Here is a 57,671-nt window from a genome sequence, read left to right on the forward strand (position 1 = left end):
GGTAATTGAAGCAAAGGACAACAACGACGACTTATTCAAAGGGGAAGCGGCCGATTTACTCTTTCATTTTCTGGTGTTGTTAGAGCAGAAGAATATGGATTTAGACGACATTGTATCCGTTCTGAAAAGCCGTCATATCAAACAATAGCTTCCTGTTTAGAGTTTGTCTTTTCGATAGCGGCAAGTGCCTCGGTGGTACCTGCGAGTCGTTTCTCACCAAACTCTGACTAATTCAATGGGCCTTATTATTCGCATTCTTATTAGTGCCGTAGCAGTGTGGGTTGCCTGCTACTTTATTCCAGGCGTTTCCGCAACCGGCGGAGCAGGAACCTACCTGATTGTAGCCATCGTACTGGGCTTTCTGAATGCTTTCATTAAACCTGTACTAACTATCTTGACTATTCCTATCACCATTATAACCCTTGGCCTTTTTCTGCTGATTATTAATGTGCTAATGGTTTATCTGACTGCCTACTTAATACCCAATTTCCACGTCAACGGCTTCATTGCTGCCCTGTTATTCAGTATTGTAGTGTCAATCGTGACTGCCCTGATTGACGCGATTGTGTAAGCAGACGATAATTCTTCAGAAAAATGCCCTGACTAAAAAGTAGTCAGGGCATTTTTTATTATTCGTTAATACCCCAATTTTCATCTTTTTTAAAGACATTGGAGGTATCGGGACAAAACCTCAAAATAAGAATGACATTCATCCAAACCCCAGATGCCCCTGCGCCGGGAGGCCACTATTCTCAGGCTGTCGTCCACAATGGGCTAGTGTTCCTATCAGGAATTTTGCCTATCACTCCAACCGGAGAGAAACTCTCTCAAGCCACCATATCCGGGCAAACTGAGCAGGTTTTGGCTAACCTCGATGCCATTCTACGGGCAGCCGGATGCACCCGTGAAAACGTACTGAAAACAACTATTTTCATTGCGGACATTGAGGCATGGGGCGGGGTGAATCAGTTGTATGCTCAGTTTTTTGGCGACCATCGCCCGGCCCGCTCGGTCGTTCCTTGCTCCCCACTACATTATGGTTTTGGTATTGAACTAGAGGCAATAGCTGCGCTCTAGTTCTGCCACAGTTACTTTTGTCCAACACTCACCCGCTCACCCGCGGAATGCGCCGAAAATTCCGGTGCGTAGAAACACTGCACAGTGGCCACGCCCGCTGAAAAATCGCCAGTTTGGGCAACGCGCAGGTCGTATTCAAAAACGTGCGTACCCACAGGCAGGTAGTTCATGAAGAAATCGGTGCTGGCATCGCGGGGGGATTCGTAGTACCCTAAACCATTCTGGTATTTGTAGCCCGACAAAGCCGCTATCGGCTCGAAGCCCGACGCACGGCTGTCTTTCAGGTGGACGTATTCCATTAACCGGTCCGTTTTAAGAATCAGGCGGACTTTGATGAGGTCACCGGGTTTCAGGGGCGTTTTCTCCGTAATTGGCGTATTGACAGGGCCACTGGGCGAATCGTGTTGCACGTACAGCATTTTTTGCACCGACAAGCCTGCGCTACCGGGCATTACCTTATCCAGCGGTTCGAAATGCTGCCAGTATAACGCGCCCCATGCCGGTCCATCATCCTTTTTTGTGATGCTGATGTTGCCCATCTCTGGCCTTATTTCAGAAGCCACGTAAGTCACTTTCTGGTACCCCGTAATGGCATCGGCTTTCGTAACCCGGCTCTCAATGGGCTCCCCGCCCAGACTCACCTGCGTAGTTGTGCCTGTGCTGAGCCAACTGCTACCCCGCAGCAAAAGGGCATAAACAGCTTCTGTAGTGGCTTTGGTGGATGACCACGACTGAGTCTGTTTCTGACGCAGCAGCCAGCGTTTCATGTCATCGACTTCTGCCGAAACCGGATTTATTTCGCCAAAAGCTTCAATTAGATAGGCCTGGGTTTCGATGGGCGCTTGATACCACTGCAAACCGCTCACGTTGTCTGGCCAATACATGCCTAACTCGTCTGATTTCTTCGACCGTTCCCGCATAGAATTGATAATGCCCGTGGCGGTTTTTGTATCACCGAAACGATTGAGCCCCATGGCCGCTAAGGCCTGCCCCTGCAATGATTGTTTTGTCCAGTCGGCAGCTACCTGGCTTTTCACGAACGACAGAAGTGTTTTTTCGACTGGTTTATCCTGATAGAAACTACGGGCGTAGAGATACTGCGTCGCCGAGAAGTACCACGAACCGATAACTTTGCCCTTCTTTTGGGTACTATTTTTTTGCTGTTCGTCCATCCAACGCTTCATTTCAGTATCGACGTATTGGATGGCACTGGTTTGCATTTCAGCTAGTTTTGGCTGTAGATCATCCGGGAACTGAACCGCACCGGCGGACCGGCCCAACCTGGTTAAATGGCCAAAGCCACTCAGAATATGCAATGTCATGGATAAATCCGGCTGCATCCCACCGAACCAGCGGAAGCCTCCTTCGGGCGTTTGTAACTGTTGCAGTTTTTCAAATGCCAACCGCTGTTCACTGGCCATCCGGTTGGCATCCAACAGTTGGCCTAGCTTGGCCTGACGCTCGGTTTCGGAGCGGGCACTGGCCAGCCAGGGTGAGTTTTCGAGGGTAACGGCCTTCAGTTCTTCGTTGCTTTCGAGCGGAGATGTTGGCGGGTTTTTCTGCCAGGTATCAATCACCTGCCGGAATTCGGGTTTACTGTTTACGATATGAGCGGCCAAACTATTAGCATACAGCCGACTGAACAACTGCTCGGCGCATTCGTACCGGTATTCCATCAGGTACGGCAATGACTGTAAGGCGTACCAGGCGGGGTTGCCCGTTACCTCTACCGTTAGCCGTTCGTGCCGGGTGGGCAGTTCCGGGTTCAGTCCGGTCAGTTCTTTCAGCGTAAACGACTTCGTGGCCGGACCATTTACCCAGAATGGTTTGGTATCCGTTACCAGCATCCGGTTCGGCAGGATGGGTACGGTGAACTCTTCGCCATCCGTAAACGAACCGGATTGCACTGTAAAACGGCAGGTTACAGCATCCAGCCCCGATGGAATCACCAACGTCCAGCCAACTGCATGCCCCTGACCGGCCGCTACCGTAACAGTCGTTTGCAGATTGCCTTTTACTACTCTCTGATTGACAGACTCTCCTGTCAGGGCGTTCACCAGACTGAGGGCTGCCGTTACGTCGAGCGTTTTATCACTCAGGTTATTGACGCGGGCTTGAACACGGATGGAATCGCCTTCGCGCAGAAAGCGGGGTGCATTGGCCGTAATCATCAGTTCTTTTTGGGTAATGATTTCCCGTTCCAGCGTACCCGTTTTCAGGTCTTTGGTGTGGGCGAAGGCTAGGAGCCGCCAGCGCGTAAGGGCTTCCGGCATTGTAAATTTCAGCACTATCCTCCCCTGCTCGTCGGTTTTCAGGTTTGGTAGGAAAAAAGCCGTTTCGTTGAAGTTTCGGCGGGGGTTAACGGTGGGTATACCATTTGAGGTAGCATTACCTAATGTTGATGGCTCGGCGGCAACTGCTTCGTACAGTTTTTCGACAGCGGGTGGAGATGCAAAACCATCTGCCGCCTGCATTGGAGCTGCCCGAGCGGCACTCATAGCGGCAACTTCCCCTTTAAACCTGATTCCAGAACCGCCATACGCAATCTGCCTGCTCCGCCCGATTGCCAATTGGTCATATTTCCTGATGGGTACCGCGGGTTCAGGTCTGTAGTGGTAGAACAGGCTGTAAGTGGATTGCACTTCAAAACCACTGGAACGCCAGTTATAAAAGGCAGGCGTGTAGGAATTGTAAATAGCTGTTGGCCAGTTGAGTGGTACAAATGTATCCAGCGAGGCATCATAGAGGGTGGCTACCAGTTCGGCGGGTGTCTTTTCCAGTCCTTTTATCCGTAATGTCCATTCCTCCTGATCGCCAGGCTTAAGTTTGGTACGGAACGTTTCGGTTTCAATGGTCAATTGCTTGTTAGTGAACGGCACCGTTATCGTCTGCGACTTCTGGTAAAGTCGTCCGTTCTGTATCATCGCGAAATGCACGGCGAATCCACCCCGCTGGCTTTCAGTAACGGGTAGTGCTATGCGCCGGGGCGTTCCGTCCGTTTTTAGCCACTCCTGCCGCACTATTTTGTGGGCTTCCTGAACAGTCATTAGTACATAGCCTGCCTGACCATTACCCACCCAGAAAACAGCTTCTTCACCCGGTTCGGCGGTGGCTTTGCGAACCTGTACCCAATTATCAGGGCGGACGGAAGCCGTGGGCTGTTTATCGTTTACGGCGGCAAAAAACGCTTGCTCCGTAACGTTGTAACCCGTCGAGTCAGTCACGGTGAGTTCAGCTACATATTCGCCGGGAGTGTACCGGTCGGGGGTAAGTTTAATGAGTGAGTCGGCGGGAGAATTGATTGTTTGCTGTTGTACCACTTCTCCTTTCGGCCATGAACGCAGGTCATTTTCGTCCGCGTATACGTCATTTGGAAATAGCTTTTCAAAATCAGCTTTGCTCAAAATATACCGGTCGGGTCGCGGCCACAGACGTTCGCGCAGTGGGCGCGTTGGTGGTTGTAAGCGATAAACCGTCAACTGACCTTTTGCTACTACCCGCTCCCCAGCCTGATTAGCAATCTTTACCGGAACCGTAGTTGGTTCACTCGTCTCCACCTGTGGCGGAACAGTCAGACTGATTTGCAAAGCGGAGTAGCCTATACCGAGCGTTTTTGTTGCCGAACGGGTTTCGCCCGCCCGGTCGGTAGCATCGATAGTAACAACAAAATCGAAAACCGGATTGGTAGCGCGGGCCTGCCCAGGGTCGGGTTCAGCCGTAAACGTGACACTGATGTCTCCCTGCGCATCCGTTTGCGCCACGCCATTTGTAATCTCGGTCTGGTTTGAATTTCGTGGCCCTCTAAAACCACCGTATCCACCAGACCACCAATCCCAGCGGGGTCGGAGTTGTCGCATGACCCGGTAGCGGACGTCGGCCCCATCGACAACCGCGCCCGAAAAAGTTTTAACATTAGCCGATACAGTAACTGCCTGACCCAGTTTAAACGACTGCGTAATTGGGTTGACTTTTACTTCGAACGTGGGGCGTTTGTACTCTTCTATCTGAATTGCAGTGCTGCCGAAAGGCGTTTGCAGGGTCATCTGACCGGTTATTCGCCCGACGGGTGCGGTAAAACTGGCATCGAACGTACCGAATTCATTGGTTTTCAGCGTTTGCTTGGCAATACTTTTCCCGTTCTGGTCGAGAAAATCAAGGGTAACATCCTGATTCGGGCTCACCGCATACTGGTTCGTTTTGCCAGCGTATAGTAAACCCTTCACGTAAATCAACTGACCGGGACGATAGATGGCCCTATCCGTAAAGAGATTAACGTGCGTTTGCGACTGCTCTTCATTATGTATTGTATAGTCCGGGTAATTGTACTGCTGCTCGGACAGGAGCATATCGTTGCCAACGGTAATCAGATACTGAAAACTCGATTGGGTCGGCATATCACTCGTGGGAATCTTAACCCAGCCGTTGGCATCCGTCGTATACGTTTTTACGGGTGTCAATGAATTAACCCTTATTACCGCGACCACTGCATTCCTGATGGGTTCACCCGTCAATCGATTCGTTACGACAATCGGTTGGGTTGCTCCATTGGTTGCTGACGTCAACAGATAACTAAGCCCCGACACGGTAAAGGATGCGAACTGAACTGGCTCTGTCTTATCGGAAAACGTATCGTCTGATGTGGCTAACAGGATATACTGCCCGATGGGTAACCCCTTAACCGGTATCTCTACCGAATGCTGGTTGAGGTCTCCGTTGTCGGGTAAGGAAACGGAGGTTTCGACCACAAAAGGTCGTTTGAGCCATACTGCATACAATTTCTTTCGCTGCTCCTCATTGCCATTATTGTTTTGGAACGTTTGCACCTCAGCGACCGTCGCCCGGAAAATCCGGTAAAGTAATTTGCTAACGTTCTGATAGCTGACCAGCGCCCGAAATGGCTTATCCGGTACATTCACCTGCTCTACCTGCACAGTGAAGGTAGGGGCAGTCAGACGACTCAGCAGTTGCGCAGCCTGTTTGGCTGATAGCGTTTTGGGGAACCGTTTAATAATATCGCGGCACAGGTCGGCGGACTGTTTCCGGTTCCAGCGCGATGGATCAGTTTTTGGGTCTTTGGGGTCATCGTTATCATCCAATGGACGAACCGGACTACCCGTATTCGCCAGAAACTGTGCTAGCTGAAAAGTATAAACCGCTTCGGTTGGCCGGTTTTTGTACTGGGTAATCTGATCGTTCAGCGTTTTTTGGTACAGCGAATCGCGCTTTGGCAGCGTACTATGCCGATGAACAAATTCCAGTCGCTGCACATCCGTGTCCGCCAGTGCGTCGGGCGATGCGTCATTCAAATGAAAGGCCACTACTTGCTGGTACAATAGCAACGCCTGATAACGACCCGAGAGTGAATCCAGGCTTTGAATCGTGAGTTTGGCAAATGTTTCGGGATTGGAAAAGTAATCCGGCCGGTCCAGTTCAAACCGAAAAACAGGCTTCAGTAAGTCAGGCTCGGTATTCTGAAAGAAGTCGATTGCCCGGTGAGCGAGCAGGTCATACAGCGTAGGTCGAAGTGGTCGCACATCCGGGTCGCCTTTATCCAACAGGGCATCATAGGCCGAAATGGGCGTTTTTTGTAATAGGGTCTTTTGCTGAACAGATGCCAGATAGGCAGATGTCACAGCATCGACCAATTGGTGCGCATCCCAGGTTGTAAAATCACCCGTCGAATCATTCGGGTTTGGCAATTGATTTGACGGAGCATTGGGCGTAGTCTTACCAACCGTGGCCCGGCCAATCGTGGCACGATCATAAAATTTGTAGCGGTTTTGCTGGAAATACTGCCAATACACATCCGCCAGTACCGATTGCAGAACGGACTTGGCCGGTTCGGGCGTGTCGACAACATCTGTTCGTATAGAGCGGACCAATTCTTTATACGCTTTTTCATCCGAGTAACTCCGGAAAATCATCCGCGACATGACCGCTTTAGCCACCTGCGGATAGTTTTCCTGTGCTTTGGCTTCCTTATAAATTCGGTTAGCTATTTCCAGGGCAGATTTTGGTAAGCCCTTAGCTGCCAGGGAATCAGCTCGTTTCCAGTCGCGGGCGTAATCGGGCATGGGTTTATTCTGAGCAGATGAGGCCAGTGACAACAGAACGAAGAAAAGAGTCAGGTAAGCATGCATAGATTATGGCGGTAGCAGGTTGTTGGAATAGATAAGTAAAAGCAGTTTTTCCACAACATTCTTTACTAAGACCCTGGTACGAGTGAAAGGGTTTAATTAACTCCGGTAAGTATATTTAGCCTTATTTAGCTCATACGCCTTTCTGCTATGCCTGCACTGCTCGTGTTATTCGCTTATCTTCTTCCGTTTTTCATACAGCCCGAGGTAAAAAAAACGTACCCGATTGGTCAAATCAAGGTGGATTCCGGAGAGATACTTTTTTGGTTATATGATGAAACCCCTGTTCATAAAGCCAGTTTCATCAAACTCGCTAACGAAGGGTACTGGGATACGCTTACCTTCAATCGGGTCATCAACAATTTTGTGGCGCAGGGCGGTTGCCCCGATACACCGGCGGGTTTCTCCAATTCGCCCTATCTACTAAAACCTGAATTCAATCCCGCTATACGGCATACATACGGCGCCGTAGGTGCCGGTCGTGATAATAATCCAGACAAGCTTTCTGCGGGTTGTCAGTTTTATATCGTGCAGAATAAAAACGGGCTTCCCCGTCTCGACAATAACTACACCGTTTTCGGACAGGTTTTCAGAGGAATGGAATTGATAGATACCATTGTAGCCCTTAAAACCGACTCGACCAATACACCATTGACACCCATTAGGCTGGATATTAACGTACTCAACCTAACGGCTGGAGAACTGAAAAAGCTGGGTTATATAGTAAAATAACCTTACCGTTTATGCTATTTCTCTATATTCAAATAGCCTCTATCTGAAAGCTGGGAGAGCTGTCACTTTTTCACCGAATACATTACTTTTTCAGAGCCCGGCAGCCCATCGAAACTTATTCCCTCAGCCACCACCTGAATCGTTGTTGCGTTATCTGTGTTGTAAAACGTTACGGTTGCCTTACCGTTGGCATCGGTTTGTAGGGCTGGATTCCAATACAAAGTAGCCCGAAAATCAACCGGAGTCGTACTGATGGTCGAGTTGGCATACTGGGGTGAGTAAAACTCCCGGCTAACCGCGTAACCGACGACTTTACTGATAACCTGATTGATTTTTGCATCTCCTTCCCCACCCCGCCGGGTAAGAATATTAACGACGCCAGCGCTAGCCCGTACGCCAAAGATGGCGTAGGTAGCCGGATTCTTTAACACATCAATCGCTTCAACATCGTTGGGATTAATGGTTGCCAGAACGTTATTATCTATTATAATCCCATCTATCATAACTGCGGCCGGTTCGTTACGAATACTTATCGAACCGGAGCCATCTCTATTCATAAAAACGTCAACGCCCGCTACTTGGCCCTGTATCATACGCAACACATTAGGCATTGACCGCATCTGATCGGTAGCTACTACGGTTGCATCCGCAGTCCCGTACATTATACGCCGGGAATCGGTCCGGCTGGCATCTAATTTCCGGGCTTTCACATTCACGGTCTGTAGCAACCGGCCGCCATTTTCGCGCAGTTGTCTGGTTAACGCCTGCATTTCCAATGCCTGATTAATAAGGGCCTGCTGGTCGGCTTTGCCACTAACCGCTAAGGAAGGCAAGGACACAAAATCGGGTGCCGTCTGTTCATTCAATGATAGCCGGATGGGCCGATTCGTACCGTGACGGATAATGATCGTTGCCGTATCGGAAAACAACAGGTTCACCATCGAAAACCGACCATCCTTATCCGTTGTGATGTCCATCGGTATTAAACGCTGGCCCGTTTTTAACATACCTGTCAACGAATCTTCACGAGCCAGTTTGTGGTCATCCCCATAGCGTACCTGACCGCCTATAGATAAGCCTGTTTCCGGGCTATAAATCGGGCGAGTGGCGCTATCGCTCAAGATGGCCTGCCAACTAAAGCGTCGCCAGCCGTGGGTCATCATCACATAATCCAGATACTGTCGGGCGTGGGTTTGCATCGAATCAAAATAATATTCCGGGGCTTCGATATGACCCCGTAAATCGGAGGTCAGCAACAGGTAACTCCGTAGGGTAGCGGCTCCAGTCTCCAGCTCTAATGCCTGTTTAGTGTCAGTAACGGCTAATGAGAGTTTAGTAGAAACGGGTTTTCCCGATGGATTACTGACCAAAAAGTTGAGCGTAACGGGTTGCCGGGGCCGATACGTGTCTTTATCGGACTGAATTTGAATGTGTAATTCCCGGTGCTGATTGATAAATGCCAGTCGCTCCGCCACAGGGTGATTATCGGCATCAAACAGCGTAAGATGCAAAACCCCATCCTGCCGAATCGAATCATAAGGAATGGCCACCAGCATTTCGGTTTTGCTGGCACCCAACTGCACCTGATAGCAAACATGCCCCCGCACATGCGCAAACAAGGTTAACTGCCCCATCTCGGGCTGATTACTCCGAATCAATACGCGTAGAGCCTGGGGATTGGTCAGGTTATCGACTGCCAATTCATAGCCGGTGGGTTGTGCCGATGGCACGTCAACCGCGGTTAGCTGACCATCGGCAGAGGAGGCCAACACGCGGTAATGCTGGCCGGGTAGGGGCGTAAGTGTAAACGTGCCCATTCCCTGATGCAGGCTTTGAAAATCGCTTAGCGTGTCCCCTTTTTGATTTGTTAGCACACCCATTATGGCTACGCTCTGGCCCTGGCCATCGAGTGCCTGAAACGCTACCCGTGCAGGCAGTCCTTCCACTAAGTTGCCACCTTCGGGAAACAGGCGTAACGTTAGTCCGACTGCCGGGGTCAATGTATTGGCTACCGGAAAGTCAGTTCCTGACTCAATCCGTATACGTTTTTGGAATAGGAATTCATCGCCCGTGTTCCGCATCCAGTTGGTGTAGGCCAGGAGTTGATAGGTGCCGCCAGGTAGCGAAGCGGGCAGGGTGATATTGCCCGGAGCCTGCCCCGTACTATCAATGTGGAGCATTTGGCTAACCCGAAGCCTTCCGGTCGAATCAACCAGATTCACGTACAGCGTCTGGCTTAGAGCGTCGGGCTTATGCTCGGCAGCATCAACCAAATACGCATTATACCAGAGGGTATCGCCCGCTACGTACTGCATCCGGTCGGTGTGCAAATAGACTTTCTCCGCATAATAAGCGGTTTTGTCAGTGGGTAATGCCTGCGCCAATACAGTTTCACTCGGGGCAATCGACCCATCTAGTTGCGCAGGTTGCCAGTCGGCGGGGAGTAGGGTTGACAGCCGATCCTGAGCTAAAGAGCCTTGCATCTGTACACCATTCGGCACGGTAATCCAGCCATTGGTGAGTATCTGCATCGAACCAGTGGGTATCTTTATTCTGGTATATGCATAGCGGGCATCCCTATACGGCGAGTATGGCGATTGAGCTTTGGTGTAAAAAACAATGAGGGGCTTGGCGAGAACAAGCGTTCGTTCAAACGGCAGTTGGCCCGGCTGAATCAGGTCCGACTGGTGAATAGGCTGTAGCTTCTGACCAATGGCCTGTTTTAGCGTAACCGAACCACTTGAATCGTAGGTTGACAGGGTAGAATCCTGTTCCTCATATACCAGAAAGTTCTGCTGTTCGTAATTACCGGCGATTAAGCTGGCCATCAGATGCCGGGTTGAGCCTAAGTAGGCCCGCATCCGGTTCCGCTGAAACCGTTTTTCCTGCCGCTTGTTTTTTGGATCAATTTCTTCAAACCGAGCCGAGCCACCGTAGTACACCTGCTTCGCTTCGCCATCGAAATACACCAGGTCGAACCAGAGTCGGTAGCCTAATGCCTGGTTCTCTATTTGGAGCGGCTCCGTAACCACAGCTTTCAGATGCCCGTTATCCTCCCCGAAATGAAGAACATCAGGATTGAGCAATACACATTGGCTGCCGAAGGGTTCGCCGAATAGTTGACTCTTAAACTGTTGAAGCTGCCGCTGCCACACCTTCTCGTTCCGCTTAGCCGTTACGGTTACCCCAGCCAACGTTTGATCGCCGGGTTTCAGCCGAAAGGTTATCGGTTGAACCTCAGTACTGATCAGACGCAACGTTTGCCGGGCTGTTTGATAACCCACAAACGAAGCCACTACCTCCACGGTACCCAATGGTACATTAATCAGCACGAAGTGGCCTTTGGTATCGCTGACGGTGCCGTGTGTGCTGTTGTTCAAATAAACATTGGCAAATGGCATGGGCTGGCCGGTAACGGCATCGTTGACGTACCCTGATAGCGTAATTGTGGTCTGGGCGAAGGATGCCAGCCCACAACTGGTGAGCAGCCAGGTGGTACAAATCAGAAAGGCATAACAACGCATATTGGCTACTGTTACTGCTTTAGCAAAAACGCGGTTAAATCGGCCAGTTGCTGGTTCGACATACCTAACGCCGTGGGATCGGGCATCAGGCTGGTTTTATACTGGCGACGGGAGAAAACATCACTGGCTAGTATCGTGTGCTTCTGGCCTTTTATCCCTTTAACTACGAGGGCATCAGCCCCGTCGCTTACCAGAAAACCATAGTAGGTCTGTCCCTTCTTGGTGGTAATAAGCCAGGGTTCATAACCGAAGGCAATCCCTGCGTTGGGATAGATGATATTATCCAGCAGCGAATTTTTATCGAATTTCTGGTAAATCTGCGTCAATTCCGGACCAACGTCAGCCCCCTGCTGACCGTGCCGATGGCAGGTAATACAATACGTTTTAAAAACCGTTTGGCCTTTCTGGCTGTTACCCGACAGCATAGCAATCTGTACGACAGCCGGATCGTCGTTGCTCATTTTTTCGGCTTTTTCAGGCACGGGAACATTTTCCTCTTTCGTCTCTACCGATACCGCCTGCACCGGAACCGTAGATACAGGAACAGTTTTGACCGGCTCTTTTTCCATTATTGTCTTTATACCCGCTGCATCGGCCACTGGTTGAGCCGGAGAGCTTGAAATACTAGCTATCGATGGCTTTTCAGCCACTGGCTGAGACTTTTCGACCATCGCCTGAGTTGGGGGTTTCCAGGGAAAATACTCTTTGCCCATTGTTTTAACCGACTGGTCTTTATTGGTTCGAATACCAGGTCCAGCCGCCTTGATTAAATCATCCGATAGCTTTCCATCAGCGGCCAGACCAATCAACAGTTTTGCTCCTTCAGCATCTTTGGACATGGTTACCGCCATTTTTCGCTTATCAGCGGCCGATGTATTTTCATCCAGGAGAACCTGCCGGTTGGTCAGCATTTTCTGTTCCTCCACCGACGTATTGACGGGCATCACGTCATCCCAGTTCAGGAATTTGGCCCAGTCGTTACCCCGCCTGAATCCTAACCAGTATTGGGCCTGATCCGCCACGTCTTTATCTGTCGATTTCGATAGTTCCAACATTGCCTTCGCGGCTGGTTCGCTCTTGACAAACCCAATCGTGACGATGGCCTGTTGCCGGGCAGCTGCGGTTAGGGAAGGATTATCAGCTCGTTTTTTCAACATCGGAACGGCGGACGGCGGATGTAATTCCCAAACAAGGTCGGCCGTTCGCTGGTCCCAGTCGGCAGGATCTTCGGGCATTGTCTGACGCAAATCAAAAAACAACGCTTCTTCTTTTCCGTCAGCGGCCTCACCCAATGCATTCAAATACCAGGGGTCCTTCCCATCATACCCTTTCACCAGATTGTTCAGGATAAATCGGCACTCAGCAAAAGGGATGTCCCGCACGGCCACAGCCACTTCCCGCCGAACAGCCGCGTTTCGGTCGACCGAGAGGTTGCCCAGTAAAGGCAGCAGGGCTTTCTGAGAGGCCGTAAGGGCTGGAATTGCTTTGGAATTGGCGGGCGTTATACTACGCAACGCCCTTAGCGCTACCAGCCGAACCGGCGCATCAACGGCTTTCAAAAGTCGTTCAACCTCAAACTGACCTTCGGCCCCGAGTTGGGCCAACAGAAAAATAGCGCGTGCCCGGAAATAAGGATTTGGCGAGGCCAATAGCCCCATTACGGGCTCAATTACCTTCTCACCCTGCTTGGCCAGTGCCTCAAATCCCAATACCCGAACATTGACTGCCGGACTACAGAGGGCAGCAATTTGCCCCTGTGTTGTTCGTAAATCAATCTTAGGCGCCTTGAGCTTTTTACCTTTGGGCGTAATCCGGTAAATACGGCCATACCCTTTTTGATCTTTCATCTGATGCCCTCCAACAACGGGATCGTACCAGTCGGCAATGTAGATGGCTCCATCCGTCCCTACCGCTACATCGCTGGGCCGGAACCATTTACGCGTGTCACTGGTAGTAGCATCCCATTTGTAATTGGCATCCACTTCTGGAAATGTGCTGATCAAATCCGTTCGCGGAAGTCGGTAGCCCGCGCCGGTGGGTTCAGGTTTGTAACTGAAAATGACGTTCCGACCGGCATCAGCACTGAGTAGCATTCCCCGATACTGCGGGCCAAGTTCATCTCCTTCGTACATAACCATACCCGTTGGCGACCCTGCCCCCGTGATGTCACCGGCCGGCATCACACCGGGGTCCTCCTGGTGCCAGTGTGCCACTGGAATTGGTTGGCCGGGGCGTTGGTCTCCCTGCCAGTAACGCGTACCATCACTGCTAAAATACCCCGCGTTGGCACCTTCCATCAACCAGCTTGTACGGCAGGCCACCACCTGATCGTCATTATCATTCTGCCACATATTGCCGTAGGAATCCAGTGCCGTTTCATAATTGTTACGAAAATTATGCGCCATCACTTTCAGGTGAGAGCCATCCGGGTTTATGCGCAAGGCCATACCACCTGTCCAGACCCGGCCGTCGTCACTTACCTGATTACCGTGGTTCAGCTTATTGTACGGTGTTCCTCCCACATATAAACTTCCTGACCTTAGGGTCCAGCCATCAATATCGGTTACGATGTGCGGACCAGCATTGCCCGTATTGAAATAATACTTTCCATCCGGGCCAGCGACCAGTGCGTGCAATGAATGGTCATGGTCCAGGCCCCCAAATCCAGTCAGCATAATTTCTTTCCGGTCAGGTTTGTCGTCACCATTTTCGTCGGTGTACACGACCAGATTAGGGGCACAGGATACAATAACCTTGTTTCCAATTACGGCAATGCCAAGCGGAGATACCAGGTCGGGGTCTTGTACGAATACTTTGCTGTTATCAGCTTTGCCATCTCCATCGGTATCTTCCAGAATCATGATACGCTCCCCCTCCGGGTGGTCGAGCCGGGCTTCAGGCTTGTTATTGAATTTCCGATAATTGACCGCTTCCGTAAGCCACACCCGCCCTTTGGCATCGATATCCATGTTTGTCGGATTATAAAACAGAGGAGCTTCGGCCCAAAGGGTTGCTTCCAGATCATTGGGAAGGTAAAGCTGACCAGAATCAGCAGCCACTATTTTATGGGGAGCCTCATACCTATACGACGCCATTTTGGGCCCAGACTGGAACGTTTGCCCGGCCAGATATAAAAGCCCGATAGTGGCCAGCGGGATGAGGTTGAAAGAGAAGATTGTTTTCATTAGTTATTTTACAGGCCAGTCAGCGCATTTTGGTATCATTCATATTGCATCCTGACTAATTTACGAGTCACTCCACTCTTTAACTAAACAGCGACCGAACAGTCTTATTATTATACCGATAACTTTCCAGCATTGGTCTGCCTGCCGGAATAGCTCCTTCGATCTGAAGCCATCCCTCATACCCAATAGCCTCGATGGCCTGCCGTACCTTTGCCAAATCAACCGGTCCTTCGCCAAGCAAATGGCCGTTCTCTTTCAGGTGGAATTCGCAGATTCGTTCTTTACCAAGGTCTCTGATTTCCTGAAAAATATCGTATCCCATGACCGACGAATTGCAAACGTCGTAGTACACCTTAACGGCGGGTGAACCAACGGCATCCAGAATAGCCATGTGTTCGGGTGCCGACAGCCAGGATTCGATTCCCAGCACGACACCCGCTTTTTCGGCTTTGGGTGCCACGGCTTTCAATCGTTCAATGACTATCCTTGTACCTTCTTTGTCATTCCGCAGGTCATTATTGTTAAAAAATGCCAGCAACACATTTTTTACTCCCAACGCTTTCGCGACATCGACACTATCCTGTACCCAGGCTTCGGTCTGGGCATCAGATTTGTACGGAATTTCATTTAAGAGGCCAATGGCTAAACCACCGATGGCAACTCCAGCCTGTTGGGCAGCTTCTTTGCAGGCATGCTGCATAGCTGGCTGGCGCAGGTGTTCATAATCTGCTTTTGTATTCAAACTAACCTGTACGCCATCCAGCCCAATTTGTTTTGCTACCTTGAACGCGTCACTATCCCCGGCCAGACCGATAGACCAGTCGCAGGCACCAATGCGAAATCGAACATCAGACGCATAAACGCGGGAAAAGGCGGGTTGCAGGAAGGAAGATAGTCCGACACTCAGCGAATACCGCAGTAAATGACGACGATTCATACAGTTGAATTGGTAAGGGATTATCAAAGATAAGCATCGATACACTATTTAACAGTACCTATCGTAGACGATATAGACTTAAACGAAGGAGACAAAAAAATTTAAGACTGCTTCCAACTGTTTGATTCCGTCAGGAGTCTTACACTTGTTAAGGATGCTATGCAGGATGAATACGCATTAGTAGAAGGATGCCGACGGCAGGACCGAGTTGTGCAGCGATTGCTCTATGAGCGGTATGCCGGGAAGCTCTTTGTCGTTTGTAAACGGTACGTGAAGGATGCCGATGAAGCTGAAGATGCCTTGCAGGATGCCTTCATTAAGATTTTTCGACACATCGACACGTTTCGGTTTGAGTGCCCACTGGAAGCCTGGCTAAAACGAATTGTTATCAATACCGCTTTGAAGTTTTTGAGGAAACAGAAGCCCTGGGAAACAATGAGTAATGATAGTATGGATGTACAGGAAATAGCGTCGGTGCTACCGCAGGCCGATGAAAGTTTGCCAGCCCTGAATTATCAATACTTGCTAAAACTCGTTCAGGAATTACCCCCCGGTTGCCGAATGGTATTCAATCTGTATGCAATTGAAGGGTATAACCATCCCGAAATTGCGAAGATGCTCGACATCGCCGAAGGAACGTCTAAATCGCAATATGCCCGCGCCCGAGATTTATTACAACAAAAAATACAAGCTGATAACCGGTTTACTGATGAATACCCCGCCGAAGGTCGTAAACCACTTGTCTGACCCCCTATCATTGACCATAAAATGGATGAATTAGAAAAGAAAATNCCTGCCAATATGTGGCGCACAACATTCGACGAAGCGGCCGAAGCCCCTCCGTCCCGTGTTTGGGATGCTATAGAACGGCAACTCGATGAGTCAAACAGCACTAAAATAGTCCCCCTTTGGGGAACAGGACTAGTCTCCTCCCAACCGTTGCTGTGGGGTACGGGAATGGCTGCTGCTGTAGCATTGCTACTGGTAGGGTGGTGGGTTATGCATACACCAACTGGCGTTGACCAGTACAGGATATCGGACCAACGCCAAACGGCTATGAAGCCTGTGGCCCCGAAAGCTACTGTACCGGGAAATTCACCAGCATACGAGTTGCAAAAACACCCTACTCGGCCCATAGAGCTGGCGATTAATCCCACTACATCAGTAGCTAAAAAAAGCTCCAGGCCGTCGTATGATTTATCTATACCTCCTCTGGAAAGCCAGCCCGACGGCTCGTTGTCACAACTTGCCATGGCACCAGCCTACAAAATGCCGGTCTCGGGTGAGTCGTTGGATTTACTGCCAGTTGGTGCTGAGCCGCCCACCAAAACGGTGAGTAACCAGATAAACACTCCAGGGGGTAGTCCTAAAACAGCCGCTTCGTTTGTTCGGGAAGACCAGTCTTCACTCAGTGTAGAGGACTCCGAACAGCTAAAAACGCTTAGGGGCAAGCCAATTCGTCTGCATGAGTTCGGTCATATCTATAGAATTGTATGGTTCCGGCCATCAGAGGTAACGGTACAACCGGATATTCAGACGTTCAAACAAAAGAGCCGGGACCTTTGGGCCTCAGCGAGTATTATGCCCGGCGCCTTTAATCCGATGGTTTCTGTTCAGATGGCATCATTAGCCAATGCTGGTGTAGTAAAAAATACGTCTATTACCAATGGGGCTTATCAGGCCCAATCAGTTACCAGCCGGGCTAATTTTTCAATAACCTACCAGTTCAGTGCCGGTATGTTACTCAACAAACGCTGGTCGATAGAAACGGGCGTCGGATTTCTGGCAGGTCGTTCAACGGTCGATACCCCCACTCAACTATCCGCAAATGCTATTGTTGCCACAAATGACATCAGGGCAACCACAGGAAATTTATATGTAGACGCCCTACGAAACAGTAGTGCCAATGGAAGGAAGGGTACGAGTTTGGATCAGGCTAATTTTGCCAACAACGGATACGTACAACCCGCCTACAGCGACAAAACCCGCCAGATGCTTACAAATGATTATCAATTCGTTCAGGTTCCTGTCCAGGTTGGTTACCAGCTGCGGCCCAAGAAACGGTTAAGTTTAGCCGTGCTGGGTGGTATCATTTCCAACATTTTCGTCCGTAATACCGTTGATAATGAGATTATTGTTACGACGAAGGACGACATTTACCGGCCTGTATCGTTTGCCGCTATTGTGGGAGCGCGTTTCCGCTATCAGCCTTCGGCCCAATGGTCGGCTTCACTGGCGGGTATCTATCAGCCGTCGATAGGGTTGGTTACACTGGCGCATTCGCAGGTACAAAGCCAGCCAACTACGGCTGGTATGACACTGGGAGTCGACTATCATTTTTAACCCATTTTAGTATGAAGCCCATCGTCATAGTAGTGCTGCTTGTTGTCGGTTTCGTTCGTTGCATGAATAATCTTACGCCACAAAATACGACCACGGATAAACTCACTATTCGCACCGGGACTTCGTTCAATATGTGCGCCGGTTATTGCAAGAACGATTATGTTTTCAACGGCACCAGCGTTACACTGGCACAGGGTAGTGTATTCCTTCAGACTCAGGTAACGCCCCGAAGTTGTCAGTCAACGATTAGTCAGGCCAGGTGGAATGACATTAAAGCGCTGGCTAATCTGGACGCATTCAGTAAAGTAGCGAATGTACTGGGTTGCCCCGACTGCACTGACGGGGGTGCCGAATACATTGAGATTCAGGTGGACGACCAGAAATACCGGGTTACGTTTCCGTATGGTAAAACTATTCCCGGATTTGAGACGCTGGTTGATACCTTACGCACGCAACGAAATGCATTTAAAAACTGTCCGTGACCCTGTCATCACTAAACTGGTTTTGATAACAGAGCTTCTTTAACCTTACCAATTGTGTTATGAGAACGACCTTATTTTCCAATACAATCATTTGCTTCGCCAGTATTCTACTGGCAGCTATAAGCTGTAAAAGCACTTCTGTAAATCCAAATCCGGGTTCAGGCACTGCCAGTGAGTTACGCGTATCGGCTCCTTTTGCCGATCAGACAACGCAATTTGCGTTCGACGTAGCCAAACGGGTAGTTGCTCAGGAAGGTCAAGCCAAGAATGTTTTCATTTCTCCGCTCAGTTTGCACATTGCGCTGGGGATGATTCTGAACGGAGCGAATGGCCAAACGGCACAGGAAATTCAGAAAGCGCTAAAACTGGATGCCCAAACATTGGCTGAGGCAAATACAACGTACCAGAATCTACTGGAAAACCTGCCAGGAGTTGACCCCAGTGTAACATTGACACTGGCCAACTCAGTTTGGTATCGGAATACCTACCAGGTAGAAACTACGTTTCAGGACCTCCTGAAACAAACATTCAAGGCGCAGGTATCCGCACAGGACTTCAATGATCCGGCTACTGTAGCCAAGATCAATAGCTGGGCCAGTGAGCAAACAAAGGGCAGAATCCCCAAAGTTATTGATCAGATTCAGCCTGATAATATCATGTTTCTGCTGAACGCTCTTTATTTTAAAGGTGATTGGCAAAAGCCCTTCGATCCTAATCTAACCAGTGATTCCCCTTTCAAACTGGCATCGGGAGGATCGACCCTCGTGCGCATGATGCGCCTTGATGTCAACCTGAATCATTTCTTCCAGACCAACTATCAGGCTATTGAGCTTCCTTACGGCACCGGAAAGTTTGCTATGACCGTTTTATTACCTTCTGAAAGCACAACGGCCGATGCCCTGATTGCCAGTTTGAACAGTGCTGAGTGGGCGAAAATTCAGAAGGGTATGATTATGGGTAAAATGGATATCGGCCTGCCTAAATTTACGCTGAATTACGAAGTCAGGCTTAACAGTGTGTTGAGCGACATGGGGATGCCTACTGCATTCACTGATCAGGCAGATTTTACTAAAATAAATAATAAAGGAGGACTGACGCTCAGCTTTGTGAAACAAAACACCTTCGTTGCGGTCGATGAAAAAGGAACTGAAGCGGCTGCTGTTACATCTGTAGGTGTTACTACAACAGCTTTGCAGTTACCAACACTTATCGACCGGCCCTTTGCTTTTATTATTCATGAAAAAACAACCGGAACAATCCTATTTATTGGAAAGATTGCCGATCCAACTAAAACAAATTCATGAGATTTTTAACGATAATTTTTCTATTTCTTATTCCATTTTTTATGCTGAATGGATGCAGGAGTAAAGACGTGATTCTGGCACCTCAGATAGCCAATTTAGTGGGTACATGGCGGCTTGTTGAGCCAGATTCATCTTATACAGTAACCCTGATTTTCGCACTCGATACAGCTAATCCACCGCTTGATATAACCCCTTTTCTAGCCAATGGCAAATCCTCAGTGAATGACTACAGTGTACGTTTGTTTGCCACCATTGATGGTATGATGTCTGCGGAGAATCTGGGAAGCACGAAAAAAGCAGGTACACCTGAAGCTAACAAATTCGAACAGCGCTATTTCACAAACCTGAAAGCGGTTGTACGCTTCGATATGATAACGCCAGACAAACTCCGCTTACAACACGGTGGTGAGTCACCCCACGTCATGATTTATGAAAGGATAAACTGATTATGAGCAATTTGAATAACATTTCTTCAAACAACCAGCAAAAACAGGTAAGCTATCTTTTACTGGTTAATCGCTCTTTTTAACAACGATAATAATTTGTCTTTTTGTGTAAGAACCAATATTACCCGGCCGTAATCAGGACAGCCGGGTAATTTTTTATTCCCGTTCAATCAACTATTTACCTTGTTTTGATAAACTTTCAAACTCTATATCTAACCGCGAGTTAACAATTCAGGGGATAGACCGTTATATACTACAGACGATGTTTAATAAGTAGATTAATGTTGACGGTATCGGAATTCCCGATTTAGTTTTTTTGAAAAAAAGTAATAAATACTGTACCCATTTATTGCTTTTAACGTCTAAACTTTATTGCGAATTCTATTATTGTTAAATTAAAAAACCGGGCAAATTATAATAAAAATCGGTGATTAATTATAACAAACTGATTAATCAACCTTCCTTGTCGAATGGGATCAGTTAAGTGTTAGTTTTCCGACAATACCACCAACAGTTATGAAACGAATTATTGTATTACTAATTGGTAGCTTGCTCTTCATCGCCGGCTACCATCAGGCACACAGACAAACACAGTATGCGAAATCCAGAGCCGCCGTTGAGAGTCCAGCCTATGCAGATAAACCTGTCATTGTTCCCGTTGAAAATACGCCAACTCTTGCGTTTTATTTAAGCAGATCATTTGTAAAGAATTAGCTGTTTCATTTTATAGCATAAAAAAAATCCACTGATTAATCAGTGGATTTTTTTTATGCTGGATTGCTACCTGCTTATGCCATAGCGAATTTGTTCTGATTGCGTTTCCGCTCGTTCTCATCCAGGAAAACTTTGCGAATCCGCAATGCTTTTGGCGTTACCTCAAGGTACTCATCCTTCTGAATGTACTCCATGCACTCTTCCAGTGAGAACGATATTTTTGGGGCGATCTTCACGTTATTGTCCGAACCCGATGCCCGCATGTTAGTCAACTGTTTTGCGGTTTGCACGTTGACAACAATATCGTTCTGGCGGTTGTGTTCACCAATTACCTGACCGGTATAGATTTCGTCGCCTGGTTCAACAAAGAATGAACCACGATCCTGAAGTTTATCAATTGAGTAGGCAGTAGCCATACCACTGGTCATCGAAATAAGCGACCCGTTGATACGTTCGGCAATAGGTCCTTTGTATTCCTGATACTCTTTGAATCGGTGGCTCATAACGGCTTCACCAAATGTAGCAGTCAGAACATTGGAACGAAGGCCAATCAACCCGCGCGATGGGATATCGAACTCGAGGTGCTGCAAGTCGCCTTTAGGCTCCATAATCAGCAATTCACCTTTCCGCTGTGTAGCCAGCTCGATTACCTTGCCGGCCGTTTCTTCGGGAACGTCTACAACGAGTGTCTCGATTGGCTCTAACTTATGACCATTCTCGTCTTCTTTGTACAGCACCTGAGGTTGGCCTACCTGCAATTCGTAGCCTTCCCGACGCATTGTCTCGATCAATACCGACAAGTGGAGAATCCCCCGGCCGTAAACCAGGAAGCGATCTTCACTATCCGTATTTTCTACGCGCAACGCCAGGTTTTTCTCAATCTCTTTGTAGAGACGCTCACGCAGGTGACGAGAGGTCACGAACTTACCTTCCTTACCGAAGAACGGCGAGTTATTGATCGTGAACAGCATGTTCATGGTTGGCTCATCCACCGAAATCCGGGTGATAGCTTCCGGGGTATCGTAGTCCGTCAGCGTATCTCCAATCTCGAAATCCTCCAGGCCAGTCACGGCGCAGATATCACCGCAGGGAGCTTCAGTCACTTTAACTTTGCCAAGTCCCTCGAACGACTGAAGTTCTTTGATTTTAACCCGTTTTACCGTACCATCCGCCTTCACAAGGCCCATGTTGGCACCTTCTTTCAGCGTTCCCCGATGAACGCGTCCGATAGCAATCCGACCAACAAAAGCCGAGTAATCGAGCGATGTTATCTGCATCTGTGGCAATCCCTCATTCATAGGGGGTGCCGGTATGGTTGCTACAATGGTATCGAGCAGATACGTGATGTTATCAGTGGGGTTCTTCCAGTCGGGTCCCATCCATCCTTGTTTGGACGAACCGTAAACCGTTGGAAAATCAAGTTGATCTTCCGTAGCACCCAAATTGAACATCAGGTCGAACACCTGTTCGTGAACTTCTTCCGGGCGACAGTTTTCTTTGTCAACCTTATTTACGATTACAATTGGCTTTAAGCCCAATTGCAACGCTTTGCTCAATACAAAACGTGTTTGTGGCATCGCACCTTCAAAAGCGTCGACCAGCAGACAAACACCGTCAGCCATTTTCAGAACACGTTCTACTTCACCGCCAAAATCACTGTGGCCAGGTGTGTCGATGATGTTGATTTTGACGTCTTTGTAACGAACCGATACGTTTTTAGAAACGATGGTAATACCCCGTTCCCGCTCAAGGTCGTTGTTATCCAAAATCAGGTCGCCGAATTCCTGATTATCCCGAAAGAGTTTGGATGCGTGAATAATCTTGTCGACCAGCGTAGTTTTGCCGTGGTCAACGTGGGCGATGATAGCTATATTACGAATTGATTGCATACACTGTATGAACCAGTATCAAGCTGATTCATCTGATTTTCATGATTTGAAGTATCCTTCTGGAGCGAGGCTTAGGTAATCACAGAAATCAATCAGACCCGGCCCAGATAACATTTTCGCAAAGGTACAAAATTATACGCTGAAACACAGATTTTTACAACTAATAAAACGAAAAAAGCCCATATAAGGGCTTGGTTCTACTATAAATACAATTTCTTAACAATTGCTTAATGCTTTGGGCAACCACAGGGGTTCTTTTTACGAAAAATACCGGTATTAAACAGGCCACCGCGCTTTACTTTATAGCCTTTACGCTTGCGTTTGAAGATTGATATTTCGGAAGAAGCAGTGGCAGACGAAGCCATTGTTTCCAATGGTAATTCGACCAACATTAGTGATGTAACAATCAGTAGAAGTATGTTTATCTTTTTCATAGTACAACCTGCTTTCCATATTAACGTCAAAATGACTACTTTCGTCATCCGGCAAGCTACATTTTCTGAATGACTCCGAATCCTGACTTTCTAATCGTTTACGGCACACTTCGTCCCCCTTATGATAATCAATTCGCTCTATACCTGCGTAATAGAAGCCGCCTGATGGGGGAAGGTACCTTTGAAGGTCAGGTCTTTAACATGGGCAGCTATCCAGGTGCCGTTTATCAGCATAACGCTGGTACGCGCGTATGTGGCACCGTTTATGAAATTAGTAGCCAAAGGGAAACAATCCTGACTTATCTGGATTATTACGAAGGTGTCGGTGATGACTTTGAGCAGCCAACCGAATTTATCCGGACTATTATACCCGTTGAATTCAACGGACACATAACCGATTGCTGGGTTTATCTCTATAATTTACCTACTGATGATAAACCCGTAATAGAATCAGGAGACTTTGCGCTGCATATCAGCAGTCTATACTAAATATATAGTTGAGCAAATAGATGCCTTATGATACAAACTCCCGGCTCATCATATGAGCCGGGAGTTTTATTAACGTGTCACTTAATCAGCTCTTACCTCGGTCCACGTGAGCGACCACCACCGTAACTCCCTCTACTCCCACTGCGGGCATTTGGGCTACTCCCACGATTATAATTATTATAACGAGGAGCAGGCACATGGTAACGTTGACGAACTACTACAGGTGGACGACGTACCACAACAGGTGGACGGTAGTATCCGTATGGACTGTAACCGTAGCCATAATATGGGCGAGGTCCGTAATTTACACCTGTACTGACATAGCCAGGCCCGCAACTTGTCATTAGCACGACTAGTAAACCAGCGGCAAGCAGTGGCATTAATTTTATCGTTTTCATTTTGTTGTTCATTAGTTTATCTGTTGAACCATTTATTTTAAATAAGGTGCTGTAAATAGCTACTTGTAGTGGCTCGATGAATTCACTACCTGCGGCCACCGTGCCCACCCCTATAGCCATAACCGCCACCATACCTATTTCCGTAACCATAGCTATTCCTGTAGCCATAATTCCCATACGGACGGATAATGACAGGAGGCCCTACGAATACGGGTGGTGGAGCAATGATAACCCGTGGCGGAACAATAACGACTGGTGGTTGAGGAGGGTAGGGTTGACCATATTGGTTGTATCCACCGCCGTATCCTCGATCTGGATAACCATATCCATTGTTAGGATACGGATTACCATACCCGTTATTGTATCCATTTGGGTAATTTGGATTTGGGTAAGGCTGGCCATTGCCATTATTATTTGGATAAGGCTGATTGTAGCCACCGTTCCCATTTGGGTAGCCGTTTCCGGGGCCGTACTGGCCGAAACTAATGGTAGTAACCCCAATTACCAGTCCTACTAAAATACTACCCCATTTCTGTATGTCCATCACCGTATGAGTTTTCGCTCCTGATCTGTTAGTTAGACAAATTGCAAACCCCCGCGTTTAATGAAAACGACAAGAAAGTAGTTAAAGTTTAATTAAAAGCCTGACCGTGAGAACACAGTCAGGCTTTTAAAAGAGAAAATGAAGCAGTGAATTTATGCTTTCAGTTTGCTTTTCAAATAAGCTAAAGCAAGTTTATAGGAATCAGCTGCTGCCTCTTTGTTATAAACTGGATTACTTGGATTGGCAAAACCGTGTCCGGCATCATACATTTTGACAGTCAGTTTCTCACCGGCTTTCTGCATGTTTTCTTCAAACGTCTTTACCGATTCTGGCGTAATACCCTTGTCCTGCGTACCGAAAAACCCGATAACATCGGTGTTGAGTGTTTTCAACTTTTCGACATCCTGTTCTGGACGGCCGTAATACATCACACAACCTTTGGCCTGTTTCCCTTCCAGCATAGCAGACTGAAGTGATAACATACCACCGAAGCACCAGCCAACGCTGGCGAATTCAGCTTTGGTACCTGCATACGTGATGCCCCCTTTCATGATACTGGCAAGCCGGTCTTTGCTGGCGGCACTCATCAGCTTACCTGCTTCAGACGGTTCGGTAGCTACTTTGCCATCATACATATCCAGGGCCAGTACGTTCACATCTTTCAAGTCGTTGTAGTACTTCTCAGCCTCTTTTTTGATATTATCGTTCAGGCCCCACCATTCCTGATAAACCAGCAACCATTTGTTAGACGGTTTCTGGGCTTTTATCAGAAAGCCGCTGGCCGATTGACCATCAGGGGTTGGAAACGTAATCATTTCACCTGCGCCTTTGTAGGTGAATGGCAATGGGCTGACGTGTAACTGCTGAAACGCCGGGTTTGCTGCCAGTAACGACATATTGTTTCCAGGGGTATGGCAAACGGGGATGGTCGTTTCCCGAGTTTCTTTAACAGGTGTTACGTAAGCCAGTAACGACATAAAAAAAGAAAGTCCGGTAATAAAAATGATTTTCATGCGTGCTTGATGGTTAAATGCTTTGGAGTAACAGAGCGAGTAAGCATTTAGTTATGAATTAAGCTTTCACCAATTCAAAAATTGTAATCTCCGGCAAAATACCAACCCGGCCGGGATAGCCAATATAACCATAGCCCCGATTGACATACAGCCGCTGATTGCCCTGCTCATACAACCCAGCCCATTGTTTGTAAAAATACTGTGCTGGACTCCACTTAACATCCCCCAGGTCAACACCAAACTGAGCACCGTGCGTATGACCGCTGAACTGAACGTCGATATCACCATATTTTGGCCGCACTTCGGCATCCCAATGGGTTGGGTCATGAGAGAGAAGAAGCTTGACGGGGTAGTCTTCAGTGCCTTTGTAAGCTTTGTCCAGGTTGCCTGCCCGTAGGGCTGCTGGCCCAAAACCGAGGTTCTGCACACCAATGAGCGCGATCTTATCCCCGTTCTGCTCCAGTATTTTATGCTCATCCATCAGGATATTCCAGCCCATTTGTTTGTGGGCCGCCACTACGTTTAACACATTCTGACGCTCGGCCTGAGCACTTGGCCACTGCACATATTTACCGTAGTCATGATTACCCAGCGTTGAGTATACGCCCAACGGTGCTTTCACTTTATTGAATACGTCGATGTAGCTATTTACCTCTTCGGCGTGGCTATTCACCAGGTCGCCGGTAAAAAACACGAGGTCGGGCTTTTGGCCAAGCAGTATTTCCACTCCTCCACGTACCGCCGTTTTATTGAAGAAACTACCGGAGTGAATATCCGAAATCTGCGCAATTGTCATCCCATGAAATCCTGAGGGCAGGTTTTTCATGGGCAACTTGATGCGCCGTATTCGGTAGTCATGGGCACCCGATACAATACCCCAGGTGAAGCCTGCCAGTGGAATGGCACCCACCACCAGAGCCGTTTTCATCAGGAAATCGGAGCGTGAAATAGTATCGGTAGATGGTATGGTTTGGCGGGTTGAATCCTCAACGGCTTCACGCACTTCAGGTTTGTAAAACAAGGATACAATCCAGCGAAAGAATCGACCAATATCATCGATTAATATAATGAGTACAGCGAAGATTTTCGAGAAATAAGGAATGGCAATAACAGCCCACATAAAAGTCCGCATGTTGCGACTGATAGAATCAGGAGGTAGTAATTGCATGATTACATACAGCAACAGGGATATCGCTGTGAACCCCCAGAATGCAATGGTAATTATTCGCTGTGTGTTTTCCGTTGCGGACCGGCTAACGGTTTTGATGGCCTGAAAAACATACCAGTCAATTAACAGGAGAATGACGGGTAGAATAAAAAAAAGTACGGTCCGATTCATAATATTAAAGAGAGAAAGAGCGAAAGGGTGAAAGAGCGAAAGAGTGAATCAGCTATTATACAAGCCTACCACTCTTTCACCCGTTTCTTCTTTCGCTCTCTAATAAAAAACTACACTAATTCTTCCTCTGGCTGTAGCTGTTCTTTCTTTTCCAGAGCGGGGTCTTTTTTGCCGAACCACTTCATCCGAATCCGCTCATTAATCCAGTACATACAGGGTACGATAACCAGCGTTAGTACGGTAGAAAAAGTCAGACCAAAGATAATTGTCCAGGCCAGAATATTCCAGAAAACCGAACTGTCACCACCGATGACTACATGAGGGTCGAAGTTACGGAACAGCCCAACGAAGTCAATCGTTAAGCCAAACGCTAGCGGTACCAGACCTAATACTGCGGCTGTGGCTGTCAATAGTACTGGTGTCAAACGAATACCGCCCGCGTCAATAATTGCTTCGCGCAGGGGAACGCCCCGGCCCCGTAGTTCCTCGATGAATTCGATCAGCAGAATCCCGTTCTTCACCACAATACCTGCCAGAGCAATAATACCCACCCCAGACATGATGACCGAGAACGATTTTCCGGCAATAATGAATCCCAGGAGTACCCCAATCAGCGATAACAGGATGGTCACGAATATAATCAGCGGCTTAACAACGGAGTTGAACTGCGTGGCCAGAATCAGATAGATTAGCAGAATAGCAATACCGAACGCTGAAATCAGGAAGTTCATCGATTCCTGCTGGTCTTCCTGTTCGCCACCCATTTTGATGGTGTACCCATTCGGTACGTCCATCTGATTGATGACCTGCTGAATCTGCGCGACTATCTGGTTGGCGTTGTAGCCCGGAACTACGTCTGAGCTAAGGGTTACCAAACGCTCCTGATTTTTACGATTGATCTGGCTGAACGTCGTCGAGTAGCTTATGTCTGCTACAGAGGTGATGGGTACCTGCCGTAGTTGTCCACCTGCTACCATATCCCGATACACAATGTTCAGGCTCAGGAGACGATTTATCTGGCTCCGGTCGTCGGGTTTGAGCCGAACCATGATAGGGTATTCATCTTTTGCATCACGGAACCTGGACACTTCCAGCCCAAACAAAGCTGTTCTGATGGTTCCAGCTATTTGCGCGGACGAAATCCCTTCCCGTTCGGCTTTCTCCCGGTTGATATTGATAACAATTTCGGGCTTGTTAGTAATCAAATCTGACTTCAACTGGTCAATACCCTGAATGCCTGCCTGACTGATTTTCTGCCGAACCTGCTTTTCAATCGTTTGTAACTCATTGAAATCGTCGCCGGCAATTTCGATGGAAATCGGTTTACCGGTTGGTGGTCCCGTTGATTCGCGCTCCACCGAGATTTCACTGCCTGGTAGGCCACGCATAGCAACCCGTACTTTAGCCAACAGAGAATCCGTTGAGATGCCGTTCCGCTCCTCATTTCCTTTGAACGCCACCGTCACCTTCGATTTCTGTGGGGTAGCAGCCCGGTCGGGATTTTGTGGGTCACCGGCATTTTTACCCACATTCGATATAACCGAGTTAACAACTTCGGTAGCGTCATTTTCCTGCAACACCTTGAAGATCCGTTTCTCAATCACCTTCGTCACAGAGTCAGTCACCGTAGCGTCGGTACCAACCGGCATAACGTTGTATACGTAAATGTAGTCCGGTTCTCCGCTCGGGAAGAAGATGACTTTAGGCTTAGCGATACCCGTAATAATGAACGTCAGAATCAGCAGGGCAAACGCACCAACTATCGCAAATACAGGTCTCCAACCCGTTAGTACCCAGGAAATAAGGCTACGGTACCCGTTTTTAAGGGCAGGTAACAGCCGATTCTGGAACGGGACAATCATCTTTGGCGTCAGCACATAGTGGTTGAACACGTACAAAATCAGGAAGAATACGAGCAGGTTGCCAATACCCCGATCAATCACGTAGCCAATACCAGCCAATACGGTTAAAATGATCAGCGGTCGTTTGATTTCGTCAAAATTCTGTTTGTCTTCGTGGTTATCATCCTCATGCCGTTTCATAAACGTTACGGCGAAAACGGGGTTGATTACGTAGGCCACGAATAACGATGCAAACAGGGTCAGGATAAGCGTAAGGGGCAGAAATTTCATGAACTCCCCAACGATACCCGGCCAGAACAACAGCGGAAAGAATGGAGCAATGGTGGTTAACGTTCCCGAAAATACGGGCGCAAATACTTCCCCCGCTGCCGCTTTCACTGCCTGTTTAATATTCCAGTCTTTGTTCTCATTGAAGAGTCGGTGGGAATTTTCAATGACCACAATGGCATCATCTACCACTAAGCCTAACCCCAGCAGGAAAGCAAACAGAACGATTGTATTCAGCGTAAAAGCCGTGCCCACTATGGGTCCAAGCACGGGCATCATCACAAAAGCAACGAGTGCCGACAAGGGTACCGACAGGCCGATAAATATGGCATCCCGAACACCCATAAAGAACATTAAGACCAGTACTACGAAAATGAAGCCTAATACCACCGTGTTAATCAGGTCGTTCACGTTCTCACGAGTACGCTCCGATTGGTCGGCGGTGATTTTGACGTCAAGTCCCTGCGGAAACCGGGATTCTCTGTACTCGTCAATTGTTTTCTCAATCCGGTCAGCGGCAGACAGTAAGTTAGCTCCCGCCCGCTTGATAACGTTCAGGGTAACAACTGATTTATTATCTAACCGGGCGTAGCTTTGCTGTTCCTCAAAACTATCCTGCACATCGGCAATATCACCTAGCCGAACGGTAGCGCCCGTTGCCGTACGAATCTGTAGGTTTTGAAGTTGCGTAATGTCGGTAAACTCCCCTTTTACCCGTACCGTTCGCCGAACACCATCCACATCCAGGTCACCACCCGATATATTGATATTCTCGCCCTGAACCGCCTGCTGAATATCCGAAAAAGCTAAACCAGCCGACTGCATCCGGGGCAAATCCACGTTTATCTGAATTTCACGATCCAGTGCTCCTACAATATCTACCCGACGGATTTCGGGCATTCCCTCGATCACATCCTGCAAATCTTCCGCGTATTCCTTTAATTGTTTCAGCGAAAAATTACCGGCCATGTTGATATTCATGATCGGAAACTCTGAGAAGTTCACATCCTGTGCCGTTGGGCCAGCGTCCAGTTTCTGGGGTAAATCGGGCTTCGCCTTATCAATAGCATCACGAACCCGCTGCAAGGCCTCTTCCGTTTTTACATCCGGATTGAACTCAACCAGAATGACCGACACATCCTGCAACGCATTCGATTTAATACGTTTCACGCCCGATATAGACTTTAGCTGCTTCTCGATCTGCTTGTTGATCGTATTTTCAATATCAGCAGGAGCCGTGCCCACATACACCGTGTTGATGTATACCTGTGGTATCTTGATATCGGGAAACTGCTCTTTCGGCAGGTTATTATACACGAACAGCCCACCCAGCGTAATCAGGAAGGTGAAGATGTAAATGGCCGTTCGGTTCTCAACGCACCAATTGGTAAATCCGAGGGTTTTGTACTGTTCAAATTTCATAATTTGTGGTCTTTTATGGTCATTGGTCGTCATTCTCTGTCACTGATGGTCATTAAGTCGGTCTTCAATGAATGACCATCAATGACAGAGAATGACAATCTAATGACTAAAAACTGATAGGTTGTCCATCAACTAAATCCTGATACCCATTGGTAACGATTTGATCACCAGACTGTAGGCCTTGTGTAACAGCAATTCGCCCATCGTAAGACTGCCCTGTTTTTATCTGCTTCGCTTTAGCTACCTTCTTTCCCCCTTCGTTCACAGCCACATATACTAACTGTCCCTGCTCTGTATTCTGAATCAGATTCTGGTCAATTACAATAGCATTTGCCATGTTTTGATCGTTGATTTTAACCTGAGCCAGCATATTCGGTTTCAGGCTATTATCAGACGGTAATGGGGCTTCAATGGTAAACGTCCGGCTCAGAGGGTCTACAGACGTGGAAACAAAACTGATCTGCGATTTCATTTCCCGGTTCAAATCGGGAAACCGAATCACGACCGGATCTCCCTTCCGAACACTACCCGAATAGGTATCCGATACTTTAGCGACCACTTTAAGCTGGGATAGATTGATGATCCGCACCAATCCAACGCCCGGAGCAGCCGACTGCCCAACTTTTACCGAAACCTGATCGACAACACCCGAAATAGGTGCCGTTACGGTCGATTGCGCCAACTGTACGTTGAGGGTAGAAAGTTTTCGTTCCAGCGCTTCCTTATTGTTCTTCGCCTGTAAATACTGGATTTCAGTACCAATTTGCTGCTTCCATAGGGCAGCCTGTTTTTCAAAAATGGTATTGGCCAGCGACAACTGCGTTCTGACTTCCGCCATCGACTCCCGCATAATCTGGTCATCAACCTTGGCAATAGCTTGCCCGGCCCGTACCCGGTCCCCTTCCTTTACGTAAACCGCCGTGACCACGCCACCCGATTTGGGCGATACCTGCACGTTGTTCTTAGCATCGATGGTTCCCTGTAATTCAACGTAGTGCCGGAACGTGCTGGACGATACGGGAGAAACCGTTACATCTTTGACACGAGCCGTTTCCGCTTTTTTCGGATCGAGTTTGGTTACTTCCGATTCCAGCGTCTTGATTTTCGTATTCAGTTCGGCCTGCTGCGATTTCAACGCAGCCAGCTCCTCGCGCTTACCTTGTAAATCAGTCTTTTTTTCTCCTCCGCAAGCCATCAACAGACCTGTCAGGATAATAGCGTAATATGATCTCATTGCTTTTTTCAGTGTATGTTTAATTTCCGGTGTATAATCGGCCAAGTGCCTTGTCCTGGTCAACTTTGGCAATCAAAAAGTCGTACAGCGACCCGAAGTAGTTAGTCTGCGCTTCGCGAAGGGAGGCTTCTGCATTGAGTACCTCAATACTCGACCCAACGCCTTCTTTGTATTTGATGCGAGTAACGCGCACAATTTCCTCGGCCAGGTCGCGGTTGCGCTGCTGCGTCTGTAATGTTTGCAGGCCATTTTTCAGGGTAATGCTCGACTGCCGTATTTGCAGGTCAATGGAATTGCGCAACAGTTCGCCACTGTTCTGCGCTTTTTGGAGCGTAGCACGCTTTTGCTCAATCTGGCTCCGTTTCAGAAAGCCATCGAAAATAGGAACCTGTAAACTCAGTCCCAGCGACGCGAAATTGAGCCATGGGTCAGTAATAAGTTGGCTAATCTGAGTTCGTCCAGAGTTGTAACCATAATTAGCAAAAGCCGATACTGTTGGAAAATAAGCCTTCTGCGTCACTTCAATATCCTGTTCAGCCAGCTTAATTTGGGTCTCTAAGGTCGAATACTCAATCCGGCTCCGGTATTGAAATGTCGGATCGTCCGAAATCAAAGGCCGCAAGTCCTCTACTTCACGATCCTGTAACTGTTCGGCCAGCATAATTTCGTCGTTTATTTTTAGCCCCATCTGAAACTTCAGCAGGGTGTAACTCAATTCGATCAGGTTCTGCACATTCTGCCGCTCTGCTTTCAGGTTGTTACCCTGCACCTCAAGCCGCTGTACATCGAGTTTTTCAACAAACCCCTGCTTATTCATCGCCTGCGTTTCGTACAGGGCCGTATCTAATCGGGCAATGTTAAAATCGAGCAGTTTAGCCCGTTCCAGGGCTACCAGCACGCCATAATAGGCTTTGGCTACCTGTTCCGCCACCAACACTTTAGAGCCTTCCAGATTTCGCTGGGCCAGTTCCCGATAGGTAGCTGCAGCGCGTAAGCCAACGTTTAGAGCAGCACTATAAATGACCTGATTTAAAGCAACTGTTCCATTACCAGAATAAGCGACTCCGAACGCTACAACCGTTGGGGGCGCATCTGGTGCAGCATTTGGGTTTGAGAACTTAGCGGGTAGAAATGCCTTTTGAATAATCAGATTATCTGTCAATGAAGCAGTGGCAGAAATCTGGGGTAGGGCAGAGGCTTTAGTTTCCCGGATACGCGCATCAGCACTCACCGCATCCAGTTGGCTATTCCGAACGCTGACATTCTGCCGAACGGCAAAATCAATAGCCTGCTGAAGCGTGTATGTTTGCCCGTTGGTCGCGCCACCGGTTGGTGACAGACCGTTCGGTGCCGTACCCAACCCTGAATTAAATGTTGAAATAACACCCGGCTGTAGATTTACCGGTCCTTCGGGCGTAGTCAGGGAGGGGGTACCACTCATTCCATTAGCATTAGGCTGCGACGGTACGTTCACGCCCGTACCCGGAGTCGTTCCAGGCTGGGCTACAATCGTACCGGTTGCGGCTGGTTGCTGGGCACCAGGCTGCTGCCCACTAGGGGCAGCGCCAGTGGGTTGCTGCCCGACAGATGGTTGTGTTGGTACCTGTGCTACAGCCCCCGTCCCAAACCAGATAGTTGGAAACCAAAGCGCTGTCAGACAAAGTATACTACTTGTTTTCATAGATAATAGGTTGTATTTCTTTTCCTTTATTAACGTACTGATTATAGACCTCAAACCCCTTCTCGGTCAGCATTCCCCGCACAAAGTGGTGTATCAGTTCAGCCTGAACATCGTGCATCGAATACTGGTCGGATGGAAAAAGGTCATGATTGAACGCGAGTTCGATTTGTTCTACGCGAAGTCGGGCCAGGATAGCTGGATTCATATCGGCACGATACAATCCCTGCAAAATGCCTTTTTGAATATTTTCAAGAATAGATCGCATAATTTGCCCTTCCTTGTATTGTCTGAATAATGAAAAAGCCTGTGGATAGTATCGTTTTATGTCCATCAGCAAATTAGGGCTAACCTGATCTGCATTCTTTTGCATCATATTCAGTACATTCAAAATCTCCTCAACAGGATTGGCTGTATCAGTAACCATACAGTCCATTTCTGATTGATTTCGACTTGTTTTGTGTTGAATAACCTGGTACAAAATCTGCTCTTTATCAGAAAAATGCTGATAAATAGTCTTCTTTGAAATTCCCAATTGCTTAGCGATTTCCTCCATAGTAACGGAGCGAACGCCAAACTTCCAGAACAACCGTTCAGCCTCAGCCAGTATTCTTTCTTTCATCAACAAATAGAACTTTTGCTGGATGAACTCTGGAAACTCAAATATAGTTCTCAGTTTCCTAAGAATTTTCAGAGAATATGATGAACGGCCTGAAAAGCGGTGTGAAGGAACTCAAACGCCCGACGAAATCGGGCTTCGTCGGGCGTTGTTTATATTGGTTTTCGTGATCTATTTAGGATGACTACAGGCTTATCGGGTCCTCCTGTCTGTTGTCACTTATGGGCTATTTCGAAGAAGCGGACATCTGCTTGTACCTTACTAAGTAATTCACGAGTGCGTTCTGGTCGGGCATCTGTAATAAAAAGTTGACCAAATGCTCCTTCATCCATTCGCTGGATAAGTTTACCAATGCGTTGGTCGTCGAGTTTATCAAAGATATCGTCTAGCAAAAGAATTGGTTTGATTCCTTTTCCAGTTCGTAGCTGGTCGAACTGCGCCAGTTTGAGGGCAATCACAAATGTTTTCTGCTGCCCCTGCGAACCAAATTTCTTCAATGGCACTGTCTGTCCACTACTATCACTAATCAGAAAAGAGTAGTCATCTTTATGAATGCCCATCGTAGTACGCTGTAGTACGGTATCCCGCCGACGAAAATGTCGGAACTCACGGGCAAAATCCGGATTGCTTACTTCCGATTCATATTGGATGTCGACCGTTTCCCGTCCGTCACTAAGGTACGCGTAGTGCGCTTTGAACTCAGGCATGAACTCCTGAATAAATTGCTGTCGCCTGTCATGAATTTTCTGTCCGAGGTCGAGCAGGGGTTCATCATAGGTGTCGAGCAGATCATCATCGACCTGACTCCCGTTCCTTCGGTCCTGATCAGCGAAAAGTTTTAGCAGACTGTTGCGCTGTTTCAGTATCTGCTGATACATCAGATAATCGCGCAGGTAATTAGGGTCAAGCTGAGCGAATACCCCGTCAAAAAAATGCCGCCGTTCTTCGCTGTGCTCGCGAACCAGATCCGTATCATTAGGAGCTATGAGCACTACCGGGAAACGACCGATGTGTTCACTGATCCGTTCGTATGGTTTTTTGTCGGCCATCAGTACTTTTCGCTGACCCCGCTGCAGGCTAATGGTAATTTGCACCATGCGCGTATTATCAGCAAAAGAGCCATCGATTATAAAATAAGTGGCATCATGTTGAATACTCAATGCATCCTGACTTTGAAAAGCACTCTTGCTTAAGGCCAGGAAATAGATGGCATCGAGCAGATTCGTTTTTCCGCTTCCATTCGGTCCTATCAGTACATTTACCTCTTGCCCGAATACATACCGGCCATCTTCATAGTTCTTAAAATTGGTCAGGCTGAGTTTTTCAAGGTACATATGTATAGCGTATAACGCGATAATGCGTAATTTCGCAGCGGTCAATTAGTCAGCGAAATCAAGAGTTTCCGACGTAATTGATATTGGCAACAAAGATACGGGCGGTTTGTTAGTAGAAATAGACCTAATCGTAAAGTGGTTGCACCCAAGCCGGTCATTTCTTTCCGGCATTACTTGTTGATTATTTGAACACATTCCTCATGGCAAGCGTCAAAGAGAAAACTCCTTCAGGGAAATCCAAGCAGAATGGTAAAGCGCCGGAAGCGGCTAAAACCCAGCATCCGAAAGAGCGGTATATGTACTGGTACGAATCGATGCAGTTGCAACGGAAGTTCGAGGAGAAAGCCGGTCAACTGTACGGCCAACAGAAAATCCGCGGATTCTGCCACCTATATATAGGTCAGGAAGCCTGCTCTTCGGGATCCTATTCTGCCCTTACCAAAGACGACAAATGGATAACCGCCTACCGGGACCACGGTATTCCGCTCGCTCTCGGCTCCGATCCCAAAGCAATCATGGCGGAGTTATTTGCCAAACAGACCGGCTCATCTAAAGGAAAAGGTGGCTCTATGCACATCTTCGATAAGTCAGTAAATTTTATTGGAGGTCATGGTATTGTTGGCGCGCAGATACCCATGGGCGCCGGCATTGGTCTCGCCGAGAAATATAATAAGACAGGTAACCTCTGCATTACGTTTATGGGTGACGGGGCCGTACGCCAGGGTGCTTTACACGAAGCATTCAATATGGCGATGCTCTGGAAGATTCCGGTCATCTTCGTCGTTGAAAACAACGGCTACGCCATGGGAACGTCGGTTGCCCGCACCTCGAATGTTACGGATCTATATACACTCGCTGAAGCGTACGATATGCCGTCTGAACCCGTCGATGCTATGAGCGTCGAAGCAGTTTATGAAGCGGTAAGTCGTGCCGCCGAACGGGCCCGGGCGGGTGAAGGACCAACCTTTCTGGAATTCCGCACGTATCGCTACCGGGGTCACTCCATGTCTGACCCACAGAAGTACCGGAAAAAAGAAGAAGTAGAAGAGTACAAAATGCGTGACCCTATTGAACAGGTGAAAGCAACCATTCTGGAAAAGGGCATTGCAACGGAAGAGGACTTAGCAGCTATTGATCAGAAGATAAAAGCTACTGTTGATGAAGCCGTACAATTTGCGGAAGAGTCCCCTTATCCTCCCGCCGAAGAAGCCTTCAAAGATGTTTATATGCAACAGGATTATCCATTCCTGATGGAGTAAATCCAAAACAGGTAGCTAGTGTATATGCGCCAATGAAATTGTTCCATAAAAAATGTCCCGGTAATTAATCGGGGCATTTTTTATGGAACAATAAAGCAAAAAATAATGTATATACATTAAATGTATCGACACAAAATAACTAAAAACAATAGATTCACTTTTTTACCAGAACACATGGAAACTCTGATCAACGGCCTTCATCATGTTACAACGTTAGCGGGCGACACACAACGGAATGTTGATTACTACACGGATGTCCTTGGCCTTCGCCTTGTTAAGAAGACGGTCAATTTTGACGCGCCAGATGTGTATCACCTGTATTATGGAGATGAAACAGGGTCGCCCGGTACCATTCTGACATTTTTCCCTTACGGTAATTTACCGCGCGGTCGGAAGGGTATTGGGCAGTTGACCTATACTGCCTTTTCTGTTCCAGTAAATTCGCTACGTTTTTGGATGGACAGGCTCCATGAGCGAAACATTCCTTACGCCGGACCATACAAACGATTTGAAGAAACCTATCTACGATTTGAAGATTTTGATGGCATGGGCATTGAACTCGTTTTTACAAATGACGATTCCAGAACGGGCTGGACCAACGGTCGTATCCCTGTTGAATCTGCCATTCGCGGTTTTCACACGGTAACGCTTAACCAACAGAATCCAGACCGTACAATTAAACTGCTGACAGAAAATCTGCAACATACATTAGTAGGGGAGGAGGAGGGTCGATTCCGTTTTAAAGCGGGTGTCGGCGGACCTGGAAATTATGTTGACGTTTTGCATTCACCAAACGATGTGCGTGCTTTACAAGGAGCGGGCTCCGTTCATCATGTTGCATTTTCAACCGATTCAGATGAAACGCAGTTGATGATCCAACAACAATTGACGGAGTCGGGCTATCAGGTTACGCCGGTACAGGACCGTAATTATTTTAACAGTATTTACTTCCGGGAGCCGGGCGGAATTTTATTTGAGGTTGCTACTAATCCACCCGGATTTACTGTTGATGAACCGATTTCGGAGTTAGGCCAAGGGTTGAAATTACCCCCCCAATACGAATCCCGTAGGGCGGTAGTAGAAGCGGAGTTACCTAAGATAATTTTGAAATAGATTTTGTCATCGTTTGTATTCCGTGGTTGATGTTCCACCACGGAATACAAGCAACTCTCAAAACACAGTCTATATGATACACGACTCAGGCAATTTTCATACAGCCGGTTTGCCCCTTGAAAAAGCGACGAAAGTAATGGTCATGGTTCATGGCCGGGGAGGGTCAGCGCGGGATATACTATCGCTATCAAAGTACATTAATGATAAAGACTTTGCTTTCATTGCTCCGGAAGCTCAGAATAACACTTGGTATCCTTATTCATTTCTCCAGCCAATGGCAGATAATGAGCCCTATTTATCGTCTGCCCTGGAAACCCTGGCAGCTATCCGGGCCCGGCTACAGGCTGACTTCAATTTCAAATTACCCCAAATTTACTGGCTTGGTTTCTCACAGGGTGCGTGCCTGACATTGGAATTTGTAGCGAGGAATGCTGCGGAGTATGGGGGAGTATTTGGGTTGAGTGGCGGCTTAATTGGTCCGGCAGAAACACCAAGAAATTACGAAGGTACCTTTTCCAATACACCTGTTTTCCTGGGCTGTAGTGACCGCGATCCTCATGTTCCTGAATATCGTGTTTTGGAATCGGAGCAGGTTTTTAGACGAATGAATGCGCGTGTCACGGCGAAACTCTATCCAAATTTTCCACACACAATTAACGAAGATGAGCTAAACATCGTTAATTTGCTAATAGCCGGAGACCAACCGAGTACGGCTGTCATCTAATAGGAACGTACATGAGCCAATATATGGTTGAATTTGATCTTCCAACTGTTTTAGACGAAGGGTTCGAAAACAGGATTCCAGCCCAGCGACTCAAAGTGGAAGAATTAATGGAGAAAGGTTTTTTGCTGTCTTACTCACTTTCTGTCGACCGCCAGAAACTGTGGTGTATTTTCAAAGCTGATTCGGAACTGGAGGTCATGGAATCAATCGCTGAATTTCCACTCATTAAATACATGACTCCCATGATAACTGAACTAATGTTTCATAACATGGTGGCAGCTCGAATTCCTCTTTTTTCTTTAAACTGACCTAAATACATCCTCCTCGGGAGTGTATCTTTAGGTCAGTTTAAACGTTTTTTCGATAATGGGGTGCCTACTCTATTTCTCAGAATTTGCGGTAGCTAGAACAGGATTGGGTGGCTTATTGTCCCCTTTCCCTGGATGGCTGTAAACAGGTTCGCTATTTGCTGTACTATGATTATCTGCAAACCAATGCTCATATAGATTTTTGAAATCAGAACAACTCCCTCTTCAGTTCCGTGAAACAGCTACCTTATTTGTAGCATACATACTCCAAAAATCATTAAGTAACCTAGGTAAAACTGGTTACATACGGCTGTAATCAATTGATTATCAGTTCCACGTGGAACATAGCCAGAATCACATTTAACTGACTAGTCATCATACAAAAATGAGTCCAAACATTCTGATCTGTAAATCTGAGCAAGAGTTGGAAGCCCAGTTTTCTGATGATTTCATTGTTAACATTGATGGCAAAAAAGCAATGACTCTTCGGCAATTTTATGAAGAGGCTGCTTACTTATTAGACATTCCAGACTTCGGATTTACACTCGACGAATTGAGCGATTCACTCAGCGATCTACAGTGGCTGGAAGAAAACAGGATTGTGCTATACTTTACGAACACCGAAATCTTCATGAGCAAGGAGCGAGACCCAGCCAAAATTGCAGGCGTCATAAACACACTGGATGCTGTTGCCGAAGATTGGAAATGGGTAGAAGAGGGGCTAAATGATGAAAAAGAAATTATTATAGTATTTGAGGATAGTCATCGAATACAGAAAATACTAGAACAGGAAAGTATAAATTATAAAATTATGGACTCGTTAAATCAATGAGTACTGGTAACAAATTCTGACTTCTTACTGTTAGTTAACTGAGCCGCTGGAGAGTACTCCGGGCGGCTTTTTGCATGACACATAACCTGAATTCAATTGAGATCAGAGGAATTACTAAGCTTATATACCAGCGATAGCTTTATAAAATTATTGGCAGTCCCAATAGGTGAACAGCTGTCAACAGAACCGCAGCGACTGCAAGTTAAGGGGGTAACAGGAAGTTTAGCTGCTGTGATTGCATCTTCAGTGTATAAACTGACGGGAGGAAATCATATGTATATTGCTACTGACCGTGAAGAAGCAGCCTACTTTTTCAATGATTTACAAAATTTACTCGACAGGGAAATATTGCTTTTTCCTATGTCATATAAGAAGCCATATTTATATGAAGACGTTGAGAATGCCAACGTTTTGATGCGGGCAGAGGTCCTGAACAAACTAAACCCTGCTCCCAAAGAGGGTCTTCTGATTGTGACGTACCCAGAGGCATTATCAGAGAAGGTTATCAATAAACGATCGCTGTTAGCGAATACGCTCACAATACGGGTGGGGGAGAAGGTAGATACAAATTTCATATCGGAGTTACTCCAAACCTATGAATTCGAAAAGACGGACTTTGTGTACGAAGCGGGACAGTTTTCGATTAGGGGTGGTATTGTCGATGTGTTTTCTTTCGCCAGTGAATTCCCGTACAGGATTGAATTGTTCGATGATAAGGTAGAGGGCATCCGATTGTTCAATCCAGAAACTCAGCTTTCAAATGATGCAGTTGAGTTCATAAAGATCATCCCGAATATTCAAACCAAACTTATTGAAGAGAGTAGAGAATCATTTTTTGACTTTCTTCCACAGGATATAACCGTGTGGGCCAAGGACGTAGAGTTCACGTTAGAAATTATCGAGAAATGTTTCGAAAAAGCAGAACAAAGCTTTGAATCAGTTTTACAAAATAGTGGTGGCATCCAGGTAATATCTAATCCTGGAGAGTTATTCGAGACACGCAGGGCGTTTCTAAATGAAATAAAGAAATTCAGGACTGTTGAATTTGGCCGAAAATTCTATTTCAAGACAGATAGCCGCCTGCAGTATAACTCAAAACCACAACCCTCATTCAATAAAGATTTCAAGCGGCTGATTGAAACATTGGGAGACAATCAGGCCAAAGGTTACACAAATATCATTGCGGCCGAATCTTTCAAGCAGATCGAACGCCTACGAACTATCTTTGAAGAACTTGATCCGTACGTAAAGTTTCAGCCAATAAACATTGGCTTGAAGGAGGGGTTTCTGGATGAGACGTTGAAGATTGCCTGTTTCACAGATCACCAAATTTTCGACCGATACTACAAATACCGGGTTCAGGACAAGTTCTCCAAGTCAAAAGCCCTAACGCTGCGTGAACTAAAAACGCTACAGCCTGGCGATTATGTTACTCACATAGACCATGGAATTGGTCGTTTCGCCGGCTTGGAAAAAGTAGATAATGCAGGAAATGAACAGGAAGCTATACGATTAATCTACCGTGACAATGATATACTGCTGGTAAGTATCCATAGTCTCCATAAGATAGCAAAGTATAGCGGCAGGGAAGGCGGCCCACCAACGATGAGTAAACTTGGTTCTCAGGAATGGGAGAACAAGAAATCCCGGATTCGTAAGCAGGTCAAGGATATTGCCCGTGAACTAATAGCCTTATATGCTAAACGTCGCTCTGCCCCAGGTTTTGCCTATAGTCGTGACAGTTTTCTGCAGGTTGAACTTGAATCCTCCTTTATGTATGAAGACACGCCCGATCAGGCTAAAGCGACAAATGATGTAAAGGATGATATGGAAAAACCACACCCTATGGATCGACTTGTGTGTGGTGATGTAGGTTTTGGTAAAACAGAAGTTGCAATTAGGGCTGCTTTTAAAGCGGTGACAGATAATAAGCAAGTAGCGGTATTGGTACCAACAACTATACTTGCCATGCAGCACTATAAAACTTTTATGGAAAGGATGGCTGACTTTCCGGTAAAAATCGAATACATAAACAGGTTTAGGTCACCAGCAAAAATAAAAGAGATACTCAAAGATGTAACTTCTGGAAAGGTGGGTATTCTGATCGGTACCCACCGAATTGTGAATAAGGATATAAAGTTCAAGGATCTGGGCTTGCTAATCATTGATGAAGAACAAAAATTTGGTGTCAAAACAAAAGACCGCTTGAAGGAGATGAGGGTGGAAGTTGACGTACTTACGTTAACTGCTACCCCTATTCCAAGGACATTACACTTTTCACTGATGGGAGCAAGAGACTTGTCAGTTATTGCGACTCCTCCGCCAAATCGCCAACCAGTAACTACAGAGGTACACCCCTACGATGAAGCGAAAATTCGTGATGCAGTCAGTTTGGAAGTTCGTCGGGGGGGGCAGGTTTTCTTCGTTCACAACCGTGTGAGCGACATCGAATCAATCGGCAATTTGATAATTAGATTAGTTCCGGAAGCCAGGGTAGCAGTGGCTCACGGACAAATGGAGGGAGATCGATTGGAACGGGTAATGACGCGATTCATCGAGGGAGACTTCGATGTTTTAGTGTCTACAAATATTATCGAATCAGGACTTGATATACCCAATGCCAACACTATATTGATAAATAATGCCCACTACTTTGGTTTATCTGATTTGCATCAAATGCGAGGTAGGGTAGGAAGGTCAAATACAAAAGCATACTGTTATTTGCTAACACCCCCTTTATCTGTATTAACAGCTGATGCCCGCAAGAGACTGCAAACGCTTGAAGATTTCTCTGATTTGGGAGAAGGCTTTAAAATAGCGATGCGTGATCTGGACATACGGGGGGCAGGAAACTTATTGGGAGCAGAGCAAAGCGGTTTCGTAAATGATCTTGGTTTTGAAATGTACCATAAAGTATTGGATGAAGCGGTTCAGGAATTACGGGAAAGTGAATTTAAAGATCTTTTTGAAACTAAACCGGGAGATCTAAAGCTGGTTCTTCCTGATACAGTGATCGAAACAGATCTACAAGTGGTGATTCCAGAACGGTATGTCTCCAATATTTCGGAACGCCTGGCGTTGTATACCCGGTTAGATAGTCTTCAGAACATAGAAGAATTAAGCGCCTTCCAGCAGGAAATGACAGACCGCTTCGGGCCGATGCCAACAGAAGTAAAAAATCTGATCAAAATGGTTGGCGTTCGTTGGAAAGCAGAGCAGTTATATCTTGAAAAACTGACACTTAAGAATAATATCCTTAAAGGGTACTTCGTTTCTAACGGGAATGATGACTTCTTTAAATCCGATCTTTTTGGCAAGGTAATTGAATACGTCCAGCGTAACCCAACAAGATGTTCATTAAAGGAGTCAAAGGGAAGACCAATTTTTACCCATTCTGACGTATTATCTGTAGATGAGTTAGATGACTATTTGGGTAAAATGATAAATTAAAGAGATTTTTGCACCTGTATTTTTATAGAATAAAGCAATGATTCAAAAGTATCACCTGCAACAAGCGGCCTATGTACTTCTGGCAACAGCAGCACTGGCAGCTTGTAAACCAAAGCACCCAACAAGCGTACAGCCTGGTAAGAAAAGTACTGCAACAGGGATTGCTTATAACGAGAAAGATGGTTTTCAGGTAAAGAAATTTGCCGGCCAAAAGGCTGGTCCAAACCTGGTTTTCATTGAAGGTGGTCGCTTTACTATGGGCGCACTTGAGGAAGATGTCATGAATAGCCGTGATAACCGCGAACGGACAGTTTCCATCCAATCTTTTTATATGGATGAAACAGAGATGGCAAACGTTCACTATCTCGAGTATCTTAATGCCATTACGCGTGATTCGTCAGAGGAAGTAGTCAAAGCAGCATTACCAGATACAACCGTTTGGGCTAATCCACTTTCCTTTAATGACTCGTACGTTACTCAATACCTAAGATATCCTGCTTTCCGATATTATCCTGTAGTAGGGGTATCATGGGTGCAGGCAAGTGATTACGCTGTATGGCGGTCAAATGCGGTAAACAACGAACTTGCAAAAGGCGGTGGTGAAAAGAAAAAGGGTGGTTTTTCTCTGAAACGCAAGTCCAAAAAACAAGCGGAACCAGCATTAGCTGAAGCCACAACTACTACAACAGCCAAGCCCAGTCTAGAAAGCGGTATGGTTTTACCGGATTACAGACTACCGACAGAAGCAGAGTGGGAGTACGCAGCAAAGGCATTGATTGGAACGCAATACATGGACGAGAATCAAATCAATCAGCGAATATATCCGTGGGATGGTTCATCCGTTCGAAATCCGAAGAAAGGCAGAAAGCAGGGCCAAATGCTAGCCAACTTTAAGAGGGGTCGCGGAGACTATGCAGGAATTGCAGGTCGCTCGAACGATGGAGCCATTATCACCGCTGAAATATATGCCTATCCTGCGAATGATTTTGGGCTGTATAATATGGCAGGAAACGTCAACGAGTGGGTGTATGACGTTTACCGTCCATTATCTTATCAGGATGTGAATGACTTAAATCCTATTCGTAGAAATGGTTACCTTGATGAGGCTAAGAACTACGATTCGAAGAACAAACAGTCATTAATTGATGACCGCCTTCGGGTTTATAAAGGAGGATCATGGAATGACGTAGCTTATTGGCTTTCTCCTGGTACCCGCCGTTTCCTGGACCAAGATTCAGCTACTGCCATGATTGGTTTCCGGTGTGCTATGATTGGTGTCGGGCGTAACAAATAACAGTCTTTAAAATAACAAGAGCGGCTATCCGAAATGGGATAGCCGCTCTTGTTATTTTAAAGACACTTCAGTTTTTCAGAGCTTATTCCAAACCTATTAAACAGATTGAGTACATCCTTCCAGAAGATTGAAATTTTCATCTGCCAGTAACTGCGAGGGTCAAAACACTTATCGATTTACAACCAAATTTTATCAGTTCCCTGGCGCATGATTCAAGAGTAGCACCTGTTGTTAAGACATCGTCGACAAGCATCACATTTTTACCTCGAACAAGATCCGAATTTTCAACTGAGAAAACAGACATAACATTTTCCCAACGTTCTAGCCTGTTTTTGTGCGTCTGTGACTCCTGGAAGCTAGTACGGAAAAGAATGTTGTTATGAGTGGGAATATGTAGAGCCTCGGCTAAACCATCTGCAATCCATTCAGATTGGTTGTATCCCCGCTGTTTAAATCTATCTTTATGTAAGGGTACAGCTATAATCAAATCTATATTACCAATATGTTTGCACTCCATCGTTAATTGATTCCCATACCAGATCGCTAACTCTTTCGCAACTTCCTTTCGTCTTTTGTACTTGATATGATGGATTAGCTTTTGGACAATCCCACCTTTTTTGAAATACAAATACGAGGCTATAAATTTTACAGGCACTTTTCCGGCAAACTTATTGAGAAGGTCATGGTCGTAAGGTTCGCGGTGCTGGCCTGTTTCCGGGAGGGCTATTCTACAGGACACGCACAGGAAAGACTCATTAGTTTCTAATGATTGACTACACCCGAGACATAAGGAGGGAAAAAGCTGATCACTGAAACTTGATATTAATAATTGTATAAACCGAAACATCATTTCTATTCGTTTGTATTGTAAATTAGGAAGAAGAATTGTTTATAGACGGTATGAAAGCAAAAAATATAGACGAGTTGTGGATTGAGCTACTTGACAACCTAAAGTCGCTTGTTGGGAAGCGGCCGACTGATCTTAACTCCGTGCTTTTCTTAATTGGGGTACATGAATTAGGTAAGGGACCGAAACGTTTCTCTAAAGAAGCGAAACAGGATCTAATGCATATTGGAGTCTGTAGTGTGTTGAGTCAATCAGGCTACTACTGTTTTGAGGGTTATGATAAAGATGGCTGGCCACATTGGGTTTTAGATAAACCAATTCCTCATCACGATCTGCTAGCACAGGAAAATTTTCTAAAAGAGCATGTAATATCTTACTTTGATTACCTTAAAGTTTAACTATTCAACCTGAATTACTATGCAATCATCAACTGCTTATTCAGCGCTATTACAACGCATAGATGAATACAAGAAACGTTATTTCCAGAACCAGTTGATAAAAGGCGGGTTATTTTTCACAGCCTTACTTGGTAGTACCTACCTGTTTATTAATACAGCTGAATTTGTTGGACGATTTGATTCATTTGGCCGGGGAGTTTTACTTTTTGGTTTTTTGCTAACAGTCATTACTGGCCTTTATCTGCTGATAGTGCGTCCGTTACTGAGCCTTTATGGATTAAATAAACCTCTATCAAATGACGAAGCAGCGCAACAAATCGGGCAGTTTTTTCCTGAAATAGGGGATAAGTTGCTGAACACGTTGCAACTCCAGCGCATCTCATCAGATCAAAATGACTTGTTACAGGCAAGTTTGAATCAGCGCTCAAACCAATTGCTTATCAATAGATTTGCCAATGCTATTCAAATTAGCCGAAACCGGGAATTTCTTAAATATGCAATTCCACCCCTCGCAATTATTCTAATTGTGTTGATTGTCAATCCTACCTTCTTTACCAAATCATCAACTCGCCTTGTTAACTACAATAAAGAGTTCGTTGAGGAAGCGCCCTTCAAATTCAATATCCAAAACAAATCACTAAAGGCATTTAGGAATGAGGATTTTTTACTCAACGTAAAACTTACCGGCGATGTACTACCACAAGCGGTTTATGTAGTGGTGAATGGTACGCGTTTCAAGCTCAATCAGTCAGGAGACAAGTACACCTATAATTTTGATAACATACAACGAAATCTGGATTTCTACCTGGAAGCTTCTGGATTCAACTCTACTAAATATACGATTGCATTACTAGACCGGCCTTCTGTGCTTTCGTTTAATGTCAAGCTAAATTATCCTGCATATTTGAATAAGTCAGATGAGCAACTATCAAATGTAGGAAACCTACTCGTACCACAGGGAACGCAGGTAAACTGGGAGTTTGACGCTGATCATACCGATTCACTACTACTTCGTTTCAACACAGAAGCAAGACCAATGGTAGCGCGGTTGATCGAAAACAACAAGTTTGTTTTGAACAGACGATTAATGCAAAATTCCATTTACACCGTCTCTCTTAAAAATAGTCAGATATCCACCCCCTCCCTGATCAAGTATAATGTGCAAATTATTCCTGATCGTTTTCCTCAAATTTCAGTTAACCGGATTCAGGATACCACAACTTACAACTACATAGCATTATCAGGATTGATTTCTGATGACTATGGAATTTCTAAACTCAGGCTTAATTACAAAATCAACAGGAATGGGAAAGATTCCCAAATGTTCGTCAAAAGTATTCCTGTCAATCAATCTACAACCTCACAGAACTTTACCTACAACTGGTATCTCGACAGCCTTAAGCTGAACGAGGAAGACAAATTGGAATACTTTGTTCAGGTCTGGGATAACGATGGGGTCAATGGCCCAAAGTCAAGCCGTTCAGAGCAATTGAATTTCGTTATACCATCTGCAACCGAAGTTCAGAAGCAAATTGACAAATCTGCTGAAAAGACAGAAGAGCAGATAGACAATGCGTTGAGCAAAACACAAGTTATTAAGAAAGAACTGAACCAGATGGAAGATCGAATGCGAACTAAAAAGTCCTCCGATTTCCAGGATAAAAAGCAACTTCAGGATATTCTACAGAAAAGAGAGGAATTGATGCGGGAAGTTCAAAAACTTCAGGAGCAATTTCAAAAGACTAATGATACACAGCAGCGCTTCGCTGAAAAAAACCAGGCAATACAGGAAAAGCTGGAACAACTTCAGAAGCTTTTTAAAGACCTGCTTGACCCTGAATCGAAGCAATTGTATGAACAGTTAAAACAGCTTTTGGAGCGAAAACAGGATGAAAAAGCATCTGACTTATTAGACAAACTGAGCCGTAAAGAGCGGAATATGGAACGAGACTTGGATCGAGCCTTGAAACTCTTTAAACAAATGCAATTAGAACAGAAGGTCAATAATGTTGCTGAAAGTTTGGAGAAGCAAGCTGAGAAGTTGGAACAACAGGCTGAAGAGAATAGCAAGAAAGATGAAACCTCTCAAGAGCAACAGCAGCAACAGGAAAAGTCGCAGGAGGATTTCAAAAATACGCAGGAACAGTTGGATGAGTTAAATAAACAAGCGGAAAAAGATGACTTGAATAAACCCGATCCAGCTGAAAACGAGCAGAAAGAAATTGAAAAAAGTTTAGAAGAGGCCACAAAAAGCATGAAAAGTAATAAGGGCAAACAAGCTGCAGCTAAACAAAAGAAATCAGCTAAATCCATGAAGGCGATGAGCAAGGCGATGAAGGAGTCTATGCAATCTACTGAAATGGAAGAGATGCAGGAGAACATGGATGATCTCCGAAATATCCTAGACAATCTTATCACGTTATCTTTCGGGCAGGAGAGGGTGATGAAGGATTTTCGTGGAATGAGTTTACAGGACCCGCGCGTTACTAAACTTTCTCAAGAACAGCTAAAACTCCAGGACGATGCTAAAATAATTGAGGACAGCTTAAATGCCCTGGCTAGTCGGGTCGTTCAAATTGAGTCCTTCGTCACAAGGGAGTTAACAAATATGAAATCCTACATGGATGAAAGTGTCCAGCAACTGCGTGATCGACGACTAAGTATGGCATCCTCAAAGCAACAATTTGCGATGACTTCAATAAATAACCTGGCGTTGATGTTGAGTGATGTACTTAAGAATATGCAGCAGCAAATGAATGCCATGGCCATGCCTGGGAAAGGGAAGGGAAGCAAAAAAGGAGAGAACCCAGAAGGAATGGGTGAAATGCAAAAGCAATTGAACGGAAAAATGCAGCAACTCCAAAAGAGTGGCAAGTCGGGTAGAGGACTATCTGAAGAATTATCCCAAATGGCTGCACAACAGGCAATGATTCGTCAGATGCTTAAGAAACTCGAGGAAAATGCAAAGGGGACTGAAGCAGGGAAACAACAGGAAAAACAAGTGAAAGAGCTGATGGATAAGATGGATGAAACCGAAACCGATCTTGTTAATAAACGTATTAATCCAAATACGATCAATCGTCAGAATGAAATTCTAACTCGTTTGCTAGAGTCCGAAAAAGCGCTCAAGCAACAAGAAGAAGACCCTAAGCGTCAGGCAGAAACAGCTAAGTCAACCAAGACAAGTACTCCCGCTTTTTTCGACTCTACAGATTCTCAACTAAAGAGTAAGCAAGTTGAGGTTTTACGCTCAGTTAATCCTAGCTATAATCTTTTTTATAAGAAAGAAGCAAACCAGTATTTGCAAAAAGTAAGTAAGTAAAAGCCCATTTTTGTAAAAAGACACTGACTTCGCACTAAAGTCAGTGTCTTTTTTGTTTCAGAGAATATCCTTACAGCTTTAATACTTCATAAATATTAAAGCGTTTCAAATAGTTTCCACGTGAAACATTTTAGAAAATTAATAAAATGTATTTAAACTACGATATAATAGTTGTTGGCGCGGGACATGCCGGATGCGAGGCTGCAAACGCTGCAGCAGTGATGGGGGCGAAGGTTCTATTGATTACAATGAACATGCAAACCATTGCGCAGATGTCATGTAATCCAGCGATGGGTGGTGTAGCAAAAGGACAAATTGTGCGAGAAATCGACGCGTTGGGCGGAATGTCAGGAATTCTCAGTGACAGAAGCATGATACAGTTCCGTATGCTTAATCGCTCAAAGGGTCCCGCCATGTGGAGCCCTAGATGTCAAACTGATAGAAACCTGTTTGCGTGGGAATGGCGAAAGGCACTGGAAGCAAATACGAACGTTGATTTCTGGCAAGACACAGTAAATGAAGTAGTAGTAAAAGAGGGGAGGGTAGCGGGCGTCCGAACTGGTTTGGGTATTGAATTTTCTGCTAAAGCGGTCGTACTAACGAACGGTACGTTTCTTAACGGAAAAATGTTTATTGGGGAAAAAATCTTCGGAGGGGGGCGAACAGCAGAACGAGCTGCAACTGGTTTAACAGAGCAACTTGTAGAATTGGGCTTCGAATCTGGACGAATGAAGACGGGAACACCACCTCGTGTCGACGGCCGAAGTCTCAATTACGAGTTAATGGAAGTACAAAAGGGTGACGAAAACCCCGGTAAATTTTCTTTCTCAGATACACAAGTACTGACCGAACAACGAAGCTGTTGGATAACCTACACAAATCAGTCAGTGCATGACGAACTGAAGGTTGGATTCGACAAATCACCAATGTTTACTGGCCGAATTAAAGGATTAGGGCCTCGTTACTGTCCGTCTATAGAGGACAAAATAAATAGGTTTGCAGATAAAGACCGACACCAAATATTTGTAGAACCCGAAGGATGGGACACGGTAGAAGTATATGTTAATGGTTTTTCTACATCCTTACCAGAATCCGTTCAGTATGATGCCTTACGTAAAATTCCAGGTTTTGAAAATGTAAAGATGTTTCGCCCAGGCTATGCAGTAGAATATGATTTTTTCCCACCCACACAATTAAAACAAAGTCTGGAAACGAATTTAGTCAGCAACCTATTCTTCGCTGGTCAAATAAACGGAACAACTGGCTACGAAGAAGCTGCTTGTCAAGGACTGATAGCGGGGATAAATGCATATAGAAAAATCAATGACGAAAGTGAATTTACATTGAAGAGATCAGAAGCTTATATCGGTGTATTGATTGATGATTTGACTACGAAGGGTACTGATGAACCGTATCGTATGTTTACATCTAGAGCGGAATACAGAACTCTATTACGCCAGGATAACGCAGATTTAAGATTAACCGAAAAAGGCTATGGTATTGGCTTAGCATCACAAGAACGATACGATACATTGGTAGCCAAACGTAATAGTGTAGAACACTTGACCGAAGTAATACGACAAACCAAAATTCAGCCCGATGAAATTAATGGCTGGCTTAACGAAAAAGGTTCATCACCATTACGTGAGAAGAGTAGTTTTTATACGTTAATAAAGCGACCCGAAATAGGTTTTGAGGAGGTAAAATCTCTCCTTGGAATTGTTGTTGAGAGACCAGTAATTGATGATGAAATTATAGAACAGAGTGTCATTGAGATAAAGTATGAAGACTATCTGAATCGTGAAAAACAGAACGCCGAGAAGTTAGACAAATGGGAAAATCTGTCAATTAACCCAACTTTTGACTATGACTTGTTAAAAGCTCTCTCTTTTGAGGGTAAGGAAAAACTAAAAAAATCACGGCCTACAACAATTGGTCAGGCATCAAGAATAAGTGGAGTCAGCCCATCAGACGTGTCTATTCTGTTAGTTTACATGGGTCGTTAAGTGTGCGTTGTACCAACATTTGTATAGGTTAAGAAGAAATTTTATCTGTTCACTCAATTTATTTTTCTGATTTGGAAGCCGTAACTGAATGCCCTATTTGTGATAATAAAGAATTTAAACCTTATTTAACATGTAATGATTACCTGGTAAGTAATGAGAAGTTTGTTATCCAGGAATGTAGTGGTTGCGGGTTTAGACTAACGAATCCCCGTCCTGACGACAAATCAATCGGCAATTATTATAAATCGGAAAACTATATTTCACACAACGATAGAAGTGGTGGACTTATAAATTCTATATACCGTATAGTACGTAATTATACGCTTGGTTCTAAAATACGCTTAATAACAAAGCTAAATAGGGGAGAGGGTAAACTACTGGATGTCGGTTGTGGTACAGGATCTTTTCTGGAGAGTTGTAAAAGTAATGGCTGGCAGATAACAGGTGTAGAAACAGATGCGACTGTCCGAACTCTGGCTCAGGAAAAATTAAGGGTTCAAATACATCTAAATCTGAATGAGGTACCGAATGATGAACCATTCGACATTATTACCCTTTGGCATGTGCTGGAACATATACCTAATCTAAATGATGCTGTTGAAAGGCTCTCAATGTTACTTGCTCCAAATGGTACACTGCTAATAGCCGTCCCAAATTCCAATTCATATGATGCAAATTATTTTAGAGAGTGTTGGGCAGCGTACGACGTTCCCCGCCACTTGTACCATTTTACACCTCCGACAATTGAAAAGCTATTTAGGAAGCATGAGCTTCAACTAATTGAAACGAAGCCAATGGTGTTTGATGGTTTCTATATTGCCATGTTAAGCACACGTTATCAAAGTGGCAGGACAAATTACCTAAAGAGTCTTCAGGCAGGAATGTTGTCGAACACTAAAGCACGTAAAACAGGTAACTCGTCAAGTCTTATTTATATAGTAAAAAAACTCTAACTGGTTGCTTATCCAAAAACTGAATCCCTGTAGATCATATATGGGAAGACACGATGAGCATAGGGTTTAACTCTATATTTGGTTGCTCACGTTTGCTCTGGTAAAGAGTCGACATCATAAATCTAAATTCATGCTGATATCTGTTGAACAGCGTAGGATTTTCGTTTAATTTGCTCTTTCGGTAAAGGTCAATTCAATATTAAAAAAGTAAAAGTTTTGTGTGTATAACAATGTGCATAAGCTCATTTTCCAAGTGGAAAACTTGTTTACAAGAACAAATAACCATGTGGATTAACGTTAAGGTAATCCACATGTCAATTGTGCGAGCTTATAAATGTGGAAAAATGCATACATACCACAATCTGCTTCACAAATTTTCCCCAACAAAAAATGTTAACAACTGTTACACACAAATCCACAAGAGTTAGTAGCAAAGAATGTGGATAACATGTTATTTACCTAAAAATGAGTACGTTACAAGTGGATAATCAGGATATGGTTTGATACCTGGATGCTTATCTTATCCACAAAGAACAGTCTTAGAAGTGAACAACTTATTTGTTCACATATCCACATGAATAACAGTTATAGTAATGTTTCTTTTAATAAAGCTAAATATATAATGTTAATAAGGATAAAAACCATTGTTGTTGTAGTATGGGTGCTATCCATTGGCATTGCCTGGGGGCAGGCCGGAGCATCGCTTGCTGATGAATACTATAAAGCCGGGGAATATGAGAAGGCGGCAAATGAATATGTAAAACTGTTGAAGACTGAAGTGACCTGGACAAGGCTAGTTCGATATGTAACGAGTCTTGAGAAAAGCAATAAAACCGAAGAGGCACTGAAGTATCTGCGAAAGCAGGTTCGGAGCGATGAGCCAAATCAATTTTACTATGAGGTTTTGACCGGCCAAATAGCCACACAACAAGGTGACACGACGTTAGCGAACAGCCAGTACGCAGCAGCGATTAAATCAGGGAAATCATCAGTAGCTAAGCTAGAAAAGCTGGCGGTGGCCTTTAACGAGGCAAGAGAGACCCGCTGGGCGATTAAATCACTTGAAACGGCAAGAACCCTCAGCAAAGACCCAACGTCGTACAGTGAGGATTTAATGACACTGTATCGGGCCGCTGGTCAAACGGAAAAGGCTATTGACGAAATAATAATGACCAGTAAGCAAGCGGATAAAAAAGAAACTGTCTTAGCTACACTGCAAGGGTACCTAAACACAAAAGATGAGCCGCTGGTTGAAAAGGCTCTGTACGCCAAGATCCAGCAGGAGCCAAATGAGTTAGCTTATAACGAGCTGTTAATCTGGTATTTTGTGCAAAAGCAAAAGTTTAGTCGTGCTTTATTGCAGGAAAAAGCAACAGATAAACGGCTTAAGTTGAATGGAAGCAGAATATATGATCTTGGTATGCTGGCAATGAACAATAAAGAATATAAGACGGCGGCTGAGGCATTTGAGTACATTAGTACTACTTATCCACAGGGGCAACTTTATCCATTTGCCCGTAGATTAGTTATCAGCGCAAGGGAGGAAGAGGTCAAAAATACATACCCAATTGATAAAGTTGAAATTAGAAAGTTGATTGGTGACTATCAACGGATGCTTCAGGAAATAGGTACGAACAGTAAAACGCTGGAAGCATTAAGAAGCACGGCTAATTTGTACGGAAATTATCTGGACAGTAAAGATACAGCATTGACTGTATTGGATTTAGCCATTGATTTGGGTAAAACTGATAAGAACTTTATTGATCGCTGCAAACTCGACAAAGGAGACATTTACCTATTGAAAGGGGAACCATGGGAATCTACGTTACTTTATTCACAGGTAGAAAAGTCGCAGAAAGAAGAGCTGTTAGGGTATGAAGCAAAGCTGAAAAACGCCAAACTTCATTATTATAAAGGAGAGTTTACAGTGGCGAAAGACTTATTGGATGTCTTAAAGTTAGCGACCTCACGGGAAATTGCCAATGATGCCGAACAGCTGAGTTTGCTCATAGTTGACAACACGGGGATGGATAGTACTGAAGCAGCCATGCGGGAATATGCCTCGATTGATTTGTTACTCTTGCAGAACAAGATGGATGAAGCGGTAGATTCGCTTAATCGAATGTTAAAAACATATACCGACCATACAATTTTAGACGAGGTGCTGTGGCTGAGGGCGAATACTTACTTAAAGCAGGGCAAAAATGCCGAAGCGTTGGATGATTTAAAGAAGATAATTAGTACTTATCCCAATGACATATTAGGGGATGATGCTCAATTTACTCAGGGAAAAATATATGAAGAGAGACTAAAAGATAAACAGGCAGCCATGGATGCATACCAAAAAGTACTAACCCAGTATCCAGGTAGTATTTATGGCGCTGAAGCTCGGAAACGATTCCGAACACTTCGTGGCGATACAGTCAATTGAATTTCTCTCTGCTTGAAGGAGGCTCCGTAATCATTTAGATTGATTACGGAGCCCCTTTGGTTAAACTATGGTCTGCAATAATGAATCCTTGAAAGCTTCATAGTTAGCGGGAATTTTAATACTATGCTTTTCTTTCTCAGAAAGCATAGCCAGCCGTTCTGGAACATCGACTGAATGGCTAATAACTTCTTCTACCAATGGCTTAAACTTGGATGGATGGGCAGTTGCTAATGCAATGCCAAAATAATCTTTATTAGATTTTTTTGAATACGCTTCCAATCCCATGATTCCAATAGCGGTGTGTGGACAAGCCACATAGTCGTATTGACTATAAATCTGTTTTATGCCAATTCGAGTTTCATCGTCGCTAAAAAAGTAGCCAGAAATATTTTCTCTAAAGTGCTCATAATTATTCTTGTATAAATACGAAAGCCTGGTGAAATTACTCGGGCTTCCAACATCCATAGCATTGGAAATAGTTGCTACAGAAGGTCGTGGAAGATAATTCCCCGTTTCCAAGTACTTAGGAACAATATCATTAAGGTTTGTAGAGGCAATGAAATGTTCTACTGGTAACCCCATCTTCTGAACCATAACACCAGCAGTCAAATTTCCAAAGTTTCCACTGGGCGTTGAAAAAACAATCGGCTTCCCAAATTTACGAGCTTGTCCATACGCTTTGACGTAGTAGAATCCCTGAGGTATAAGTCTGAATATATTGATGGAATTAGCTGAAGAAAGAGGAATCTGGGAGTTAAGTTCAGTATCGATAAAGGCCTCTTTAACGATAGCCTGACAATCATCAAATGAGCCTTCTATCTCAAAAGCCTGTACATTACCACCCAGAGTGGTTAGCTGTTTTTCCTGCAAATCGCTAATTCGCCCGCTGGGATAAAGAATTGAAACTCTAATTCCCGGTACGTTGTGAAAACCCATGGCAACAGCGCCACCGGTATCACCTGATGTGGCTACAAGAATATGAACTTCTTTGTCACTAATTTTTAGATAGTAAGACATAAACGCAGCCATATATCGTGCACCAACGTCTTTAAACGCAAGCGAAGGACCATGAAACAACTCCAGAACTCCAGTTTTACCTGGCTGTAAATCAACCAATGGGGTATCAAATGGAAATGCCTGATGCGTCAATTCTTCCAGGTCAGTCTTACTTATTTCGTCGCCGAAAAGGGCCTTACTAATCTCAAAACCAATATCAGCTAAAGACTGTGATGCAATTGCATTGAAAAAATCAGGGTCAAGATTGGGCAAAGGAGAAGGCATGTATAAACCCTTATCAAAAGGCATACTTCTAAACAATGCCTGCTCAGAAGTAACAGTCTTCTCTGGATTATTCGTACTATAAAAGCGCATGAGTATTAGTAGAGTGACAATACAAAGTTCGGGAAATCAGTCGAATGAATTGGAATGGAATGAATGAATTATAGAAAACAAATGCGAAATAGCGTATAGTATGGCTAATCCGTAAATTTGTAAAAACTAGAACACTTCATTATGTCTACAGGAATATTCAGAGTGCCAACACCAGTAAACGAACCCGTAAAAGAGTATCGTGTAGGGTCTCCAGAACGTAAGGTTATTGAACAGGCGTTAGCCGATTTTAGAGCGAAAGAAACGGATATTCCAATGTATATTGGAGAAACCGAAGTTCGGACCCAAAATAAGCTACGTGTTGCCCCACCCCACAACCATAAACATACCTTAGGCTATTTTTATGAAGGAGATGCCAGCCATGTTGAACTGGCAATAGAGGCCGCTCTATCAGCAAAAAGTGCCTGGGCTAATCTAAAGTGGGAACACCGCGCCAGTATATTTCTAAAAGCGGCTGACTTGATCGCCGGTCCATACCGTGCTCAAATTAATGCAGCAACAATGCTTGGCCAGTCAAAAAATGTTTATCAGGCTGAAATAGATTCAGCTTGTGAATTAATTGACTTTCTGCGGTTTAACGTTCATTACGCTGATGAAATATATCGCCAACAACCAGAGTCATCCCCAGGTGTCTGGAATCGATTGGAATACCGACCATTAGAGGGTTTTGTTTTTGCATTGACACCATTCAACTTCACGGCCATCGCTGGGAATCTACCCACTTCCGCTGCCCTGATGGGAAACACAGTTGTTTGGAAACCAGCTTATTCTCAAATACTCTCAGCCAAAATAATCATGGAAGTTTTGCTGGAGGCTGGCTTACCCGGTGGCGTAATTAACTTAATCTACGTTGATGGACCAGTAGCCGGAGACGTAATATTCAACCACAAAGATTTCGCAGGCATTCATTTTACGGGCAGCACAGGTGTTTTTCAAAAAATATGGGCAACCATTGGAGCCAATATCCACAAGTACAAAAGTTATCCACGAATTGTGGGTGAAACAGGAGGTAAGGATTTTGTACTGGTTCATGAATCAGCCAATGCCGATGAAGTAGCAACGGGCTTAGTTCGTGGAGCTTTTGAATATCAGGGGCAAAAATGTTCAGCGGCTTCACGTGCTTATATTCCATCTACACTCTGGCCTGCCATTGAAAGTAGGATAAAAGAGTTTCTGGGAGAAATTAAAATGGGTGGCACCGAAGATTTCACCAACTTCATCAATGCGGTTATTGACGAGCGAGCATTCAAAAGAATTTCCGCTTACATTGATGAAGCTAAAGGAAGCGAAAAAGTAAAGATTGTCGCGGGGGGGAACTACGATGGGTCAGTAGGCTATTTTATTGAGCCAACCGTGCTACAGGTAAGCGACCCTAACTATCGAACGATGTGTGAAGAGATATTTGGTCCCGTACTATCTGTGTATATCTACGAGCCAGAGGAATTTGATTCCATCATAGATATTGTGGATGCAACTTCTCCCTATGCGCTTACAGGATCAATCTTTGCCAGAGATAAATACATAGTCGATTTAGTGACCGACAGGCTTCAAAACGCGGCTGGTAACTTTTATATCAATGATAAACCAACAGGAGCAGTCGTAGGGCAACAACCATTTGGGGGAGCAAGGGCTTCGGGAACCAACGACAAGGCTGGCTCCGCACTAAACTTATATCGTTGGATATCAGCCAGAACGATTAAAGAAACATTTGTGTCGCCGAAACATTACACATATCCATTTCTACAGGCTGACTAAATTTTAAAAAAAAGTTGAGAAAAAGCTTGCGAAAGGTAGGTTGATACTCTTACCTTTGCAGTCCCAAAACACAGGGAGGGCCAACAGCGGTTGGCCACCATCTCGAAAGAGAAACAGTTCTTTGACGTATTGACATTAACAGAATAGCATTAATTAAGGCTATAAACATCGTGATTGACTTCGGTTA

General features: G+C 45.5%; 39 protein-coding genes (1 of these 39 cut by a window edge). 25 read left to right on the forward strand and 14 right to left on the reverse strand.

What is annotated here, in order from left to right:
- The 3 genes from hisIE to B157_RS0123825 all read left to right on the forward strand — a co-directional run.
- Positions 1–148, forward strand: the final stretch of a protein-coding gene (gene hisIE, locus B157_RS0123815) for a bifunctional phosphoribosyl-AMP cyclohydrolase/phosphoribosyl-ATP diphosphatase HisIE (RefSeq protein WP_020605819.1). The gene continues 461 nt to the left of window position 1, outside the view; the window shows 148 of its 609 coding nt (coding positions 462–609); the start codon falls outside the window, past its left edge; the stop codon is at positions 146–148.
- An 87-nt stretch (positions 149–235) separates the two neighbouring features.
- Positions 236–571 (forward strand): phage holin family protein, encoded by a 336-nt coding sequence (locus B157_RS0123820; RefSeq protein ID WP_020605820.1) that lies wholly within the window; start codon positions 236–238, stop codon positions 569–571.
- Between the two features lie 131 nt (positions 572–702).
- Positions 703–1,077 (forward strand): RidA family protein, encoded by a 375-nt coding sequence (locus B157_RS0123825; RefSeq protein WP_020605821.1) that lies wholly within the window; start codon positions 703–705, stop codon positions 1,075–1,077.
- A gap of 11 nt (positions 1,078–1,088) precedes the next feature.
- Here the strand turns inward: B157_RS0123825 and B157_RS0123830 are convergent, their stop codons facing one another.
- Positions 1,089–7,217, reverse strand: coding sequence for an alpha-2-macroglobulin family protein (locus B157_RS0123830; RefSeq protein ID WP_020605822.1), 6,129 nt, complete (start codon positions 7,215–7,217; stop codon positions 1,089–1,091).
- 147 nt (positions 7,218–7,364) lie between these two features.
- On the opposite strand from B157_RS0123830, the gene B157_RS0123835 reads away from it, so the two are divergent.
- Positions 7,365–7,946 carry a peptidylprolyl isomerase gene (locus B157_RS0123835; protein ID WP_020605823.1) on the forward strand — a complete coding sequence of 194 codons (582 nt, stop codon included), beginning with the start codon at positions 7,365–7,367 and terminating at the stop codon, positions 7,944–7,946.
- Positions 7,947–8,008: 62 nt separating this feature from the next.
- On the opposite strand, the gene B157_RS0123840 is transcribed toward B157_RS0123835, so the two are convergent.
- The 3 genes from B157_RS0123840 to B157_RS0123850 all read right to left on the reverse strand — a co-directional run bounded on the left by B157_RS0123840 (position 8,009) and on the right by B157_RS0123850 (position 15,592).
- Positions 8,009–11,470 carry a carboxypeptidase-like regulatory domain-containing protein gene (locus B157_RS0123840; protein ID WP_020605824.1) on the reverse strand — a complete coding sequence of 1,154 codons (3,462 nt, stop codon included), beginning with the start codon at positions 11,468–11,470 and terminating at the stop codon, positions 8,009–8,011.
- Between the two features lie 11 nt (positions 11,471–11,481).
- A complete protein-coding gene (locus tag B157_RS0123845) occupies positions 11,482–14,655 on the reverse strand; it encodes a PVC-type heme-binding CxxCH protein (protein WP_020605825.1) in 3,174 nt (1,057 codons plus the stop codon).
- Between the two features lie 79 nt (positions 14,656–14,734).
- Positions 14,735–15,592 (reverse strand): sugar phosphate isomerase/epimerase family protein, encoded by an 858-nt coding sequence (locus tag B157_RS0123850; RefSeq protein ID WP_020605826.1) that lies wholly within the window; start codon positions 15,590–15,592, stop codon positions 14,735–14,737.
- Between the two features lie 159 nt (positions 15,593–15,751).
- On the opposite strand from B157_RS0123850, the gene B157_RS0123855 reads away from it, so the two are divergent.
- The 5 genes from B157_RS0123855 (at position 15,752) to B157_RS38490 (ending at position 20,881) form a co-directional block, all read left to right on the forward strand.
- Positions 15,752–16,339, forward strand: coding sequence for an RNA polymerase sigma factor (locus B157_RS0123855; RefSeq protein WP_026308931.1), 588 nt, complete (start codon positions 15,752–15,754; stop codon positions 16,337–16,339).
- 1,607 nt (positions 16,340–17,946) lie between these two features.
- Positions 17,947–18,417, forward strand: a complete 471-nt coding sequence (locus B157_RS0123865; RefSeq protein WP_020605829.1) for a hypothetical protein — start codon at positions 17,947–17,949, stop codon at positions 18,415–18,417.
- A 59-nt stretch (positions 18,418–18,476) separates the two neighbouring features.
- Positions 18,477–19,721 carry a serpin family protein gene (locus B157_RS0123870; RefSeq protein WP_020605830.1) on the forward strand — a complete coding sequence of 415 codons (1,245 nt, stop codon included), beginning with the start codon at positions 18,477–18,479 and terminating at the stop codon, positions 19,719–19,721.
- Complete coding sequence (locus B157_RS0123875) at positions 19,718–20,167, forward strand: META domain-containing protein (protein ID WP_020605831.1); 450 nt, start codon at positions 19,718–19,720, stop codon at positions 20,165–20,167. The genes B157_RS0123870 and B157_RS0123875 overlap by 4 nt, the downstream gene beginning before the upstream one ends.
- Positions 20,168–20,683: 516 nt before the next feature.
- Positions 20,684–20,881, forward strand: coding sequence for a hypothetical protein (locus B157_RS38490; protein ID WP_157618559.1), 198 nt, complete (start codon positions 20,684–20,686; stop codon positions 20,879–20,881).
- A 74-nt stretch (positions 20,882–20,955) separates the two neighbouring features.
- On the opposite strand, the gene typA is transcribed toward B157_RS38490, so the two are convergent.
- The gene (gene typA / locus B157_RS0123880) at positions 20,956–22,770 is read right to left on the reverse strand and encodes a translational GTPase TypA (protein WP_020605832.1); all 1,815 of its coding nucleotides are present in this window, start codon (positions 22,768–22,770) and stop codon (positions 20,956–20,958) included.
- 503 nt (positions 22,771–23,273) lie between these two features.
- Between typA and B157_RS0123890 the strand changes: the two genes are divergently transcribed.
- The 3 genes from B157_RS0123890 (at position 23,274) to B157_RS38500 (ending at position 24,608) form a co-directional block, all read left to right on the forward strand.
- The gene (locus B157_RS0123890; RefSeq protein ID WP_026308932.1) at positions 23,274–23,693 is read left to right on the forward strand and encodes a gamma-glutamylcyclotransferase family protein; all 420 of its coding nucleotides are present in this window, start codon (positions 23,274–23,276) and stop codon (positions 23,691–23,693) included.
- Positions 23,694–23,799: 106 nt separating this feature from the next.
- Positions 23,800–24,012, forward strand: coding sequence for a hypothetical protein (locus B157_RS38495; protein WP_157618560.1), 213 nt, complete (start codon positions 23,800–23,802; stop codon positions 24,010–24,012).
- A gap of 155 nt (positions 24,013–24,167) precedes the next feature.
- On the forward strand, positions 24,168–24,608 hold the full coding sequence (locus tag B157_RS38500; RefSeq protein ID WP_020605836.1) for a hypothetical protein: 441 nt from the start codon (positions 24,168–24,170) through the stop codon (positions 24,606–24,608).
- Between the two features lie 179 nt (positions 24,609–24,787).
- Here B157_RS38500 and B157_RS0123900 read toward each other — a convergent pair whose 3' ends face one another.
- The 7 genes from B157_RS0123900 to recF all read right to left on the reverse strand — a co-directional run bounded on the left by B157_RS0123900 (position 24,788) and on the right by recF (position 35,403).
- The gene (locus B157_RS0123900; protein WP_020605837.1) at positions 24,788–25,648 is read right to left on the reverse strand and encodes a dienelactone hydrolase family protein; all 861 of its coding nucleotides are present in this window, start codon (positions 25,646–25,648) and stop codon (positions 24,788–24,790) included.
- Between the two features lie 58 nt (positions 25,649–25,706).
- Positions 25,707–26,987 carry a metallophosphoesterase gene (locus tag B157_RS0123905; protein ID WP_020605838.1) on the reverse strand — a complete coding sequence of 427 codons (1,281 nt, stop codon included), beginning with the start codon at positions 26,985–26,987 and terminating at the stop codon, positions 25,707–25,709.
- Between the two features lie 110 nt (positions 26,988–27,097).
- Entirely contained in the window at positions 27,098–30,538 is a 3,441-nt protein-coding gene (locus B157_RS0123910; protein ID WP_020605839.1) for an efflux RND transporter permease subunit, read from the reverse strand.
- A 106-nt stretch (positions 30,539–30,644) separates the two neighbouring features.
- Positions 30,645–31,772 carry an efflux RND transporter periplasmic adaptor subunit gene (locus B157_RS0123915; RefSeq protein WP_026308933.1) on the reverse strand — a complete coding sequence of 376 codons (1,128 nt, stop codon included), beginning with the start codon at positions 31,770–31,772 and terminating at the stop codon, positions 30,645–30,647.
- A gap of 19 nt (positions 31,773–31,791) precedes the next feature.
- A complete protein-coding gene (locus B157_RS35930; RefSeq protein ID WP_020605841.1) occupies positions 31,792–33,453 on the reverse strand; it encodes a TolC family protein in 1,662 nt (553 codons plus the stop codon).
- On the reverse strand, positions 33,440–34,072 hold the full coding sequence (locus B157_RS0123925; RefSeq protein ID WP_020605842.1) for a TetR/AcrR family transcriptional regulator: 633 nt from the start codon (positions 34,070–34,072) through the stop codon (positions 33,440–33,442). The genes B157_RS35930 and B157_RS0123925 overlap by 14 nt, the downstream gene beginning before the upstream one ends.
- Before the next feature lie 212 nt (positions 34,073–34,284).
- The gene (gene recF, locus B157_RS0123930; protein ID WP_020605843.1) at positions 34,285–35,403 is read right to left on the reverse strand and encodes a DNA replication/repair protein RecF; all 1,119 of its coding nucleotides are present in this window, start codon (positions 35,401–35,403) and stop codon (positions 34,285–34,287) included.
- Between the two features lie 200 nt (positions 35,404–35,603).
- Between recF and pdhA the strand changes: the two genes are divergently transcribed.
- From pdhA to B157_RS0123965, 7 genes are all read left to right on the forward strand, one after another.
- Positions 35,604–36,662, forward strand: a complete 1,059-nt coding sequence (pdhA, locus tag B157_RS0123935; protein ID WP_020605844.1) for a pyruvate dehydrogenase (acetyl-transferring) E1 component subunit alpha — start codon at positions 35,604–35,606, stop codon at positions 36,660–36,662.
- Positions 36,663–36,836: 174 nt separating this feature from the next.
- A complete protein-coding gene (locus tag B157_RS0123940) occupies positions 36,837–37,775 on the forward strand; it encodes a ring-cleaving dioxygenase (RefSeq protein WP_020605845.1) in 939 nt (312 codons plus the stop codon).
- Between the two features lie 73 nt (positions 37,776–37,848).
- Positions 37,849–38,499, forward strand: coding sequence for an alpha/beta hydrolase (locus tag B157_RS0123945; protein WP_020605846.1), 651 nt, complete (start codon positions 37,849–37,851; stop codon positions 38,497–38,499).
- Positions 38,500–38,510: 11 nt separating this feature from the next.
- Positions 38,511–38,807: a muconolactone Delta-isomerase family protein gene (locus B157_RS0123950; protein WP_020605847.1), complete on the forward strand. Its 297-nt coding sequence runs from the start codon at positions 38,511–38,513 to the stop codon at positions 38,805–38,807.
- Positions 38,808–39,192: 385 nt separating this feature from the next.
- Positions 39,193–39,639, forward strand: a complete 447-nt coding sequence (locus tag B157_RS0123955) for a barstar family protein (RefSeq protein WP_020605848.1) — start codon at positions 39,193–39,195, stop codon at positions 39,637–39,639.
- Between the two features lie 96 nt (positions 39,640–39,735).
- On the forward strand, positions 39,736–43,089 hold the full coding sequence (gene mfd / locus B157_RS0123960; protein WP_026308934.1) for a transcription-repair coupling factor: 3,354 nt from the start codon (positions 39,736–39,738) through the stop codon (positions 43,087–43,089).
- Positions 43,090–43,126: 37 nt separating this feature from the next.
- Positions 43,127–44,383, forward strand: a complete 1,257-nt coding sequence (locus B157_RS0123965; RefSeq protein WP_020605850.1) for an SUMF1/EgtB/PvdO family nonheme iron enzyme — start codon at positions 43,127–43,129, stop codon at positions 44,381–44,383.
- Positions 44,384–44,519: 136 nt separating this feature from the next.
- Here the strand turns inward: B157_RS0123965 and B157_RS0123970 are convergent, their stop codons facing one another.
- Positions 44,520–45,122: a ComF family protein gene (locus B157_RS0123970; RefSeq protein ID WP_020605851.1), complete on the reverse strand. Its 603-nt coding sequence runs from the start codon at positions 45,120–45,122 to the stop codon at positions 44,520–44,522.
- Positions 45,123–45,283: 161 nt separating this feature from the next.
- Between B157_RS0123970 and B157_RS0123975 the strand changes: the two genes are divergently transcribed.
- The 5 genes from B157_RS0123975 (at position 45,284) to B157_RS0123995 (ending at position 54,340) form a co-directional block, all read left to right on the forward strand.
- Positions 45,284–45,628 carry a hypothetical protein gene (locus B157_RS0123975; protein WP_020605852.1) on the forward strand — a complete coding sequence of 115 codons (345 nt, stop codon included), beginning with the start codon at positions 45,284–45,286 and terminating at the stop codon, positions 45,626–45,628.
- 19 nt (positions 45,629–45,647) lie between these two features.
- Positions 45,648–48,950 carry a DUF4175 family protein gene (locus B157_RS0123980; RefSeq protein WP_020605853.1) on the forward strand — a complete coding sequence of 1,101 codons (3,303 nt, stop codon included), beginning with the start codon at positions 45,648–45,650 and terminating at the stop codon, positions 48,948–48,950.
- Positions 48,951–49,096: 146 nt separating this feature from the next.
- Positions 49,097–50,956: a tRNA uridine-5-carboxymethylaminomethyl(34) synthesis enzyme MnmG gene (gene mnmG / locus B157_RS0123985; protein WP_020605854.1), complete on the forward strand. Its 1,860-nt coding sequence runs from the start codon at positions 49,097–49,099 to the stop codon at positions 50,954–50,956.
- Positions 50,957–51,027: 71 nt separating this feature from the next.
- The gene (locus B157_RS0123990; RefSeq protein ID WP_020605855.1) at positions 51,028–51,909 is read left to right on the forward strand and encodes a class I SAM-dependent methyltransferase; all 882 of its coding nucleotides are present in this window, start codon (positions 51,028–51,030) and stop codon (positions 51,907–51,909) included.
- 511 nt (positions 51,910–52,420) lie between these two features.
- Complete coding sequence (locus B157_RS0123995; protein WP_020605856.1) at positions 52,421–54,340, forward strand: tetratricopeptide repeat protein; 1,920 nt, start codon at positions 52,421–52,423, stop codon at positions 54,338–54,340.
- 60 nt (positions 54,341–54,400) lie between these two features.
- On the opposite strand, the gene thrC is transcribed toward B157_RS0123995, so the two are convergent.
- Positions 54,401–55,711, reverse strand: coding sequence for a threonine synthase (gene thrC, locus B157_RS0124000; RefSeq protein WP_020605857.1), 1,311 nt, complete (start codon positions 55,709–55,711; stop codon positions 54,401–54,403).
- A 141-nt stretch (positions 55,712–55,852) separates the two neighbouring features.
- On the opposite strand from thrC, the gene pruA reads away from it, so the two are divergent.
- Positions 55,853–57,484, forward strand: a complete 1,632-nt coding sequence (pruA, locus tag B157_RS0124005; RefSeq protein WP_020605858.1) for an L-glutamate gamma-semialdehyde dehydrogenase — start codon at positions 55,853–55,855, stop codon at positions 57,482–57,484.
- Positions 57,485–57,671: the final 187 nt, after the last annotated feature.

Origin of the sequence: Spirosoma spitsbergense DSM 19989, from assembly GCF_000374085.1 — a bacterium.
Taxonomy (GTDB): domain Bacteria; phylum Bacteroidota; class Bacteroidia; order Cytophagales; family Spirosomataceae; genus Spirosoma; species Spirosoma spitsbergense.

Bases quoted from the DNA above. Each gene is read 5' to 3' on its own strand.
- B157_RS0123820 (WP_020605820.1), top strand. From the start codon at position 236: ATGGGCCTTATTATTCGCATTCTTATTAGTGCCGTAGCAGTGTGGGTT.
- B157_RS0123825 (WP_020605821.1), top strand. From the start codon at position 703: ATGACATTCATCCAAACCCCAGATGCCCCTGCGCCGGGAGGCCACTAT.
- B157_RS0123830 (WP_020605822.1), bottom strand. From the start codon at position 7,217: ATGCATGCTTACCTGACTCTTTTCTTCGTTCTGTTGTCACTGGCCTCA.
- B157_RS0123835 (WP_020605823.1), top strand. From the start codon at position 7,365: ATGCCTGCACTGCTCGTGTTATTCGCTTATCTTCTTCCGTTTTTCATA.
- B157_RS0123840 (WP_020605824.1), bottom strand. From the start codon at position 11,470: ATGCGTTGTTATGCCTTTCTGATTTGTACCACCTGGCTGCTCACCAGT.
- B157_RS0123845 (WP_020605825.1), bottom strand. From the start codon at position 14,655: ATGAAAACAATCTTCTCTTTCAACCTCATCCCGCTGGCCACTATCGGG.
- B157_RS0123850 (WP_020605826.1), bottom strand. From the start codon at position 15,592: ATGAATCGTCGTCATTTACTGCGGTATTCGCTGAGTGTCGGACTATCT.
- B157_RS0123855 (WP_026308931.1), top strand. From the start codon at position 15,752: ATGCAGGATGAATACGCATTAGTAGAAGGATGCCGACGGCAGGACCGA.
- B157_RS0123865 (WP_020605829.1), top strand. From the start codon at position 17,947: ATGAAGCCCATCGTCATAGTAGTGCTGCTTGTTGTCGGTTTCGTTCGT.
- B157_RS0123870 (WP_020605830.1), top strand. From the start codon at position 18,477: ATGAGAACGACCTTATTTTCCAATACAATCATTTGCTTCGCCAGTATT.
- B157_RS0123875 (WP_020605831.1), top strand. From the start codon at position 19,718: ATGAGATTTTTAACGATAATTTTTCTATTTCTTATTCCATTTTTTATG.
- B157_RS38490 (WP_157618559.1), top strand. From the start codon at position 20,684: ATGAAACGAATTATTGTATTACTAATTGGTAGCTTGCTCTTCATCGCC.
- typA (WP_020605832.1), bottom strand. From the start codon at position 22,770: ATGCAATCAATTCGTAATATAGCTATCATCGCCCACGTTGACCACGGC.
- B157_RS0123890 (WP_026308932.1), top strand. From the start codon at position 23,274: ATGACTCCGAATCCTGACTTTCTAATCGTTTACGGCACACTTCGTCCC.
- B157_RS38500 (WP_020605836.1), top strand. From the start codon at position 24,168: ATGAATTCACTACCTGCGGCCACCGTGCCCACCCCTATAGCCATAACC.
- B157_RS0123900 (WP_020605837.1), bottom strand. From the start codon at position 25,648: ATGAAAATCATTTTTATTACCGGACTTTCTTTTTTTATGTCGTTACTG.
- B157_RS0123905 (WP_020605838.1), bottom strand. From the start codon at position 26,987: ATGAATCGGACCGTACTTTTTTTTATTCTACCCGTCATTCTCCTGTTA.
- B157_RS0123910 (WP_020605839.1), bottom strand. From the start codon at position 30,538: ATGAAATTTGAACAGTACAAAACCCTCGGATTTACCAATTGGTGCGTT.
- B157_RS0123915 (WP_026308933.1), bottom strand. From the start codon at position 31,772: ATGAGATCATATTACGCTATTATCCTGACAGGTCTGTTGATGGCTTGC.
- B157_RS35930 (WP_020605841.1), bottom strand. From the start codon at position 33,453: ATGAAAACAAGTAGTATACTTTGTCTGACAGCGCTTTGGTTTCCAACT.
- B157_RS0123925 (WP_020605842.1), bottom strand. From the start codon at position 34,072: ATGAAAGAAAGAATACTGGCTGAGGCTGAACGGTTGTTCTGGAAGTTT.
- recF (WP_020605843.1), bottom strand. From the start codon at position 35,403: ATGTACCTTGAAAAACTCAGCCTGACCAATTTTAAGAACTATGAAGAT.
- pdhA (WP_020605844.1), top strand. From the start codon at position 35,604: ATGGCAAGCGTCAAAGAGAAAACTCCTTCAGGGAAATCCAAGCAGAAT.
- B157_RS0123940 (WP_020605845.1), top strand. From the start codon at position 36,837: ATGGAAACTCTGATCAACGGCCTTCATCATGTTACAACGTTAGCGGGC.
- B157_RS0123945 (WP_020605846.1), top strand. From the start codon at position 37,849: ATGATACACGACTCAGGCAATTTTCATACAGCCGGTTTGCCCCTTGAA.
- B157_RS0123950 (WP_020605847.1), top strand. From the start codon at position 38,511: ATGAGCCAATATATGGTTGAATTTGATCTTCCAACTGTTTTAGACGAA.
- B157_RS0123955 (WP_020605848.1), top strand. From the start codon at position 39,193: ATGAGTCCAAACATTCTGATCTGTAAATCTGAGCAAGAGTTGGAAGCC.
- B157_RS0123965 (WP_020605850.1), top strand. From the start codon at position 43,127: ATGATTCAAAAGTATCACCTGCAACAAGCGGCCTATGTACTTCTGGCA.
- B157_RS0123975 (WP_020605852.1), top strand. From the start codon at position 45,284: ATGAAAGCAAAAAATATAGACGAGTTGTGGATTGAGCTACTTGACAAC.
- B157_RS0123980 (WP_020605853.1), top strand. From the start codon at position 45,648: ATGCAATCATCAACTGCTTATTCAGCGCTATTACAACGCATAGATGAA.
- mnmG (WP_020605854.1), top strand. From the start codon at position 49,097: ATGTATTTAAACTACGATATAATAGTTGTTGGCGCGGGACATGCCGGA.
- B157_RS0123995 (WP_020605856.1), top strand. From the start codon at position 52,421: ATGCTTATCTTATCCACAAAGAACAGTCTTAGAAGTGAACAACTTATT.
- thrC (WP_020605857.1), bottom strand. From the start codon at position 55,711: ATGCGCTTTTATAGTACGAATAATCCAGAGAAGACTGTTACTTCTGAG.
- pruA (WP_020605858.1), top strand. From the start codon at position 55,853: ATGTCTACAGGAATATTCAGAGTGCCAACACCAGTAAACGAACCCGTA.